Genomic DNA, 57671 nt, shown 5'->3' with positions numbered 1-57671 from the left:
CGAGTCGGTCGGCGACTGGACGCTGCCGCGGGAGCCGCGCAGTGTGGGGCGCGCCCGGGAGTACGCCCGCGGACAGCTGCTGTCCTGGGACATGGAGCCGCTGGTCGACACCACGGAGCTGTTGGTCAGCGAGCTGGTCACGAACGCGCTGCGGTACGGCGAGGGCGAGATTCGGCTGCGGTTGCTGCTGGACCGCACGCTGGTGTGCGAGGTCTGGGACTCGGGGTTGGTCCAGCCGCGTCGGCGTCGAGCCCGGGACACGGACGAGGGCGGCCGGGGGCTGCAACTGGTCGGGCTGCTCAGCGCGGCGTGGGGCTCCCGTCGGACGCCGCGCGGCAAGACGGTGTGGTTCGAACTGCCGCTGCCGGACGGTGAGAACCCGCTGGCGGACCCTGCGGAGGCGTTGCTGAGCCTCTTCTGACGCCCGGCCTCGGCTTCGCCTTCGACCGGATCGTTTCCCACCCGCACGACCCGTGCGGCTCTCGTCGCCGGGTGCGGGTGGCCCAGGTGGGGCCATCTCACCGTCGGCGCCCGCGGGTTCGTGCGGTGAGGCCTCGCCTGCGGGCGTCGCCCGGCAGGAGACCGCCGGGGCCGGCTCCGCGCGGTCACTGGTCCGCGGGGCCGGGTTTCCGTGTCGGGTGCGGTGGCTTTGGTGGGGTTGTGTGGTGGGTGCTTGATCGTGGGTGCTGCCTGGCAGGAGGCCGTCGGGGTCGGTTCCGCGTGGTCACTGGTGTGCGGGGCCGGGTTTCCGTGTCGGGTGCGGTGGCTTTGGTGGGGTTGTGTGGTGGGTGCTTGATCGTGGGTGTCGCCCGGCAGGAGGCCGTCGGGGGGACTTCGGGGCCACGGTCCGTCGGTCTGTTGGACGGCTTCTCCCCGGGGGCCGTGTGGTTGTCGTGCTCAGGTGTCCGGCGTGCCTCCGCGGCGGTGCCGGGTGTGTGGGCCGCCGTAGCTTGCCGGGGAGCCGGTGGTTGGCTGGATGCCGCCCAGGAGGGCGCCGGTGAGGCCGTGGGTGGTTTCGGCGGGGGTGGCCGTGGGGTGGCCGTGCAGGCGGATGTTCTGTTCGGCCAGGTCCTGGGCCTGTCGGGCGAGCGTGTCGGCGGACAGGAGGTCGGCGAGGGGGGCCGGGGGAGCGAGCAGGCGGCGGGCCTCGGCCAGGTGGGTGCGGGGCTCGCTGCCCACCGCGGCCCGGTGGGTCGCGACCACGTCGTCCGTGCCGGCCACCGCGGCACGGGCGCACAGCCGCGCGGCGGCCGGAAGCACCCCGGCCCGCCCCGCGGCGACGGGCGAGACGGTCCGTACGATCCGGCGCAGCAGGTCCAGGGGGTCGTACGGCCGCCCCGAGGTCAGCTCCTCGCGTACGCCGGCCAGGGCGAGGTCCGCGTGGGTGACACGGGCGCGCAGCTCGCCGGGCGGTATGGACGAGTACGACGGGGCTCCGGCGCCGGGCGGTGAACCCCGCGCGCCGGCGATCTCCGCCTCGCCGCCGGTCAGCGCGGCCGGCACCATCGTCGCGGCCCTGGCGAGGACGTCGGCGAGGCGTTCCACGCCGTCGATGAAGACGGCGGCCTGGCTGATCGCCCCCTCGGCGGCACGCAGCCGGCCCGCCGCCCGCTCGTGGTCGCCCGAGTCGGCGGCCTGGCGGGCCTGGTTGAGGCGGGTGGTGGCGAAGACGAGCCGGTCCTTGGCCTGCTCGACATGGCCCGCGACGGCGGTGGTGGCCGACGGGGCGTACCGCTCGCCGAGCTCCCGGAGCGCCGCGCCGGCACGTCCGGTACGGCCGGTCAGTTCCCGGAACCGGACCTCCGCGACGGCCAGGGCCCGCCCCAGCCCTCCGCCCAGGCCCTCCTCCAACCCCCGTACCTGGTCGAACGCGGCGGCCTGCGCGTCCAGCAGCCGCCCCGCCTCCTCGCACCGACCGACGATCCCGGCGAGCGCGTGCTGCCGCGCCGCGTCCTCCTCCGGCACCCCGCCCTCGTACTGCCACCGCATCCGAAAGGCGACCGCCAACTCGGCCCGGGCCTCCCGCAGGGCCCGGGCGAAGGGCTCGACCAGCTCGGCGTCCTCGACCTTCTCCGCGACGAACCCGAGCTCCTCCGTACTGACCCGCACCCAGTCGTCCGCCTCGACCAGCAGCGCCCGGGCCCGCTCGTCGAGTTTCCCGGCGGGTGGCCCGGTGGCCTCAACCGGCGCTGCACCGGGTGTCGTACGCCCCCGCGCCCGCCGCCTGCGCCGCAGGAACCCGTACCCGCCGACCACCGCCGCCGCGACGACCGCCAGCACCGGCAGCACCAGATCGAAGTCCGAGGTCCCCTCGCCCTCCCTCTGGGCCACCGCACCGGCCACAGGCCGGTCCGCCCCGCCCGCGACCGCACCCCCGCCCAGGACCGTCACCGCGGGCAACACCAGCCACGCCACCCCGATCAGCCCGCCCACCAGCGCGTGCACCACCCGCGCCCGTATGTGCGAGCCGCCCCGCCGCGGCCGGCCCCGTATCAAGGATGAGGTCACATTTCGGAGCGTATGAGGAGGAATGCCCGGGCGCGACCGGGATGGGCCCGGGGTGGGCCGGGCCGCCGCGCACTCGCCTGTGCCGGATTCGGCCTCAGCCCGACGACGTCCGCCGCATGATCTTGTTCCCGAGCCACACCAACGGGTCGTACTTCCGGTCGACCGCCCGTTCCTTCAAGGGGATCAACGCGTTGTCCGTGATCTTGATGCCCTCGGGGCAGACCTCCGTGCAGCACTTGGTGATGTTGCAGTAGCCGAGGCCGTGCTCCTCCTGGGCCGTGGCCTTGCGGTCCAGGCCGGTCTCCGCCGCGGCGTCCAGCGGGTGCATGTCCAGTTCCGCGACCCGCATCAGGAAGCGCGGGCCGGCGAACGCCGGTTTGTTCTCCTCGTGGTCACGGACCACATGGCAGGTGTCCTGGCACAGGAAGCACTCGATGCACTTGCGGAACTCCTGCGAGCGGTCCACGTCCTCCTGCATCATCCGGTACTCGCCGGGGCCCAGCTCCGCGGGCGGGACGAAGGCCGGGACCTCCCGTGCCTTGGTGTAGTTGAAGCCGACGTCCGTGACGAGATCCCGGACCACCGGGAACGCCCGCAGTGGCGTCACCGTGATCGTCTCCTCCCGGGTGAACACCGACATCCGCGTCATGCACATCAGCCGCGGCCGCCCGTTGATCTCCGCGGAGCACGAACCGCACTTGCCGGCCTTGCAGTTCCAGCGGACGGCCAGGTCCGGGGCCTGGGTGGCCTGGAGGCGGTGGATGATGTCGAGGACCACCTCGCCGTCGTTCACCTCGACCTCGAAGTCCTCCAGGCCGCCGCCCTGCACATCGCCCCGCCACACCTTGAAACGGGCCTCGTAGCTGCTCACTGGTAGAGCTCCTCCTCGGCGAGGTACTTGACCAGCTCTTCCTTGTCGAAGAGAGCCAGCAGGTCCGGGCGGACGGGGTCGGTGGTCTCGCGCAGCAGGTTGATCTGGCCGCGCTCGGGGTCCGTGGCCGCCAAACCGCCCGTCGGGTCGGCCAGTTGGCACAGCAGGTTGATGTTGCGCCACTTGCGGTCCATCGTCGGATGGTCCTCGCGGGTGTGTCCGCCGCGTGACTCGGTGCGCTCCAGCGCCGCCCGCGCCACGCACTCGCTGACCAGCAGCATGTTGCGCAGGTCGAGCGCGAGGTGCCAGCCGGGGTTGAACTGGCGGTGGCCCTCGACTCCGGCCCTTCGGGCCCGTACGCGCAACTCCGCCAGCTTCTCCAGCGCCTGCTCCATCTCGGCCTCGCGGCGGATGATGCCGACGAGGTCGTTCATCGTCTGCTGGAGCTCCTGGTGGAGGGTGTACGGGTTCTCCGGTGGACGCCCGTCGTCCGTGCCCCCGGCCGGACCCTCCGCCGAGAAGGGCCGCAGCGCCTCCGCCGCCGCCGTGTCGACCTGTAGGTCGCTGACCTCGGGGCGTTCGAAGGCCTGCGCGGCCGCGTACTCGGCGGCGTGCCAGCCGGCCCGGCGCCCGAACACCAGCAGGTCGGACAGGGAGTTCCCGCCGAGCCGGTTCGAGCCGTGCATGCCGCCCGCGACCTCGCCGGCCGCGTACAGGCCGGGCACGCCGCGCGCCGCCGCCGTGTCCGACTCGACCGCGATGCCGCCCATGACGTAGTGACAGGTCGGCCCGACCTCCATCGCCTCCGCCGTGATGTCCACGTCCGCCAGCTCCTTGAACTGGTGGTACATGGAGGGCAGACGACGCCGGATCACCTCGGCGGGCATACGCGTCGACACGTCCAGGAAGACCCCGCCGTGCGGGGAGCCGCGCCCCGCCTTCACCTCGGCGTTGATGGCCCTGGCCACCTCGTCCCTCGGCAACAGCTCCGGAGGACGCCGGTTGTTGTCCGGGTCCTCGTACCAGCGGTCGCCCTCCTCCTCCGACTGGGCGTACTTCTCCTTGAAGACGTCGGGGATGTAGTCGAACATGAACCGCTTGCCCTCGGAGTTGCGCAGCACCCCTCCGTCGCCGCGCACCGACTCCGTGACCAGGATCCCCTTCACCGACGGCGGCCAGACCATGCCCGTCGGATGGAACTGCACGAACTCCATGTTGAGCAGCGGCGCGCCCGCCAGCAGCGCCAGCGCGTGGCCGTCGCCGGTGTACTCCCAGGAGTTCGACGTCACCTTGAAGGACTTGCCGATCCCGCCCGTCGCGACGACGACGGCGGGGGCGTCCAGGACGAAGAAGCGGCCCGTCTCGCGGTCGTAGGCGAAGACCCCGCTGACCCGGCTGCCCGCGGCGGAGCCGCTGTCGGACTCGGTCTTCAGGATCCGGGTGACCGTGCACTCCTGGTAGACCTTGAGCCGGGACTCGTAGTCCCCGGTCTCCTTCTTGTCCTCCTGCTGCAACGACACGATCTTCTGTTGCAGCGTGCGGATCAGCTCCAGTCCCGTGCGGTCGCCGACGTGCGCGAGACGCGGGTACTCGTGGCCGCCGAAGTTGCGCTGGGAGATACGGCCGTCCTTCGTACGGTCGAAGAGCGCGCCCCAGGTCTCCAGCTCCCACACCCGCTCCGGCGCCTCCTGCGCGTGCAGCTCTGCCATCCGCCACTGGTTGAGGAACTTGCCGCCGCGCATGGTGTCGCGGAAGTGGACCTGCCAGTTGTCGTGCTCGTTGGCGTTGGCCATGGCCGCCGCGATGCCGCCCTCGGCCATCACGGTGTGCGCCTTGCCGAACAGTGACTTGCAGATCACGGCCGTACGGGCGCCTCGCTCGCGTGCCTCGATCGCGGCACGCAGGCCCGCGCCTCCCGCGCCGACCACGACGACGTCCCACTCCTGCCGTTCGACCACCGACATCTGTTCAGTCCCCACCAAATCTAGAAGAAGCGCGGATCGTCGAAGACCCCGGATGCGACGAGATAGACGTAGAAGTCGGCGAGCGCCACGCTCACCAGCGACGTCCAGGCGAGCAGCATGTGGCGGGCGTTGAGCTTCCCGATCCACTGCCACATCCGGTAGCGCACCGGGTGCCTGGAGAAGTGCTTGAGCTTGCCGCCGACGATGTGCCGGCAGGAGTGGCAGGAGAGGGTGTACGCCCAGATCAGCACGATGTTGACGAGGAAGACGAGGGTGCCGAGGCCCATGTGACCCCACTCGTAGTGCTCGTCGCGGAAGGCGAGCACCGTGTCGTACGTGAGGATCCCGGCGACCGGGATCGCGGCGTAGAAGAAGTACCGGTGGATGTTCTGCATGATCAGCGGGAAGCGGGTCTCACCGGTGTACTTCTTGTGCGGCTCGGCCACCGCGCAGGCCGGGGGCGAGGCCCAGAAACCCCGGTAGTAGGCCTTGCGGTAGTAGTAGCAGGTCAGACGGAAGCCGAGCGGGAAGATCAGGATGATGATCGCGGGGGAGATGCCCCACCAGCTCCCGAAGAGCTCCCAGTTCGGCCCGGCGCGCATGGGCTCGCAGTTCTCCGCCAGACAGGGCGAGTAGAACGGGGAGACGTACGGCGCCGCGTAGTAGTCCGCGCCTGCGAAGGCCCGCCAGGTCGAGTACACGATGAACGCCAGCAGACCGGCCGCGGTGGCGGCAGGGGCCAGCCACCAGCGGTCGGTCCGCAGGTGCGGGGCGGTGATCGCGGCGCGCGTGCCGGTGCGTACGCCGCCGCTGTTCAGATGAGGTTCCGTACCAGTGGCCAATGCATGACTCCGGTCGGGTCAGGGGACGGCTCAGGGGGCGTGGCGGTCCCGGGCGCCGAGACCCTCGTCATCCGTGTCGATCCACAGAGAGTCGTCGTACGGCGTGTCGGGGATGGTGACGAGCTCCGGTTTGCGCTGGGTGGCGGCGGGGGACGCGGCGGCGTCCCTGAGCAGCGCGACGCTCTCGCGGAGATGGTTGGCGTCGGTGCGGACGCGGCGCATCTCGATTCCGCCGGTGCCCAGCTGCTTCTCCAGCCGGCCCACGGACCGGGCCAGGTCGTCGAGGCAGCGCTGGACAGCTGTCAGGTCGTCTTGCACGGACATGACGTGACCTCACTTCCGTGGGCCCTACGGCCCTGGGTGGCAACGTTCATGCGCCTGCGAGTGTTGCGCGTCACACCTATCGCTGTGAAGGGATGTGCAGCGATTGGCGGATTGCACGCCTCCATTGCACGCCCGCAAGCGCTCTGTGCACGCCGGGGAGCCGAAAGCTTGCGAGGACTGCGCCGTGCGGAGCGCGTTGCTCCGCACGGGTGGCCTTCTCCGCCCCTGCCGCCGTGTCGTCTCCGCCTGGCGAACCCCTTCCTCTTCAGTGGGGTGCCTTACATCTGATCAGCTCCAAAATAACGCCAAATGTGATCAGAACGCACTTATTGTCACCGGCGGGAGCCGCTCCCCGGAGGTACCTGAGATGTCCCACGTCGGCATCGGACCCAGCGTCGGACCCAGGCCTGGCCGCAGCGCGGTCCTGCGCTCGGCCACCTTCCTCGTCGCGGGCGTGCTCGCGATGCCCGCGCTCGCCGGTTGCAGCGACCCGGATCCGGCCGGAAAGCCGCTGGCCGGGCAGGACATCGCCACGGCCGCCCGGGCCCAGCTCCTCGACGGCGGCACGCTGCGGTGGGCCGTGGACGCCGTACCGGAGACGCTGAACACCTTCCAGTCGGACGCCGACGCGGCCACGACCCGGATCGCGCAGGCCACCCTGCCGTCGATGTTCCGACTCGACGAGAACGGGCGCCCGGAGCGCAATCCGGAGTACCTGGAGTCCGCGAAGATCGTCAAGACCGAGCCCAAGCAGGTCGTCCTGTACAAGCTCAACCAGCAGGCCGTCTGGAGCGACGGCCGGGAGATCGGCGCCGCCGACTTCGCCGCCCAGTGGCGGGCCCTGTCCGGCAAGGACAGCGCCTACTGGACCGCCCGCAACGCCGGCTACGACCGCATCGAGAAGATCGAGCGCGGCGAGAACGACCTGGAGGTGCGGGTCACCTTCGGGCGCCCGTACGCGGACTGGCGCTCCCTCTTCTCGCCGCTGTACCCGAAGGAGGTCATGGGCACGCCGGACTCGTTCAACGACGGGGCACGGAGCAAGCTCAAGGTCACCGCCGGGCCGTTCACCGTGCAGAAGATCGACCGCAAGGGCGGCGACGTCACCCTCACCCGCAACCCCCGCTGGTGGGGGGAGCCGGCCAAGCTGAACGAGATCGTGCTGCGCGCCGTACCGCGCGACCAGCGGGCCGCCGCCCTGGCCGCCGGGGATATCGACCTGGCCGAGATCGACTCCGCCGCGGCCCGGCGCATCGCGCTCGCCGCGCCGCCGCGGGCCGCGTCCGCCGGCCCCTCCGGTACGCCGCTGATGGGCCCCGACCGGCGCACCCTCACCGCGAAGCAGCGGCAGGACAGGGCGAGGTTCCGCGGCTTCGAGGTACGGAAGTCCCTGGAGCCGGCGTACACCCAGCTGGCGCTCAACGGCGGCGACAGTCTGCTCGCCGACGAGCGGATCCGACGGGCCGTGGCCCGCGCCATCGACCGGGAGGAACTGGCGAAGCTGGTCCTGTCCCCGCTGGGCCTGCCCGCCAAGCCGGTCGGCAGCCATCTCGCCCTGTCCGGGCAGGCCGCGTACGCCGACAACAGCGGCGCCATCGGTGACCAGGACACGGCGGAGGCGCAGGCGCTGCTCGCGGATGCGGGATGGGTGCCGGGCGGGCCGGTCAAGGAGGAGAAGAAGAAGGGGGAGGAGGCGGCGGGGAGCAAGGGGGAGAAGGCCGAGAAGGCTGAGAAGGCCGAGAAGGCTGCGGGGAGTGAGGGGAAGAAGGCCGAGAAGGTTGACAAGGCTGACAAGGCTGATAAGGACTCCGGCTCCGAGTCCACGGCGAAGTCCAAGTCCAAGGCCGGGGACGAGGCCGGTGACGACGGGACGTACATCGTCGGGGAGGACAACAAGGCGCCCCGGCACGAGGGCGACAAGGGGAAGGAGAAGAGGGAGGGGGAGGACGCCGATCACGACGGTGGGCGGCATCTCGCTCAGGACGGCAAGCAGTACGGCACCAAGCAGGTGCAGCAGGGTGGGGCGCCCGGGGCGTACGCCCCGCAGGGCACTCCCGCTCCGGCGGGTGCGGCGGCTCGGCCCTTGGCCAAGGACGGCAAGGCGTTGACGTTGCGGTTCGTGGTGCCGGAGGGGGAGGGGTCGCAGACGCTGCGGACCGTGGCGGACCGGATCTCGGTGATGCTGGAGCGGGTCGGGATCCGTACCGAGATCATGAAGGTCTCGGACGAGAGCTACTTCAAGGACCACATCGCGTCCGGTCAGTACGACCTCGCGCTCTACTCCTGGCCCGCCTCCGCGTATCCCGCCACCGACGCCCGGCCCATCTACGCCAAGCCCGTCCCGGCCGCCGACGGGTCCCTGAACGTCGAGCAGAACTACACGCGTGTCGGTACCGATCAGGTGGATCAGCTCTTCGACCAGGCGCTCGCCACGTTGGACGAGTCCGAGTCGCGGTCGCTGATCCGGAAGGCCGACTCCCGTATCTGGGCGGCGGCCGGTTCCCTCCCTCTCTTCCAGCGTCCGCAGCTGGTGGCCACGAGGTCGAACGTCGCCAACGCCGGGGCCTTCGGTTTCGGCACGCCGGTGTACGAGGACATGGGCTTCCTGAACAAGAGCGCGAAGCCCGCCGCGAGCGCGTCGACCAACTGACGTTCTCCGCCCCCGCCGCCCCTACCCGTCCCGTCCCTTTGTCGGCCCTTCGGGCCTCGTCCTCGAACGCCGGACGGGCTGAAGAACTCAGCCCCTCCGGCGTTTGAGGAGCGGGGTCTGGGGCGGAGCCCCGGAAGGATGGGACGGGTAGGGGCGGCGGGGGCGATCAAAAGGGGTTTCACCTGCGGTGACGTAGCCTGGCGAGCCCTAGTGGCGACGGCCACGTACCATGGGGTGAGGCCGTGGCGTGTCAAGCCCGGCAGGGCCCGCGTAACACAGACGTACGCGAGAGCCGTCCTCACCACTCCGGGAGTACGCCGCAATATGGCCACGCGCCACGACATCCGCAACGTCGCCATCGTCGCCCACGTCGACCACGGCAAGACCACCATCGTCGACGGCATGCTGAAGCAGGCCGGTGCCTTCGCCGCCCACCAGCTCGACTCCGTCGACGACCGCATGATGGACTCGAACGACCTGGAGCGTGAGAAGGGCATCACGATCCTCGCCAAGAACACGGCGGTGAAGTACCACCCCAAGGACGGGGGGGACGTGATCACCATCAACATCATCGACACCCCCGGCCACGCCGACTTCGGCGGTGAGGTGGAGCGCGGTCTGTCCATGGTCGACGGGGTGGTGCTGCTCGTCGACGCCTCCGAGGGACCGCTCCCGCAGACCCGCTTCGTGCTGCGCAAGGCCCTCCAGGCCCGCCTGCCGATCATCCTGTGCATCAACAAGACCGACCGGCCCGACGCCCGGATCGACGAGGTCGTCAACGAGACGTACGACCTCTTCCTCGACCTGGACGCCGACGAGGAGCAGATCGAGTTCCCGATCGTCTACGCCTGCGGCCGTGACGGGATCGCCTCCCTCACCAAGCCCGAGGACGGGACCGTACCCTCCGACTCCACCAGCCTCGAGCCGTTCTTCTCGACCATCCTCGAGCACATCCCGGCCCCGACCTATGACGAGGCCGCCCCGCTCCAGGCGCACGTGACGAACCTCGACGCCGACAACTTCCTCGGCCGTATCGCCCTGCTCCGCGTCCACCAGGGCGAGCTGAAGAAGGGCCAGACGGTCGCGTGGATGAAGCGCGACGGGTCCGTCAGCAATGTGCGGATCTCCGAGCTGATGATGACCGAGGCGCTGACGCGCAAGCCGGCCGAGAAGGCGGGCCCCGGTGACATCTGTGCCGTCGCCGGTATCCCGGACATCATGATCGGTGAGACGCTCGCCGACACCGAGAACCCCGTGCCGCTGCCGCTGATCACGGTCGACGAGCCCGCGATCTCCATGACCATCGGCACCAACACCTCCCCGCTGGTCGGCCGCGGCGGCACCGGCAAGGGCGCCGACGCGAAGGCGGCCGTCAAGGACCGCAAGGTCACCGCACGACAGGTGAAGGACCGGCTCGACCGCGAGCTGATCGGTAACGTCAGCCTGCGGGTGCTCGAGACCGAGCGCCCCGACGCCTGGGAGGTGCAGGGCCGTGGTGAGCTGGCGCTGGCCATCCTGGTCGAGCAGATGCGCCGTGAGGGATTCGAGCTGACCATCGGCAAGCCGCAGGTCGTCACCAAGGACGTCGACGGCAAGGTCTACGAGCCCGTCGAGCGCATGACCATCGACGTGCCCGAGGAGCACATGGGCGCCGTCACCCAGCTGATGGGTGTCCGCAAGGGCCGTATGGACAACATGTCCAATCACGGCTCCGGTTGGGTGCGCATGGAGTTCGTCGTGCCCTCGCGCGGCCTCATCGGGTTCCGGACCGAGTTCCTGACCCAGACGCGCGGTACCGGCATCGCCCACTCCATCCACGAGGGCCACGAGCCCTGGTTCGGCGCGCTCCAGACCCGCAACAACGGCTCGCTGGTCGCCGACCGCGCCGGTGCCGTCACCGCGTTCGCGATGACGAACCTCCAGGAGCGCGGCGTGCTGTTCACCGAGCCGGGCACCGAGGTGTACGAGGGCATGATCGTCGGCGAGAACTCGCGCTCCGACGACATGGACGTCAACATCACCAAGGAGAAGAAGCTCACCAACATGCGGTCGTCCACGGCCGATGTGGCCGAGTCGATCGTCCCGCCGCGCAAGCTGTCGCTGGAGCAGTCCCTGGAGTTCTGCCGCGACGACGAGTGCGTGGAGGTCACCCCGGAGGCCGTGCGCATCCGGAAGGTGAACCTGGACGCCCGCGAGCGCGCCCGGGCCGCGAGCCGCGCCAAGCACGGCTGAGGACGCGCCGAGCGCGGCTTGAGCGCGGCTGAGCACTGCTGATTCACGCCAAGGACGGCACCGGGGTACCCCGCCAAGCGGGTGCCCGGTGCCGTTTTGCGCGAGAGGGGCCGACGCGGCTGCGGCGACGGCGCACGCGGGAGTGTAGGGAAAACCCTTGAATCTGTTGTGAGAGGCCGTTGAGCGGGTCGAGGCCTATTAACCTGCCCGGAAGCAGCTCGCCTGACGGTTTTCCGCCAGGTGTGTTGAGCACGACACAGCCCGGCAGGGCACCCTGCACCGAGAGTGCGTGACTGGCAACCGTTTTTCCGGCGCAATGCGTCCGGTAAACGGACACCTCCCCCCGATAGATGTGTAACAAGTCCGTTTCGCAGTGATCTCTCACCAAACCCTTTGTCCGGTTTTTGGAAGACCTGGCCCCTATCTGTGATCGAACCGAGACCTCGAGAGTGTGGTTCGCCCCCTGGGCGATGGCAGATAGTTAGGCGCGTAGAGCTCGGAAGGGTCAGGCGCTGACGGGGCGCCGACTCGCGAGCGTGGGGGCACCTGGCGAACCTGGGCACCGGCGACGGGCCCAAACGTGTCGCGTGCTGCCCCTTTTGCAGTGAACCAGCGGATTCATGAGGAGGAACCCATGCGAGGTGCCACAAGCGCCATATGGGTCACGTCGTCCCGGATGGCAGATGTAGGCCCCGCGGGTGCGTGGAGTCCTGCTGCGGCGGTTGTGGCCGCGGCCAGGCGTCGCGAACTTCCCTGACGGCACGTTCCGTCGGCGGTCGGTTCCGATCGCGAGCCAGGGTTCCTCAGGGGGTTCACCCCCAGCCGTTGTTGTTCTCCTCGCGCGCTGCGAAAGATGTACGCCGTGCGAAGGCCGTCGGGCACTGTGCAGTGCAGACGGCCTCCAACATCTGTGAAACGGACGAATCATGACGAGTCCAATCGAGCTCGAGGGTGCTGAAACCCCTTCCCTCGTGGACAAGGAGAGCGCGCCGCAGAGCGACGCCAAGGAGTCGAAGAAGCTTGAGGGACGCAGCCCCGGGCAGTTGATGTGGGGCCGCTTCAAGCGCGACCGAACCGGTGTGATCTCCGCCGTCGTCGTTCTGTTCTTCTTCACGGTCGCGACAGCGGCGCCGCTGATCTCGAAGGTGTACGGCAAGGACCCGTACACCCTCTACGGGCAGGAGCGGCCGGAACTCCTGGACATGTTCACCATGCCGGCGGGGCCCGCCGGTGGCATGAACGGGGAGTTCTGGTTCGGTATCGAGCCGGGCCTCGGCCGTGATGTCTTCACGCAGTTGCTCTACGGCATGCGGACGTCGATGTTCACGGCCCTGGCCGCGACGGTGCTGATGACCGTGGTGGGTGTGCTGATCGGCCTCGCGGGCGGCTACTTCGGCGGCAAGGCCGACTACTGGCTCGGCCGGATCACCGACTTCTTCATGGCGCTGCCCAACCAGCTGTTCTTCGTCGCCGCGATGCCGGTCATCACCACGGTCTTCGTCGCTCCCGACGAGGAGACGCCCACCTATGTGCGCACCTGCGCGATCATCATCGTCCTGTCCTTCCTGGGCTGGATGAGCATGGCGCGGATCGTCCGGGCCGCCAGCATGTCGCTGCGCGACCGGGAGTTCATCGAGGCGGCGCGGATCTCCGGGGCCTCGCCCTGGCGGATCATCCGCAAGGAGCTGCTGCCCAACATCGTCACCCCGACGCTGGTGCAGTTCACGCTCACGCTGCCGAGCACCATCCTGAGCATCGCCTTCCTCTCCTTCGTGGGAGTGGGCTACGTCGAACCCACCCCGGACTGGGGGCGGATGTTCGCCATCGGCGCCAACATCATCGAGCAGGATCCGTACTACATGCTCTTCCCCGGCGTGGCCATGGTGGTCTTCGTCGTGGCCTTCAACCTCCTCGGTGACTCGGTCCGGGACGCCTTCGATCCCAAGACCGGTCGCTGAGACCCCCCACTCACGGGCAGGCCACACGCTCTTGCCCACGTCGGCCTCGGTCCCCACGGCCCGGCTCCGGCCAGCTACCAGCACTGCTCACTACTCACAGGCAGGTGGATTCCACTCCATGAGCATCTTCCGTAATCGCACCACGACAGCCGCGCTTGTCGCGGTGGCAGCCGGCGCCCTGACCCTTACAGCTTGCGGCGGCGGCAGCGACAGCGCGGCCAAGGACAACAGCAAGAAGAAGGAGGATGCCAAGGCGCAGTCCAAGCCGGTGCAGATCGGCGATGCCAAGGCGTCCACCGGCCCGGCCCCCGAGGTCCCCGGTGCCAAGGCGGGCGGCACCGCGAACGTCTACCAGGAGGCGGACTTCTCGCACCTGGACCCGGGCCAGATCTACGTCTCGGACGGCAAGCTGCTCAGCCGCCTCATCTTCCGCGGTCTGACCCAGTACTCCGAGGACGACCAGGGCAACCTGACCGTCGTGGGCGACCTCGCCACCGACGCCGGCAAGGTGTCCGACGGCGGCAAGACCTGGACCTACACCCTGAAGTCCGGCCTGAAGGACGCGAACGGCAACCCGATCAACTCGGCGGACATCCGCCACACGGTCGAGCGCCTGTACGCGTCGTACATCACCGACGGCCCGACCTACCTCCAGCAGTGGCTGTCCGGTGCCGGCACCACCTACCGCAAGGCCTACGCGGGTCCGGACAAGGGCAAGCACCTGCCCGACAACGTCCTGGAGACGCCGGACGACAAGACGATCGTCTTCCACTTCAAGGACGCGCAGCCCGACCTCCCGCAGATGCTGACCATGCCCGGTTACAGCGTCGTCCCGGAGGAGACGGACACCAAGGAGAAGTACGACAACGCCCCGGTCGCGGTCGGCCCGTACAAGATCGCCGACTTCAAGCCGGGCAAGTCGATGAAGCTCGTCAAGAACACCCAGTGGGACCCGAAGTCCGACTCGGTGCGTCACCAGTACGTCGACGGCTTCAACATCGAGATGAACCACGACGACGAGGACCAGACCAAGACCCTCCTCGCCGACCAGGGCGACGCCAAGAACACGATGATGTTCACGGGCCAGGTCGCCACCACGCAGCTCCAGGCCGTCGTGAGCGACAAGGCCGCCATGAAGCGCACCATCCAGGGCTACGCGCCCTACGTGTGGCAGCTCAACTTCAACATGGACCGCGTCAAGGACAAGAAGCTCCGTGACGCCATCACGCTGGCCCTGCCGTCCGCCTCGGTCTTCAAGGCCGACGGTGGTGCCTACGGCGGTGAGGTCGCCAACTCGCTGATGTCGCCCACCACTCCGGGCTACGACGAGAAGTACGACCCGTTCAACCGGTCCAAGAAGCCCAACGGTGACATCGCGGCCGCCAAGAAGCTGATCGAGGAAGGCGGCTTCAAGGGCAAGAAGATCGTCTACGCCTACGGCAACACGCCGGTCCGTCAGCAGCAGGCCGTCCTGATCGCCGACGCGCTGGAGAAGATCGGCCTCGACATCCAGAAGAAGGAGATCGACTCCGCCACCTGGTACGAGCAGGTCGGCAAGGTCAAGAACGGCTACGACCTGTACATGACCGGTTGGGGTCAGGACTGGCCGTCCGCGTCCACCGTCTTCCCGCCGCTGTACGACGGCACCACCATCCAGGACGGCGCGTCGAACTACTCGCACATCAACGACCCGCACGTGAACTCCGAGATCGCGCGCATCGTGAAGATCACCGACATCGCTGAGGCCACCAAGGCCTGGGACGCGCTGAACAAGTACATCACCGAGAAGGTCAACCCGGCCGCCCCGATCTACTACACCAAGGTCTTCCAGATCTTCGGTTCGAACATCGGCGGCATCCGCTACAGCTCCGACTCGAGCTACGTGGACGTCACCCGGGTCTTCCTCAAGAAGTAACCCGGTTCGTCGGGAAACCGGTGGTGGGCGCGTGGCGGAGCGCCCACCACCGGGGCCCGGATCTTCCAGACCTCACCATCGACTGCCGCCGTCCTGAGAGCAGCTGCCTGCCATGCTTCAATTCCTCATTCGCCGGACATTCGGCGCGGCGCTGATCCTGCTGTTGATCAGCGCGTTCACGTTCTTCATGTTCTTCGCCATCCCGCAGGACCCGGCACTGCTGGCCTGTGGCAAGAACTGCACTCCGGACGCGTTGGCGATCATCCACAAGAACCTCGGCCTCGACTCGCCGGTCCCGGTGCAGTACTGGAACTTCCTCGTCGGCATCTTCGCCGGCCGGGACTTCGCCGTCGGCCACTGCGCCGCCCCCTGCTTCGGTGTCTCCTTCGCCAACAACCAGAACGTCTGGGACACGATCCTCGACCGCTTCCCGCTGACCCTCTCGCTGACCGTCGGCAGCCTGCTGGTCTTCCTCACGCTCGGCCTCGGCGCCGGTCTGCTGGCCGCCAAGTACCGCGGCACCTGGCTGGACAAGACGTTCAGCTCGGCCTCGCTGGTCATCAGCTCGATGCAGATCTACTTCCTCGGCCCGCTGGTCCTGCTCGCGCTGGTCTACAGCACCGGCTGGCTCGAGAAGCCGAAGTACGTGCCGTTCTCCGAGGACCTCGGCGGCTGGTTCATGGGCCTGTTGATCCCCTGGGTCGTCATGGCGACCATCTTCACGGCCAACTACACCCGTATGAGCCGCTCCTCGATGATCGAGCAACTACAGGAAGAACACGTGAAGGCGGCCCGCGCCAAGGGCATGTCGGCCAACTACGTGTTCTTCCGCTACGCCTGGCGGGGCTCGCTCATCCCCATCGTCACCATCCTCGGCATCGACCTGTCCTCCCTGCTGGCGGGCGGCATGGTGACGGAGTTCACGTTCGGTCTGGCCGGTCTCGGCCGGCTCGCGCTGGAGTCCGTCGTCAACAAGGACCTGCCGATGCTGATGGGCGTCATGCTGGTCAGCGCCGCGCTCATCATCGTCTTCAACCTGATCGTGGACGCCCTGTACGCCGTCATCGACCCGCGCGTGCGCCTGTCCTAGGAGAACCACCGTGACCACTCAGACCAAGCCCGAAGAGGCCGCGGCCACCGCCGCGGAGCGGGCCTTCCTCTCGGTACGTGACCTCAAGGTCCACTTCTCCACCGAGGACGGCGTCGTCAAGGCGGTGGACGGGCTCTCCTTCGACCTGGAGCGCGGCAAGACCCTCGGCATCGTGGGCGAGTCCGGGTCCGGCAAGTCGGTGACCAACCTCGCCGTCCTCGGCCTGCACAACCGCAAGAACACCGCCATCGACGGGTCGATCACGCTGGACGGCCAGGAGCTGACCGACGCCGGCGAGAAGCAGCTGGAGTCGCTGCGCGGCAAGAAGATGGCGATGATCTTCCAGGACGCGCTGACCGCGCTGTCGCCGTACTACACGGTCGGCCGGCAGATCGGCGAGCCGTTCATGAAGCACACCGGGGCCTCCAAGCGGGACGCCCGGGTGCGCGCCATCGACCTGTTGGAGAAGGTCGGCATCCCGCACCCGCAGCAGCGGGTCGACGACTACCCGCACCAGTTCTCCGGCGGTATGCGCCAGCGCGCCATGATCGCGATGGCGCTCTCCTGCGACCCGGACCTGCTCATCGCCGACGAGCCCACCACGGCACTCGACGTGACGGTGCAGGCGCAGATCCTGGACCTGCTCAAGGACCTCCAGCAGGAGTTCGGCTCCGCCATCGTCATGATCACCCACGACCTCGGAGTGGTCGCCAACATGGCCGACGACATCCTCGTGATGTACGCGGGCCGGGCGGTCGAGCGGGGCACGGTGCGCGAGGTGCTCAAGACGCCTCAGCACCCGTACACCTGGGGCCTGCTGGGGTCGATGCCGAGGCTCACCTCCGATGTCGACGAGCCGCTGGTGCCGATCCCCGGATCGCCGCCCTCGCTGCTCAACCCGCCCTCGGGCTGCGCCTTCCATCCGCGGTGCGCGTTCACCGAGGACGTGGCCGGGGGCCGTTGCTCCAGCGAGCGGCCGCTGCTCGCCCCGGGGCGCGCAGCCGCGTGCCATCTGTCGGGGGATCAGCGGCAGCAGCTGTTCATCGAGACGATTCAGCCCCGGCTGGGCTGAGCCAAACCGGGACTGGGGCATCACCATGAGCGACAACAGCAACACCACCACGGCGGTCGCCGACGCGATCCCGCAGAAGCGGGACGAGGACGGCGCGCCGCTCCTTCGGGTCACCGGCCTGAAGAAGCACTTCCCGATCAAGGGCGGCTTCCCGATCCGGCGCACCGTCGGCCACGTCAAGGCCGTCGACGGGGTCGACCTGGAGGTCTTCCCGGGCGAGAGCCTCGGCCTGGTCGGCGAGTCCGGCTGCGGCAAGTCGACCACCGGGCGACTGCTGACCCGGCTGTACGAGCCGACCGAGGGCACCATCGAGTACAAGGGGCGGGACATCAGTCGCGCCAGCCGGTCGCAGATGGCGCCGATCAGGTCCGAGATCCAGATGATCTTCCAGGACCCGTACGCCTCGCTGAACCCGCGGCAGACGGTCGGCAAGATCATCTCGGGCCCGATGGAGATCAACGGGATCAACCCGCCCGGCGGCCGTGAGAAGCGGGTCCGGGAGCTCCTGGAGATCGTCGGCCTCAACCCCGAGCACTACAACCGCTTCCCGCACGAGTTCTCCGGCGGCCAGCGCCAGCGCATCGGTGTCGCGCGCGCCGTCGCGCTGGAGCCGAAGCTGATCATCGCGGACGAGCCGGTCTCGGCCCTCGACGTGTCGATCCAGGCCCAGGTGGTGAACCTGCTGCAGGAGGTGCAGCGGGAGATGGGGATCGCGTTCGTCTTCATCGCCCACGACCTGGCGATCGTGCGGCACTTCTCGCAGCGCATCGCGGTGATGTACCTCGGCAAGGTCGTGGAGATCGCGGACCGCGACTCGCTCTACAACCGGCCCCGTCACCCCTACACGCACGCGCTGCTGTCGGCGGTGCCGGACGCTGACATCGACGCGGCCAAGCGGGAGCGGATCCGGCTCGCGGGCGACGTGCCCTCGCCGATCAGCCCGCCGTCCGGCTGCCGGTTCCGTACGCGCTGCTGGAAGGCGCAGGACAAGTGCGCGACGCAGGAGCCGCCGCTGCTCCGTATCGAGGGCAGCAAGCCGGGGCACCTGACGGCATGCCACTTCCCGGAGGAACCGACCATCGCGGACCGGGGCGAGGACGTGGTGCTGGACCAGGGTCTGAAGGCCCTGGAGGACAGCGCCGACGGTGACACGGCGGTCTCGAAGGGCTGACCGGCCGGATCCTACTGATCGTCAGGAGGCCGGGGGCGGGAGCGAACACTCCCGCCCCCGGCCTTTCACCTTCCCTGCGCGGGCCTCACGCGGTGATCCGCGCCCGCGCCCAGTGACACGCCACCTGCGCCCCCGCGTCCCCGCCGAGCACCTCCGGATCCTCGGTCCGGCAGGCGTCGGCCACCCCCGCCCGCTCCGCCTCCCCGCCCGCCAGCACCTGACACCGGGCGTGGAAACGACACCCGCCGGGGATACGGGTCGGGTCCGGAGGCTCGCCGGTCAGTACCACCGGGTCGCCCGGTGCCTCCGGCAGGACCGACAGCAGAGCCTGGGTGTACGGATGCCGGGGCGCCGTGAGCACCTGCTCCACGTCCCCGGTCTCCACGATCCGGCCCAGGTACATCACCGCCACCCGGTCCGCGATGTTCCACGCAAGACCCAGGTCGTGCGTCACGACCAGCGCCGACAGACCGAGATCGGCGCGCAGCCGCAGCAGCAGGGCGAGGATCTCGCCGCGTACGGAGGCGTCCAGGGAGGCCACCGGCTCGTCGGCGACGAGGAGTTCGGGTTCGAGTACCAACGCGCCCGCGATGACGACGCGTTGCCGCTGCCCGCCGGACAGCTCGTGCGGATACCGCAGGAAGAAGCGCTCCGGAGGCCGCAGACCGGCCCGCGACAGCGCCTCGGCCACCGTCGTACGCTCGTCGCCGCCGTGACCGTGGATCCGCAGGCCCTCCGCCACCGCCTCGTACACCGTGTGCCGTGGGTTCAGCGACCCCGTCGGATCCTGGAGCACCAGCTGGACTCGCCGCCGGTACGCCTTCAGCGCCCGCGACGAGTACCGCAGCGGCTCCCCGTCGAAGACGACCCGCCCCTGAGTCGGTGGCTCAAGCCCGAGCAGAGCACGCGCCAGCGTCGTCTTGCCGCACCCCGACTCGCCGACCAGCGCCACGATCTCCCCGGCGCCGATGTCGAGTTCGACGCCGTCCACCGCGCGGGCGGGCCGGGTGCCGTGGCGGGCGGGGTAGGTGACGTGCAGGGTCTGTGCGCTCAGGAGGGGCATGGGCGGGTCCTCGCGGCTTGCGTCGGCGGCAGGTGCGGCGGGTGCGGCGGGTGCGGCGGCCGCGGCGGGGGTGTTGGTCCGCCGGCCTGTGCCTGGTAGACCGGCGTGTGCGGAGTGCAGGTGGGCGTCGTCCTGCCGCGGGCGGATTCGTCGGCAGTGGCCCGGCCCTCTCGGGCGTCGTGCGGGGACCGTGCGGTCAAGAGGGTCATGGGCCGCTCCCTGTCGCGCTTACGTGTACACAGGCCGCCCGGCGGTCCTCGTCGGCCGTGCGCAGTGCCTGGTCGTCCGTCGCGCAGGAGTCCAGGGCGACCGGGCAGCGGGGATGGAAGGCGCATCCGGTGGGCACGGCGGACGGGTCGGGTGGATCACCGGGAAGGCCGCGCGGGGCGAAGCGCGACGCCGGGTCGCCGATTCTCGGGAACGCCTCGGACAGGGCCTTGCCGTAGGGGTGCCGGGCGTCCTCGTAGACCTGGCGGGCCGGGCCCTCCTCGACCACCCGGCCGGCGTACATCACCGCCAGCCGGTCACAGGTGTCGGCGAGCACGGCCAGGTCGTGGCTGATCGCGATCAGGCCCAGTTCCTGCTCCGCGACGAGCTGTTCGATCAGGCGGAGGATCTGCGCCTGGATCATCACGTCCAGCGCGGTGGTCGGCTCGTCGGCGACGATCAGCCGGGGGTCGCAGGCGAGCGCCATGGCGATCATGACGCGCTGACGCTGGCCGCCGGAGAGTTCGTGCGGATACGCCGACGCCCGCGCCGCGGGAAGCCCCACCTGCTCCAGGAGCTCGCCGGCCCTCTTGCGGGCGCCCGCCGGGGTCGCCTTCCGGTGCAGCAGGATCGGCTCGGCGATCTGGTCGCCGACGCGGTGGACGGCGTTGAGCGAGTGCATCGCGCCCTGGAAGACGATGGACGCCCCGGCCCAGCGCACCGCCCGCACCCGGCCCCACTTCATGGTGAGGACGTCCTCGCCGTCCAGCAGGACCTGCCCGCCGATCCGCGTCCCGGGCGGCAGCAGCCGCAGCAGGGCGAGGGCGAGCGTGGACTTGCCGCAGCCCGACTCGCCCGCGATCCCGAGCTTCTGCCCGGCCGCCAGCGTCAGATCGACGCCCCGCACGGCGGCCGCCCCGCCGGGGTAGGTCACCGTGAGTTCTCTGACGTCGAGCAGGCTCAAGGGGTCACCTCCGGTGTGGTGTGGAGGGCGGTCTTCATGGCAGGCCCGCGTGCCGGGCGGCGGCTGGGCGCCGCGAAGGCGCCGGTCGGCCTCCGTGCGGCCGGTGAAGGGCTGACGCCCGGCGAGGCTGGAGGGCTGACATCCGCGGCGGTTGGAGGGCCGGCGCTCGCCTTGGCCGGAGGGGCGGCGCTCGCGGCGGTTGGAGGGCCGGCGCTTGCCACGGCCGGAGGGTGACGCTCGCCACGGCTGACGGGCCGATCCGGCACCGTTGGAGGGTGACGCTCGCCACGGCTGACGGGCCGATCCGGCACCGTTGGAGGGTGACGCTCGCCACGGCTGACGGGCCGATCCGGCACCGTTGGAGGGTGACGCTCGCCACGGCTGAAGGGCCGATCCGGCACCGTTGGAGGGTGACGCTCGCCACGGCTGACGGGCCGATCCGGCACCGTTGGAGGGTGACGCTCGCCACGGCTGACGGGCCGATCCGGCACCGTTGGAGGGTGACACTCGCCACGGCTGACGGGCCGACCCGTCACCGCTGGAGGGCGACACTCGCCACGGCTGACGGGCCGACCCGTCACCGCTGGAGGGCGACACCCGCCACGGCTGACGGGCCTGCCCGGCACGGCTGAACGGCCGAGGGTCCGCACGGCCGACGCCCCGCCCGGGTACGTCACCTCCGGCTGCCGGATCTCCGGTTCCCGGGCCTCCGGCGGCGTCAACGCCCCACCCCCAGCCTGGGGTTCAGCACCGACTCCACGGCGCGCCCGCACAGCGTGAACGCCAGGGCCACCACCGCGATCGCGATGCCCGGCGGCACCAGATACCACCAGTTCCCGGAGCTGACCGCCCCCGCCTCCCGCGCGTCCTGGAGTAACCCGCCCCAGGACAGGACGGTCGGATCGCTGACCCCCAGGAAGGCGAGGGTCGCCTCGGCGAGGACGGAGGACGAGATCATCAGGGTCGTCTGGGCGAGCACCAGCGGCATCACATTGGGCAGCACATGCCGGGACATGACGTGCCAGTGCCCGCCGCCCAGCGCCTTCGCGCGTTCGATGTACGGCCGTGACTCCACCGCCAGCGTCTGCGCCCGCACCAGCCGGGCCGTGGTCGGCCAGGAGGTCACGCCGATGGCCAGGACGACCGTGCCCAGCGACCGGGGCAGCACGGTGGCCAGCGCGATGGCGAGGACCAGGGTGGGCATCACCAGGAACCAGTCGGTGATCCGCATCAGCACGGTGGCGTACGCCCCCTTGAAGTGCCCCGCGGTGACCCCGACCGTCGTGCCGATCGCCACCGACAGCGCGGCCGCGAGCAGCCCGACCAGCAGCGACACCCGCGAGCCCCACACCAGCAGGCCCAGCAGATCCCGCCCGAACCGGTCGGTCCCCAGGGGGAACTGGCCGCTCGGGCTCTCCATGGGCCGGCCGGGCGCCCCGGTCACACTGGACACGTCCGAGCCGACCGTCAGCGGGGCGGTCAGCGCCAGCAGGGCGAACAGGGCGAGCGCGATCAGCCCCACCAGCCCCGCGCGGTGGGTGCGGTACTGCTTCCAGAAACGTACGACGGACTGGCGCCGCCGCTGCCTGGCGAGCGCCCGCGGACCGGCCGTTCCCGCCTTCGTCCCGGTCGTCATCGCCCCACCCTCGGGTCGAGCAGCGGATAGACCAGGTCGGCCAGGGTGTTCATGACGATCACCGCCGCGGCGAAGAAGAGGAACAGGCCCTGCACCAGCGGCAGATCGGGCACGCTCAGCGCCTGGTAGAACAGCCCGCCCAGCCCCGGCCAGGAGAACACCGTCTCGACGAGGATCACGCCCGCGACCGTCCGGCCCAGATTGACGAAGACCAGCGTCACCGTCGGCAGCAGCGCGTTCGGCACGGCATGCCGGCGCCGGACCACGTCGTCCCTGAGGCCCTTGGCGCGGGCGGTCGTCAGATAGTCGCTGCCCATCTCGTCCAGCAGCGCCGAACGGGCCACCAGCAGCGTCTGGCCGTACTCGACCGCGACCAGTGTGACAACGGGCAGGATCAGATGGTGGGCGACGTCGAGGACGTACGCGAAGCCCTCCTCACCGCCCGACTCCATTCCCCCGGTCGGGAACAGCCCGGGAATCGGGCCGATGCCCACCGAGAACACGATGATCAGCAGCAGCCCCAGCCAGAAGGACGGGATCGAGTACAGGGTCAGGGCCAGGCCCGTGTTCAGACGGTCGCCGAGCCCGCCGTGCCGCCAGGCCGAGCGGGTGCCCAACACGATGCCGAGCAGCGTGTACAGGACGAACGCGGTACCGGTGAGCAGCAGGGTGTTGGGCAGCGCCTCGGAGATCTTGTCGACGACGGGCGCCCGGAACTGGTACGACGTCCCCAGGTCCCCGGTGAGCGCCTTGCCGCAGTAGTCGGTGAACTGCTGCCACAGCGGCAGATCGAGCCCGAACTCCTCGCGGTAGGCGGCGAGTTGCTCCGCCGAGATGGGCCGGCCGCCCGTCATGGTCTTGACCGGGTCGCCGGGGATCAGCCGGAACAGGAAGAACCCGGTGACGAGGACGGCGAGCAGGGAGACGGCGGCGCCGCCCACCTTGCCGGCGCCGTAGCGCAGATAGCGCGTGGCAGTACGCGCCCGCTGTCCCCGGGCAACGGGCGCGGCGGCCTTGACGGTCGAGGCGGAGGGAGCGTCGGCGGTCATGGGCGGCTACTCGCGGTCCTCGGCGGTCGCCCGGCGCCGCAGAGCGAAGAACACACCCGCGGCGACGAGGACGGCACCGCCGGCGACGAGCCCGATGACGACGCCTGCCGAGCCGGAGCCGCCGGAGGAGCCGTCGGAGTCGGCCGGCGTCGCCGACCACCAACTCCAGTAGCCGTCCTGCCCGTAGATGTTGCCCGCCTTCTCGGGCATCGTCGTGATCGACTTGATGTGGTCCGTGCGATAGGCCTCGACCGCGTTCGGATACGCCATGACGTTCATGTACCCGGTGTCGTACAGCCGGGACTGCATCTGCTTGACGAGGTCCGCCCGTTCGGCCGGGTCGTACTCGGCGAGCTGTCGCGCGTACAGCTCGTCGTAGCGCTTGTCGCAGATGAAGTTGTCGGTCGCGCCCGTGTCCTTCGGGGTCGCGGGCAGTGCGGCGCAGGTGTGGATGGACAGCACGAAGTCCGGGTCGGGGTTGACGGACCAGCCGTCGAAGGCGAGGTCGTAGGTGCCCGCGAGCCAGGGGTCGGTGACGTTGTCCAGGCAGTCGAGTCTCACGCCGATGCCGAGTTCGCCCCACCACTCCTCGAGGTACTGGCCGATCGCCTTGTCGTTGGGGTCGGTGGCGTGGCACAGGACGCGGTAGGTGATCGGCTTGCCGTCCTTGCCGAGGCGTTTGCCGTCGCCGTTCTTCTTGTAGCCGGCCTGGTCGAGGAGCCGGGCGGCCTGGGCGGGGTCGTAGGAGAGTTCCTGTCCGTCCGCCGGTTTCCAGAAGTACGTGGAGAAACGCGGCGGGATATAGCCCTCGCCCCGCACCGCGTGTCCCTGGAACACCCGCTCGATGACGGTCTCGCGGTCGACCGCCCGGAACAGGGCGTGCCGCACCCGCTCGTCCAGCAGGGAGGGGTGGCCGTCACCGAACTTCTGCCCGTTCCTGGCCTGTGCCCCCGGGTTGGCGGCGAGGGCGTAGAAGCGGCGGCCGGGCGCGTCGTTGACGTGGATGTTCTTCTCGCCCTTGAGCGAGGCCGCCTGAGCGGGTGTCAGGGACGGCGAGCCGGCGACGAAGGAGACCTCGCCCTTGCGCAGGGCGGCGACCGCGGCGTCCTGGTCCTTGTAGTAACGGAAGACCAGCTCGTCGAACTTGGGTGCCCCGCGCCAGAAGTCCTTGTTGGCCTTGAGCCGGACGTAGCTGTCGGGCTTGTAGTCGGTGAGGACGAACGGCCCGTTCCCGACGACGGGGAAGTCCTTGTCGTTGTTGAACTTCGAGAAGTCGCCGACCTTCTCCCAGATGTGCTTCGGCGCGATCGGCACGTCCAGGGACGTCATCGTGGCCTGCGGCTTCTTCAGCCGGATGACCAGCTCGGTGGGGCTCGGGGCGGTCACCTCGCGGAAGTTGCCGACGAAGCTGCCGTTGGCGGTGGCCGCGCCCTCGTCGGTCATCATCTTCTGAAACGTCCACGCCGCGTCCTGCGCGGTGACCCGCTGCCCGTCCGACCACTTGGAGTCGGAACGGATCGTGTACGTCCAGGTCAGCTTGTCCGGCGACGACTTCCACTCCGTCGCCAGCGCCGGGACGGCGTGGGCGTCCTTGGGGTCGTAGTTCGTGAGGTACTCGTACATCAGCCGGTGGATGCTCGTGCTCACGAGCCGCTGTGCCAGGAACGGGCTCAGTGAGTCGACACTCTGGGCGACCGCGACGGTGAGGACCTTGTCGCCGTCCGCCGCCACCGCCTGGTGCGGCGCGAGTCCGGCCGGCACCGTCAGGGCGGCGGCTGCGGCGGCGAGGAGCCGCCGCGCTCTGCTGTGCTGCTCTCGTGTGCTCATGATCGTGACCTCACGTCATCGCCTGCACAGGTACGGCCAGTTGCGCCGTCAGCGCTTTACTGCGCGCGCCGACAGCGCATGAAACCCCATGTGGCCTGCGAGAACAACGAAGTGATGAGATTGAGACAGCCAGTGGTCCACACCGGTGAAGAGCCCCAGGTCACATGCCGGTGGTGCCGCCCGCCGGTTACCGGAGGATGTCAGGCGACCCTTGTGCCGGGCGGTCTCCTCGATCAGATGGGTCAGGGCCCGGCCGCGCGGTGCTCCGGCCGTCGTCCCCCGTCTCGACGGCGTGTTCTGGCCGGCGGTGGCGGAGTCGGCCCGGGGACGTGAGGAGCCGGCGCGTGGGCACCACGAAAGCGGACTCTGGCTCGCCGAGTCCCGCTCACTGCGTGCCCTGGTGCCTGGATCCGCCGCGGCCGTGGGCGCCCTGGATCTGAGCCGGGGGGACGCCGCGACCGGCACCGACAGCCACCGACTGCGGCAGGAGGCCGGCGCGCTGTGCGCCGCGCTCGCCCACCTCCAGGACCCGGGACCGGGCGGGCAGGCGGACGGCGTACCGGACGCCGGGCCGCCGCTGACGCCGAACGTCGGTGCCGCGCCCCCGCCCGCTGGGCTCGTTGAGCACCGGGAGACGGAGATCGCCGTACTGGCCGGCGGCGGACGGACGAACCGGCAGATCGCCCGGGCGCCGGCCGTCAGCCACACGACGGTCGAGACCCATCCGCGCCGGATCTCCAAGAAACTCCGGTTCTCCTCCCGTGCGAGGTGGTGGTGGTCGTCGGCCGCGCCCACCGCCCGGGCCGTGAGGCCGGCGCCGCCTGACCCGGGGGCGGCCGGCCTCCTCGCCACCCCGAAAGGGGGGCGTACTCATGCGTTGCGCACCTTATGGGTTGATATTGACCGATAAGGGATCGGTGTCTCAGGCGCCGGCCAGTGCAGCGCACGAAGAGGAGGCACTCCATGCGGGGAGCCACGCACGCCGGACGGGCCGTATGCGCGGTGGTGGTCGCACTCGCGGCCACGGCCTGCGGAGGCGGGGGCGACAGCGCCGGCGCCGGCGGCGCCGTGTTCAGCTCCTCGTGGACCGATCCGCAGAACCCGCTGGAACCCGCCAACACCAACGAGGTGCAGGGCGGCAAGGTCCTCTCCATGATCTTCCGGGGGCTCAAGCAGTACGACCCGAAGACCGGCGCCGCCGAGGACATGCTCGCCGAGAAGATCGAGACCTCCGACTCGCGGAACTACACGATCACCGTCAAGGACGGCTGGACCTTCAGCAACGGCGAGAAGGTCACCGCCAAGTCCTTCGTGGACGCCTGGAACTACGGGGCGAGCCTGAAGAACAACCAGAAGAACGCCTACTTCTTCAGCTACATCGAGGGATACGACGAGGTCCACCCCGAGCAGGGCGAGCAGCGCGCCGGCACCCTGTCCGGACTGAAGGTCGTCGACGACCGGACGTTCACCGTCCGGCTCAGCCAGACGTTCTCCAGCTTCCCCGACACCCTCGGCTACAACGCCTTCGTCCCGTTGCCGAGGGCGTTCTACGACGACCACGCCGGCTGGCTGGCCAAGCCCGTTGGCAACGGCCCCTACACGGTGGAGTCGTACACCAAGGGCTCCGAGATGCGCCTGACGAAGTGGGACACCTACCCGGGCCCGGACGCGGCACAGAACGACGGCGTCACCCTCAAGGTCTACACGGACAACAACACGGCCTACACCGACCTGATGGCCGGCAACCTCGACCTCGTCGACGACGTCCCGGCCCAGCAGCTGAAGAACGTCCGCGGCGACCTCGGCGACCGCTACCTGAGCACCCCCGCCGGCATCATCCAGACCCTGGCCTTCCCCCACTACGACAGGAAATGGAACACCGCCGGCTCGGTCAAGGTCCGCAAGGGACTGTCCCGGGCGATCGACCGCGAGCAGATCACCGACACCATCTTCCAGAAGACCCGCACCCCCGCCACCGACTGGACCTCACCCGTCCTCGGCAAGGACGGCGGTTACCAGGCGGGGCTGTGCGGTGAGTGGTGCCGGTACGACGCCGCCGCGGCGAAGAAGCTGATCAAGGAGGGCGGCGGGCTGCCCGGCGGGCAGGTGAAGATCACGTACAACGCGGACACCGGCTCCCACAAGCTGTGGGTCGACGCCGTCTGCAACTCCATCAACAACGCCCTGGGCAACGACCGGGCCTGTGTCGGCAACCCGATCGGCACCTTCGCCGACTTCCGAGCCAAGTCCACGACCCAGAAGCTGTCCGGGCCGTTCCGGGCGGGCTGGCAGATGGACTACCCGCTGACCCAGAACTTCCTCCAGCCCCTCTACTACACCAACGCCTCCTCCAACGACGGCAAGTGGTCGAGCGAGGAGTTCGACCGCCTCGTCGACGAGGCGAACGCCGAGACGGACCCCGCGAAGGCCGTGAAGATGTTCCAGAAGGCCGAGACGGTCGTCCGGGACAACATGGCCTCCATCCCGCTCTGGTACCAGAACGGCAGCGCCGGCTGGTCGCAGCGGCTGTCCAACGTGGCCCTCAACCCCTTCAGCGTCCCCGTCTACCACGAGATCAAGGTCGGCTGAGCCCGCCATGGGCCAGTACGTCGTACGCCGTCTGCTCCAGATGGTCCCGGTGTTCGTCGGAGCCACCCTGCTGATCTTCCTCATGGTCAACGTGATGGGCGACCCCATCGCGGGCCTGTGCGGCGACCGGCAGTGCGACCCGGCGACGGCGGCCCAGCTGCGCAAGGAGTTCGGCCTCGACAAGCCCGTGTGGCAGCAGTACCTGACCTACATGGGGAACGTCTTCACCGGAGACTTCGGTACGGCGTTCAACGGCCAGGAAGTCACCGAGCTGATGTCGACGGCGTTCCCCGTGACCCTCCGCCTCACGATCGTGGCCGTCCTCTTCGAGATCGTCATCGGCATCACCCTGGGCGTCCTCACCGGTCTGCGCCGCGGCCGCCCCGTCGACACCGGCGTCCTGCTGCTCACCCTCGTCGTCATCAGCGTCCCCACCTTCGTCACCGGCCTGCTGCTCCAACTGCTGCTCGGCGTGGAGTGGGGCTGGATCCGCCCGTCGGTCTCCCCGGCCGCCCCCTTCGGTGAACTGCTCCTCCCGGGCCTCGTCCTGGCCACGGTCTCCCTCGCCTACGTCACCCGTCTGACCCGTACGTCCATCGCGGAGAACCGGCGCTCCGACTACGTCCGCACCGCCATCGCCAAGGGCCTGCCCCGACACCGGGTGGTCACCCGGCACCTCCTGCGCAACTCCCTCATCCCTGTCGTCACCTTCCTCGGTGCCGACATCGGCTTCCTCATGGGCGGCGCCATCGTCACCGAGCGGATCTTCAACATCCACGGCGTCGGCTTCCAGCTCTACCAGGGCATCCTGCGCCAGAACACCCAGACGGTCGTCGGCTTCGTGACGGTCCTCGTCCTTGTCTTCCTCCTCTGCAACCTGCTCGTCGACCTCCTGTACGCCGTACTCGACCCGAGGATCCGCTATGCCTGAACAGCCGTTCCAGTCCGAGGGCGCGGGAGCCGTCGCCGGCAGCGGGGGCACGGGCGGCGCGGTGCAGTGGGCCGCGAGCGAGGCGGAAACCCTGGAAAGCCCTCCGACCCCTCACAAGGCCACCCTGAAGCCCTCAGCACCCTCAGCCCCCGAAGACCCGGCTGCACCCTCCGCCTCTCCCGAACAACCCCGCAGCCTGTGGTCCGACGCCTGGCGGGACCTGCGCCGCAACCCGGTCTTCATCCTCTCGACCCTGATCATCGCGTTCCTGGTCCTCATCTCCCTGTGGCCTTCGGCCATCGCCTCCGGCAGCCCCCTCAAGTGCGACCTCGCCAAGGCCCAGCAGGGCTCCGCGCCCGGTCATCCCTTCGGCTACGACGGCCAGGGCTGCGACGTCTACACCCGCACGGTCTACGGCGCCCGTACGTCCGTCGCCGTCGGCGTCTGCGCCACGCTCGGCGTCGCGGTCCTCGGCTCGGTGCTGGGCGCGCTCGCCGGCTTCTTCGGCGGCCTGTGGGATTCGCTCCTCTCCCGCGTCACCGACGTCTTCTTCGCGATCCCGGTGATCCTCGGGGGCCTGGTCCTGCTCTCCGTGGTCACCAGCAACAGCATCTGGCCGGTCATCGGCTTCATCGTGCTGCTCGGCTGGCCCCAGATCTCCCGCATCGCCCGCGGCGCGGTCATCACCGCCAGGCAGAACGACTACGTCCAGGCCGCCCGCGCCCTCGGCGCCTCCAACTCCCGCATCCTGCTCCGTCACATCGCGCCCAACGCCGTGGCCCCGGTGATCGTGGTCGCCACCATCGCACTGGGCACGTACATCGCCCTGGAGGCAACGCTGTCCTATCTGGGCGTGGGCCTCAAACCCCCCAGCGTCTCCTGGGGCATCGACATCTCGGCGGCCTCCCCCTACATCCGCAACGCCCCCCACGCCCTCCTGTGGCCCTCAGGCGCCCTGGCCATCACGGTCCTCGCCTTCATCATGCTGGGCGACGCGGTACGCGACGCCCTGGATCCGAAGCTGAGGTGACGGGGTGCGAGGCAACGCGGGGGCATCTTCAGCCGACGGGCGCGGCAGCGCCCCAGGGGCGCGGGGCTGTGTTGATGTTCGGCTCCGCCGCGCGGGCGCGACCAGCCACAACGAACCTGCACGCAACCGACGACCCATCGCGGCACAACCAGCGGAGCGCCATGCTGCTCGAAGTACGTGACCTGAAGGTGGAGTTCCGAACCCGGGACGGGCTGGTCGCCAAGGCCGTGAACGGCGTCAGCTACGCCGTCGACGAGGGGGAGACCCTGGCCGTCCTCGGAGAGTCCGGCTCCGGGAAGTCGGTCACCGCGCAGGCGGTGATGGGGATCCTCGACATGCCGCCCGGGCGGATCACCGGGGGCGAGATCCTCTTCCAGGGACGGGACCTGCTGAAGCTGAGGGAAGACGAGCGCCGCAGGCTCCGCGGCGCCGAGATGGCGATGATCTTCCAGGACGCCCTGTCGTCCCTGAACCCCGTGCTGACCGTCGGCGACCAGCTCGGCGAGATGTTCGTGGTGCACCGGGGGATGTCGCGGAAGGACGCGCGCGCGAAGGCCGTGGAGCTGATGGACCGCGTGCGCATCCCGGCCGCGAAGGAGCGCGTCAGGCAGTACCCGCACCAGTTCTCCGGCGGTATGCGCCAGCGCATCATGATCGCGATGGCCCTCGCCCTCGAACCGGCCCTCATCATCGCCGACGAGCCCACCACGGCCCTCGACGTCACCGTCCAGGCCCAGGTCATGGACCTGCTCGCGGAGTTGCAGCGCGAGTACCGCATGGGGCTGATCCTCATCACCCACGACCTCGGCGTCGTTGCCGACGTGGCCGACCGGATCGCCGTCATGTACGCGGGCCGCATCGTCGAGTCCGCGCCGGTCCACGACATCTACAAGGCGCCCGCCCACCCGTACACCAAGGGCCTGCTGGAGTCGATCCCGCGCCTGGACCAGAAGGGGCGGGAGCTCTACGCCATCAAGGGCCTGCCCCCCAATCTCATGAACATCCCGCAGGGCTGCGCCTTCCACCCCCGCTGCCCCCTGGCCCAGGACCTGTGCCGTACCGACGTACCCCCGCTGTACGAGGTCACCGGCACGGACACCACCCGGCACAGCGCCTGCCACTTCTGGAGGGAGTGCCTGCATGGCCGAGGCGATTCTTGAGGTGAGCGGGCTCGTCAAGCACTACCCGCTCACCCGGGGCATCCTCTTCAGGAAGCAGATCGGCGCCGTCAAGGCCGTCGACGGCGTCGACTTCACCCTGCACCGCGGTGAGACCCTGGGCATCGTCGGCGAGTCCGGCTGCGGCAAGTCGACGGTCGCGAAGATGCTGGTCAACCTGGAACGCCCGACGGCCGGTTCGATCAAGTACAAGGGCGAGGACATCACCAGGCTCTCCGGCCGCGCCCTGAAGGCCGTACGCCGCAACATCCAGATGGTCTTCCAGGACCCGTACACCTCGCTCAACCCCCGTATGACGGTGGGTGACATCATCGGCGAGCCGTACGACATCCACCCCGAGGTCGCCCCCAGGGGCGACCGTCGCCGCAGGGTCCAGGACCTGCTCGACGTGGTCGGCCTCAACCCCGAGCACATCAACCGCTACCCGCACCAGTTCTCCGGCGGCCAGCGCCAACGCATCGGCATCGCACGGGGGTTGGCACTGCGCCCGGAGGTCATCGTCGCCGACGAACCCGTATCCGCCCTGGACGTCTCCGTGCAGGCCCAGGTCATCAACCTGATGGACCGCCTCCAGAACGAGTTCGACCTCTCCTACGTCTTCATCGCCCACGACCTGTCCATCGTCCGGCACATCTCCGACCGAGTCGGCGTGATGTACCTCGGCCGGATCGTGGAGATCGGCAGGGACGCCGAGATCTACGACCACCCCACGCACCCCTACACCCAGGCCCTGCTCTCCGCGGTCCCCGTCCCCGACCCGGAGGCCCGCGACCGCCGTGAGCGCATCATCCTCGCCGGTGACGTCCCGTCCCCGACCAACGTCCCCTCCGGCTGCCGCTTCCGCACCCGCTGCTGGAAGGCCGAGGACCGCTGCGCCCAGGAGGTACCGCTGCTCGCGGTGCCCGCGCGGTTCCGGGCGCTGAGCGGGCCCGAGGCGCACGACTCGGCGTGCCATTTCGCGGAGGCGGCAGCGGCGGTGGCGGGGCAAGGCAACGGGCCGGGGTGACATGGCGCACCCCGGCCCGTTTACGGCACCCGCACGGCCGTACGCTGTTCAGCCTCCACCGTCCGTATATCGGTACCGCTTCGGTGAAGTTGCCTCGGTGTTAACGCGGTTCGGGTGCCTTTGAGCCGCTATGTCAGGGACCGCTGTAGGAAGTCCAGCTGAAGCAGCAGCAGGTTCTCCGCGACCGCTTCCTGCGGGGTCATGTGCGTGACGCCGGACAGCGGCAGCACCTCGTGCGGACGGCCGGCGGCAAGCAGGGCCGAGGACAGGCGCAGGGAGTGGGCGACGACCACGTTGTCGTCGGCGAGGCCGTGGACGATCATCATCGGGCGGTGCGGTTCGGCCGGGTCCACCAGCCCCGTGTCGTCGATCAGTGAGTTGCGGCGGTAGACCTCCGGCTGCTCGTCGGGGTGTCCGACGTACCGCTCCTGGTAGTGGGTGTCGTACAGGCGCAGGTCGGTGACCGGCGCGCCGACCACCGCCGCGTGGAAGACATCCGGGCGGCGCAGCGCGGCGAGCCCTGCCAGATAGCCGCCGAAGGACCAGCCCCGGATGGCCACGCGGGTCAGATCGAGCGGGAACCGCTCGGCGAGCGCGTGCAGAGCGTCGACCTGGTCCTGCACCACGATCGCCGCGATGTCGTCCTTGACGGCCTTCTCCCAGGCGGGCGAGCGCCCCGGTGTCCCGCGCCCGTCCGCGACGATCACCGCGAACCCCTGGTCGGCGAACCACTGCGAGGTCAGGTACGCGTTGTGCGCGGCGACCACCCGGGAGGCGTGCGGTCCCCCGTAGGGATCCAGCAAAACCGGGAGCGGCGTGTCACCGGCGTAGTCCCGAGGCATAAGCACGGCGCACGGGATTCGCCGTGCGCCCCCTTCGGTGAGGGTCACGCGCGGGGTCAAACCGGGATCTTCGGCATACGACCGGACCGCCGCCGTCTGCTTCCCGTCGCGCAGTACCCGGACCTGGGCCCCGGGCCGATCCGGCGTATGGGACACCAGCACTGTCACGCCCCCGGCGCGCACCGCCGAATGCACGCCGGGCTCCTGTGACACGCGCTCCATGCCGAGCTCGTTCACCCGGTACACATGCACTTCACCGATCTCGGGCTCCGCCGCACCCTCGCCCGCCGACGCCGAGATCAGCACGTCGTCGTCGGAGACGTCGAGGACCGCCCGGACATGCAACTGCGGCCCGGTCAACGGACGTTCGCCCACCGTGAGCACCCGCGCCCCGCCCTCGTCGGCGATGCGCACGAGGTGTCCGGAAGGGCTCCAGCAGGGCACGCCAGGGAAAAGTTCCAGCCATTGTGGATCTTCGTCCGCGTGCACCATCCGGGTCGCCCCGGTCGCCGGGTCCACGGCCAGGAACAGCTGACTGCGCTGATCGCGCGCTTGTACGAGCAGCAGCGGCGCACCCGCCGCTGACCAGTGCACTCGCGCCAGATACGGGTACCGCGCCCGGTCCCACGCGACCTCCGTGCGCACCCCGTCGAGACCGATCACGAACAGCCGTACCTCCGCGTTCGCCGTCCCCGCCGCCGGGTACGCCACCTGCTGCGGCTCGCGCTCGGGACGCGCCGGATCGGCGATCCACCACCGGCGCACCGGTGTGTCGTCCGCGCGCGCCACCAGCAGCGAGTCCGACTCCGGACCCCACCAGAAGCCCCGGTGGCGCCCCATCTCCTCGGCGGCGATGAACTCGGCCAGTCCGTACGTCACCCCGTCCGACTCCGGCTCGGCGAGCGCACGGTCGCCCTCTCCCTCGGCCCCGACCACCCTGAGTGCGCCCTGCGCGACGTACGCGATGTGCCGTCCGTCGGGGGAGGGGCGCGGGTCGATCACCGGCCCGGGGACCGGGAGTTCACGCGCCGTACCGGCCCGCAGCTCGGCCGTGAAAAGCCGCCCTGACAAGGCGAAGGACGCCAATTCGACAGCCGCGTCGGTGGCCTGGGCGACGATGCCGGCGCCGCCCTCACGGCTGCGCTCGCGCCGCGCCCGCTCCTCGGCCGAGAGGTCCTCGGAGGCGCCGCCCAGCAGGGCGCGCGGGTCGGCCGCCACGCGCTCCTGGCCGTCCGCCGTGTCGAGCACCCACAGCGAACTCGCCGGATCCGTACCGGAGCTGGAGCGCAGGAACACGACACGGGAACCGTCGGGCGCCACCGCGAACGCGCGCGGCGCGCCGAGCGTGAACCTCTGGGTGCGGGCGTGCCGGCGGGGGAAGGAGACAGGCTCGTTCGTCATGCCCTGACCATATTGGCCAGTGCGCCCCCTTGTGCGGCTGTGCGCCGATCGATGCGCACGGACGGATAGTTATGATCACAAGCGCCAAGTGGGTATGAACCTGCTGGCTGCTGCATGGATTTATCTGCCCCCATAGTCCGACCCCCCGCCCCTGGGATTCTTGGAGGTGAACCGCCGTGGCACTCTCGATTTCGGCGGTGGTGCTGCTGGCGATCATCGTCTTCCTGCTGATCAAGAAATCAGGACTGAAGGCGGGTCACGCGGTGGTCTGCATGCTGCTCGGCTTCTACCTGGCGTCGTCGACGGTCGCTCCCACCATCAGCGAGCTGACGACGAACATCGCGGGCATGATCGGCAGCATCAAGTTCTGAGCGACGCCGCGCGGCGCTGTCGGTGGCGCCTCGTAGGGTGGTGCCCATGACGGAACTGCCCGACCGGCGTCTGCTCCTGGTGCACGCGCATCCGGACGACGAGTCGATCAACAACGGCGCCACCATGGCCAAGTACGCGGCCGAGGGTGCCCGGGTGACCCTGGTCACCTGCACCCTCGGTGAGCACGGCGAGGTCATTCCCCCCGAGCTCCGGCACCTGACCGGCACCGCGCTCGGCGAACACCGCCTGGGTGAGCTCACGGCCGCCATGCGCGAGCTCGGCGTCGAGGACTTCCGTCTCCTCGGCGGCAAGGGCCGCTACGAGGACTCCGGGATGATGGGCATCGCCGACAACGACGACCCGGCCAGTCTGTGGCAGGCCGACGTCGACGAGGCGGCCCGCGAGCTCGTCGAGGTGATCCTGGAGGTACGCCCCCAGGTCCTGGTCACCTACGACCCCGACGGCGGCTACGGCCACCCCGACCACATCCAGGCCCACCGCATCGCCATGCGCGCGGCCGAGCTGGCCGACGACGCCGGCTGGCGGATCCCCAAGGTCTACTGGAACCGCGTCCCGCGCACGGTCGCCGACGAGGCCTTCGCCCGACTTCAGGTGGATCTGCCCGGGCTGCCGTTCGGCAAGGCGGCCTCCGTCGCCGACGTCCCGGGCGTAGTCGACGACCAGCGGATCACCACCGTGATCGACGGCACCGCGCACGCCACCGCCAAGGCCGCCGCGATGCGGGCGCACGCCACCCAGATCGAGGTGGCCGAGCCGACCACGCCGTACTTCGCGCTCTCCAACGAACTCGCGCAACCCCTCTTCACCACCGAGTACTACGAGTTGGTACGCGGAGAGAGAACGACGGAGCCGGGGGCCGAGACGGAGACCGACCTGTTCGCCGGAGTGACCCTCGGGGAGGCGTCATGAGCTCGATGCTCGCCCAGCCGCTGAAGCGGCCTTCCGCCCTGCGTGTCCTCGCCCACCTCGGACTCTTCGTGCTCGGGGCGGTCGTCGCACTGGCCGGGGCCCTGGTACAGCCCGCCTGGTTCCCGGGCGGCCTGTTGCTCGCGCTCGCCGGTGAGGCGGGCCTCTGCCTGGGCGCCGCCCGCGCGACGGGCAGCCGGGCCGGGGCCGTCGTATCCGCCGGCGGCTGGATGATCACTGTCATCCTGCTCACCGCCAGCCGCCCGGAAGGCGACTTCGTCTTCGGCACAGGAGCCGCGTCCTATCTCTTCCTGCTCGGCGGCATGGCCGTGGCTGTGATCTGTGCCACCCTCGCCCCGGTGCGGCAACCTGGCGGCGACGGGGTCCGACTTGGCAAGTGACGTACCACTTCTCCACTACGCACTCGTGCGAGTCCCGTGTGGGTTTCCCAGGCGGTCGTGGGATACGGGCCAGAAGTGGCCAGTATGGTGGTGCGCGCCGCCGAGCCGCCCGGAGCAATGGGGTCGAAACGGCGGCGGAGCCAACCGGGAGAACCTGCCTTGAGTCGTGAAACTGACACTCCGTCCTCCGGGCCCAACGGGCACGGCGGAGCCGCATACCCCTCGGGCACGCCGCCGTACGGGACCCCCATGGCTTCCGACAGCGGTGCGGACGCGGGCCGTTCGGCCACGCAGCCGGAGGAACGTAAAACCGAGACCACGCTGACGACGCGGATCCGGATCAACATCCCCGGATCGCGGCCCATTCCGCCCGTGGTCGTACGCCAGCCCGTCGCCGACGCCGACGGGCAGGCCTCCGGCTCCGGCTCCGGCGCGCCCGCCGAGACGCCGACGCCGACGCCGTCCGCCGCCACCTCCATGTCCATGGGCACCGTGGAACCCCCGGCCGAGCCCACGGGGCAGGCGGGGGAGAAGACGAGCGACTGGTTCGCGCCGCGCAAGTCCGGCGCACCCAAGGGCGGTCAGGGCGGCACGCCCTCCAACGGTGCCGGTCTGCCCGGCGGTTCGGGCCCCGGCGCGGGCGGTTCCGCCGGGACGAGCGCCGGTGGTGCGCGTCCGGGTTCCGGTGCCGGTCGGCCCGGTGGTGTCGTCGGCTCGATGAACGTCCCGGGCGGCTCCCGCCCCGGCGCCACGAACGGCGCGGGCCTCCCCGGCGCGACCGGCGGCCCCGTGGCTCCCGGACACGGCGGAGGCACCGGTTCCTTCGACGTGACCGAGGCACTGGCGGCCGGCCCGCGCGGCAACGGCAACGGCGCCCGCCCCGGCGACGAGGCCCGCCGCGACGACCTGCCGTACTTCTCGGACAACGGCGGCGGCAGCCGGCACGGCCAGAACGGCCAAGGCGGCCAGAACGGTTACGGCACGCAGGGCGGCCCCGGCGGCTTCGACCCGTCCGCCGACTTCAACGCTCCGAACGACTTCGACGCCCCGAACGACTTCGGCACCCCCCACGGCCTCGACGACTTCGGCGGCCCGAGCGACTTCAACGGCCCGAACGGCCGCGGCGGCCAGGGCGGCCCACAGGGTCCCACGGGCCCGACGACCGGCCCGGTCACCGGCGACGGCCCGGCGGTGCCGCCGGTCGCGGGCGGCGGCCAGGGCGGACTCGGCGGCCCCGGCGGCCCGGGTGGCCCCGGAAGCCAGCGTGGTTCCGGTGCGCACGGCCGCCCGGGCGGTCCGCGAGGCCCGGTCGGCCCCGGCATTTCTGCCGGTCCGGGCGGTCCGGGTGGTCCGGGTGCTCCCGGTATCTCCGCAGGTCCGAGCCGTCCCGGTGGTCCTGGCGGCCCCGGCAGCGGCCCCGGCGGTCCCTCCGGCCCCGGCGGTTCTCCCGGTCCCTCCGGTCCGGGTGCCCCGGGCGGTCCCGGTATCTCCGCAGGCCCCGGCGGCCCCGCGGGCCCCGGTGGCTCTCCGCACGCCCCCGGCCACGGCCCCGGTGGTGGGCTCAGCGACGACACCGCGATCCTCACCCCGCAGAAACCGGCCCCCGAGCCCGGCAACCCGCACTACGGCGGCGTCGCCGACAACGTCTCCGGCCACACCGTCACCAGCGGCATCCCCGTCGTGCCCTCCGGCGCCCAGAGCGGACCCTTCGGGCCGGGCGGCACCGAGCCCTCCGGGCCGCACACGCCCCCGAAGCTGCCCGAAACCGGCTCGTCGGACACCCAGTCCTCCCGCGCGCCCAAGAAGAAGGGCCGCAACAAGCTGGCGCTGGTCGGCGGCGGAGTGATCGTCCTCGCGGGCGGCGTCTACGGCGCGGGCCTGCTGATGGCCCACGCCGACGTGCCCAAGGGCACCACCGTGCTCGGCGTCGACATCGGCGGCGGCACCCGCGACGACGCGGTCAAGAAGCTCAACGACGCCTTCGACGAGCGGGTGGGCAAGCCGCTGAAGCTGTCCGTGGGCGGCAGGACGGTGACGCTGGAACCGGACAAGGCCGGGCTTCAGTTCGACATGCAGCAGACCGTCAGCGCGGCCGCGACCAGCGACTACAACCCGGTCTCGGTCATCGGCTCCCTCTTCGGCAACCACCGCGTCGTCGACCCGGTCATGCCCACCGACGAGGAGAAACTGCACGCCGCCCTCGAGGACGCCTCCGGCGGCTCCGGCTCGGTGACCGACGGCACGATCAAGTTCGAGTCCGGCAAGGCCGTCGCCGTCTACGGCAAGGCGGGCAAGGGCATCGACGTCGCCAAGTCCACCGAGGCGGTCGAGCAGGCCTACCGCACCCAGGTCGAGACCGGTGCGAGCGACCCGGTGACCGTCCCGACGACGACCCGGCAGCCGACGGTCCCGAACGCCGAGGTCGACCGGATGATGAAGGAGTTCGCGGAGCCGGCGATGTCGGCCAAGGTGACGGTCCAGGCGGCCGGGGCGAGCCCCGTCCTCATGAGCCCGGAGAAGTCCCTGTGGAAGTTCCTCAAGGTCAAGGCGGTCAACGGCAAGCTCGTCGACGCTCCCGACCTGGCCGCGCTGAAGGAGCTCTACGGCGGCGCCTTCGACGGCGTGCTCATCACCCGGGCCAACGGCAAGAAGACGGCCGTCACACCGCAGGACGTCTACGTCGCCCTGCGTGAGGCGCTGAAGAGCAGGACCAACCGCGTGGCGGTCATCGAAACGAACCCCAGCTAGCGGTTCGTCGCGTACGGCGAGAGGGGGCACCCGGCGAGACCGGGTGCCCCCTCTCGCCGTAGAAGATCGGTATGACATCTGTCATCCGGCAGTCAGGACCGCCGACACTGCCGGCCCGGGGGCCCGCGCGGCCACCCTGGAGCACATGACAACGACAGTGGTCGGATTCGACCAGGTGACCAAGAGCTACGGGGATGTGCGCGCCGTCGACGGGCTGACGCTCGCGCTGCACCCGGGGGAGACCGTGGCCCTGCTGGGCCCGAACGGGGCGGGCAAGTCGACCACGCTCGACCTGCTGCTCGGCCTCAAACGGCCCGACAGCGGCACGATCGGCCTCTTCGGCACCGAGCCGCGCGAGGCGATCGCCGCCGGGCGGGTGGGGGCCATGCTCCAGAGCGGCGGACTGATGGACGAGGTCACGGTGGCCGAGCTGGTGCGGCTGGCCTGCGATCTGCATCCGCGGCCGTACCCCGTCTCCGAGGTCCTCGCCCGGGCCGGCGTCACCCAGATCGCCGACCGCAGGGTCGACAAGCTCTCCGGCGGTCAGGCCCAGCGCGTCCGCTTCGCCCTCGCCACCGCCGGCGACAGCGACCTGATCGTCCTGGACGAGCCGACGACCGGCATGGACGTCACCACCCGCCAGGCCTTCTGGGCCACCATGCGCGAACAGGCCGACCAGGGCCGTACGGTCCTGTTCGCCACGCACTACCTGGAGGAGGCCGACGCCATCGCCGACCGAGTGCTCGTCCTGCACCGCGGCCGGCTCCTGGCCGACGCCACGGCGGCCGAGATCAAGGCGAAGGCGGGCGCCCGCAGGATCTCCTTCGACCTGCCCGACGGCCCGGTCGACGAGGCCGCACTGCGCAACCTGCCCTTCCTGACCACCTACGACGTGTCCGGCCGTACGGTCCGGCTCCAGTCCGCCGACGCCGACGCGACCGTCCACGCCCTCTACGGCCTCGGCCTCTACCCCCGCAACCTCGAAGTCGCCGGGCTCGGCCTTGAGCAGGCCTTCGTCGCCATCACCACCGCCGAGGAGGCGCGCACGTCATGAAGGGCCTGATCCGGCTGGAACTCACCCGCGCCCTGCGCAACCGCAAGTTCCTGTTCTTCTCGGTGGTCTACCCGTCGATCCTGTTCCTGCTGATCGCGGGCAGCGCCGACAGCACGACGAAGGTCGACGGCACCGGCCTGACACTGCCGACCTACATGATGGTCTCGATGGCCTCCTTCGGCGCCCTGACGGCCGTCCTGATGGGCAACAGCGAGCGCATAGCCAAGGAGCGCGAGAGCGGCTGGGTACGGCAGCTGCGGCTGACGACCCTGCCCGGCCGCGGGTACGTGTTCGCCAAGACCGCGAGCGCCGCCGTGGTCAGCCTGCCGTCCATCGTCGTCATCTTCGTCGTCGCCGCCGTGGTGAAGGACGTACGGCTCGACGCCTGGCAGTGGCTCGCGCTCACCGGCGCGATCTGGGCCGGGAGCCTGGTCTTCGCCGCGCTCGGGGTGGCGATCGGATACTCAGCGAGCGGGGACGCGGTGCGCCCGATCACGATGATCGTCTACTTCGGGATGTCCCTGCTCGGCGGCCTGTGGTCGCCCACGACGGACTTCCCGCAGTGGCTCCAGGACATCGCCGCCTGGGTCCCCACGCACGCGTACGCTGCCCTCGGGCAGGCCATCGAACAGAGCCAGGCCCCGCACGCGAAGGACCTCGTCGTCCTCGCCGTCTCCTTCGCCCTGTTCACGGGCGGCGCGGCCTGGCTGTACCGGAAGGACACGTTGAAGGCGTGAGCGGCACAGGGGTCGGGATCGGGCAGCGCCCGCAGAACCGCAGGCAGAAGGCCGTCAAGTTCCTGTGGATCGGGATCTGGCTCGCCTACCTGAGCGCGCCGGTGGGCGACCTGCTGCACGGCGGGCACAGCGACGGTGTCGTCGTCCTCGGCTGGATCGGCCTGGTCGCCTTCGTCGCCTGGTACTTCGCCCTGATCTTCCGCACCGGACGCGGCGAGACCAACGCCGTCGTGCTCGGCTCGGTGGCGGTCCTGGCCACCCAGTCGACCGTCCTCGCCCTCACCCTCGGCCGCGAGTGGCTCGTCCTGTTCGTGTACGTGGCGATCTCCTCAGGCGCCGCCCTGCCGTTTCACCTCGCCCGCTGGACCGTCCCGGCCGCGTCCGCCTTGCTGACCGGGGTCGCCCTCGCAGTCCCCGGCGGCGCGGCGTTCCTGTCCGGACTGCTCTTCCCGGCCCTGCTCGGCGGCTTCTCCATGACCGGCGTCCGTGAACTGGTCCGTACCACCGTCGAGTTGCGTGAGGCCCGCGCCACCGTCGCCCAACTCGCGGCCAACGAGGAACGATTGCGCCTCGCCCGCGATCTGCACGACCTGCTGGGACACTCGCTGTCGCTGATCACGCTGAAGAGCGAACTCGCCGGCCGTATGCTCCCCGCCCACCCCGAAAAGGCGGCCCAGCAGGTCGCCGACATCGAGCAGGTCAGCCGCCAGGCCCTGGTCGACGTGCGCGAGGCGGTGTCGGGCTACCGCCGCCCGCGCCTCGCGGCAGAACTGGCAGGCGTCAGGGTCGCCCTGACGGCGGCCGGGGTGACCGCCGTACTCCCCGCCGAGCCCGACCTCTCCGGCGTCCCCGAGGACAGCGAGACGGCCCTCGCCTGGGCGCTGCGCGAGGCGGTCACCAACGTCGTACGGCACAGCGGCGCCCGGCGCTGCACGGTGGAACTCCTGCGCCGCCAGACCCTCGACGGCCCCGCCGTCGAACTCTCCGTCGAGGACGACGGCTCCGGCGACCAGGGCAACGGCCCCGGTCACGGCCTGACGGGCCTGACGGAACGCCTGACGAAGGCCGGCGGCACCCTGGAGGCGGGCGGAACCCGGCATGGTTTCCGCCTGATCGCCCGGGCCCCGGCCGCCGCGACCACGGCGGACGTAGGATCCGGCGCATGAGCCGCATGATCAAGGTCCTGCTCGCCGAGGACCAGTCGATGGTCCGCGAGGCCCTGGCCGCCCTGCTCGGCCTGGAGGACGACATCGAGGTCGTCGCCCAGGTGGCCCGCGGCGACGAGGTCCTCCCGGCCGCCCGCGAGCACGACATCGACGTGGCACTCCTGGACATCGAGATGCCGGGCGCGACGGGCATAGAGGCCGCGGCCCTGCTGCACAAGGAACTCCCCGCCGTGAAACTGGTCGTCCTCACCACCTTCGGCCGCCCCGGCTACCTCCGCAGCGCCATGGAGTCCGGCGCCGACGCCTTCCTGGTCAAGGACGCCCCCGCGGCCCGACTGGCAGAGGCGGTACGCAAGGTCCTGGCAGGCGAACGGGTCATCGACCCCACCTTGGCGGCAGCGGCCCTGGCGGAGGGCGCCAACCCGCTGACGGACCGCGAGCGAGAGATCCTGAGAGCAGCGGAGGACGGCTCCACGAACGCGGACCTGGCAGCGGCCCTGCACCTGTCCCAGGGCACGGTCCGCAACTACCTCTCGACAGCGATCCAGAAGCTGGCGGCACGAAACAGGTCGGAGGCGGTGAGGATAGCGAGAGAAAAGGGGTGGCTATAAGCGCCGCCCAGGGCAACCCCCAGGGGCGCGGGGCTGTATCAATATGCGGCTCCGCCGCGTGGGCGCGACAAGCCATAACGCACCCGCACTCGCCGAATCGCCGCACCCCGTACGGCGCCTGGGCGAACCTTCAGTTCAACATCGCCCGAGCAGCCCGAGCCTCCCCCCGCACCCGCTCAGCCGCCCCTTCGTCCACCCCACTGATCAACTCCGCGTACTGCTCCAACTCCACGGCCCCATCGACGAAGTCACCCCGCTGAACAAGCAACCGCGCCCGCTCGAACCGCAACCGAGCCGGATGCGAAGGCAACGACAGCGACAACTCCACGGCCCACAGAGCCACATCCGTCCGCTCAGGCCGAGCCGCGGCCCATGCCCGAACGTTGTTCAGAATCCGCGACACCACGTCCAACGGATCCGCCGGCGCCAGCATCGACGGCTGCAACCCCGCCCCCGTAGCCCCCGCCACCAGCAACTCCGCATCGCTCCCGGTCAACACCCGCCCCCCGTCGAACGGATCGGCGAGCACCTGATCCTCGGCGGGCCCGAACCCCACGACAAAGTGCCCCGGCAGTGCGACCCCGTACACCGGCGCCCCCGCCCGCCGCGCGACCTCCATCCACACCACCGACAGCAGAATCGGCAACCCACGCCGCCGCCGAAGCACCTCGTGCAGCAACGACGACTCCAGCCGCTGATAGTCCGCGGCGGACCCGCGGAACCCGTACCGCTCCCCGAGCAGCTCCCGCAGGGCGACCGCCCACTCCCGCGGCCCCCCGGGCCGGAAGGGCAGCTGGCCCGCCAGCGAGTCCAGCTCCATCTGCACGGCGTCCATCCCCGCGTCGTCCAGCTCCCCGTCCGCCTCGGCCCCCACCAGCAGACAGAGCAGGGACAGATCGGGCCGCTCGGACCGTGCCTCTTCGGCGAAACGCCGCCGCAGTTCGGCGGAGCGTTCGGGCGGCGGGGGGTAGGGGGGACGCATAGCTGGCTCGTGCCCTTTCACGACGATCGGTACCGCGGCTCACACTGATCGACAGTGCTGCTCACGCTGATCGGTAGTGGTGATACGAGTGATGCGCACCGAACCCCATCCCGGCGTACATCTCCCGCGCACCCGCGTTCTCCGCCTCGACGTGCAGCCACGCCGCCGACGCCCCCTCGTCCAGGGCCCGCCGCGCCAGCGCGGTCATCACCCGGGTCGCCAGCCCCTGCCGACGCAGCGCCGGATCGACCTCCACGGCGCCGAACCCCGCCCACCGCCCGTCCACGACACACCGCCCGATGGCGGCGGGCGCACCGCCGCCCGCACCGGGAACCGTCGCGAACCACACCGACGGCCCGCTGCCCAGCACCTTCAGGGCCACCTCGCTCACCCCCTTGCGCTGATACCGCGCAAGCCAAGCCTCGTCGGCCTCCCGGGACAGCACCACTCCGGCACCCTCACCCCGGTCGGCGACCGGCGCCAGCGCCCCGACCCACATCTCGGCGGAGACCTCCCGCACCCACCCCAGCCGCTCCAGCTCCGCGCACAGGAGCTCCTGAGTCCCCTCGGCCCCCGTCGCGGTCTGGACGTACGCGGGGAGCCCACGGTCGCCGTACCAGCGCCGTACGACATCCAGCGCGGCCGGCAGCGGCATTCCGGGGTCGCCGAGAGGCAGCACCGAGTTGGCCCGACGGGTGAACCCGGACGCGGCCCGCAGCTCCCAGGCGCCGAGCATCTCGCTCTCCACGGGCCGCCACGCGCGCGTGGAGACGTGCGCGAGTTCCGCGTACGAGGCGGAGGGCCCCCGGCGACGGGCCGGCGCACTCGGCACGACCTTGCCCGCCACCAGCGACGATTCCGCGATGCGGACGGTGTCGCCACTCTTCCGTGTGATCAGCAGCACACCTTCGTCCCATGATGCGAGAACACCCACCGTGTCGGTGAATTTCTCACCCCCGGCCGCAGGATCGTTCAGGCGGCGTACGGAGACCCGTTTACCCACGTCAGCAGTGGTGATACGGACCTCAAGGCGCCCTGCCGCAGAGATTTCCACAGGTCGGTTCACCCCTCCTGTTCGGATCATGCCCAAGAACGGAGATACTAGGGGCGGGCATCGACGACGCCGCGCTCCCGCGCGCCAGGCGGCGGAGCCTGTGGAGGCCCGCCAGCGCCCTATCGAGGAGGAACGACAGCGTGACCTACGTCATCGCGCAGCCTTGTGTCGACGTCAAGGACAAGGCGTGCATCGAGGAGTGCCCGGTCGACTGCATCTACGAGGGCCAGCGGTCCTTGTACATCCACCCGGACGAATGCGTCGACTGCGGAGCCTGTGAGCCGGTCTGCCCGGTCGAGGCGATCTTCTACGAGGACGACACTCCGGAGGAGTGGAAGGACTACTACAAGGCGAACGTCGAGTTCTTCGACGAGCTCGGCTCCCCCGGCGGCGCCAGCAAGCTGGGCCTGATCGAGCGGGACCACCCCTTCATCGCCGCACTGCCGCCGCAGGCCGAGTAGTCCGCACCGGCGACCCGCACAGCGTGCCGCCTCGGTCTCGTACGGCCTGATCGCCCTTGATCACCGTACGGGACCGAGGCGTTGCCGTATCCGGCAGTACTGGCAGTACGGCCAGTACCGGCAGTACCAGAAAGTGAGCCAGAGCCCGTGTCCGCAGTCTCCGACCGCCTTCCGACCTTCCCCTGGGACAAGCTGGAGCCGTACAAGAAGACGGCCGCCGCGCACCCGGACGGCATCGTCGACCTCTCCGTCGGCACGCCGGTCGACCCGGTCCCCGAGCTGATCCAGAAGGCCCTGATCGACGCGGCGGACTCCCCGGGCTATCCCACGGTCTGGGGCACCCCCGCGCTGCGGGACGCGATCACGGGCTGGGTGGAGCGCCGCCTGGGCGCCCGCGAGGTCACCCACCGGCACGTCCTGCCCGTCGTCGGCTCCAAGGAACTCGTCGCCTGGCTCCCCACCCAGCTGGGCCTGGGCCCCGGCGACAGGGTCGCCCACCCGCGCCTTGCCTACCCCACGTACGAGGTCGGCGCCCGTCTCGCCCGCGCCGACCACGAGGTCTACGACGACCCGACCGACCTGGACCCGGCCGGCCTGAAGCTCCTCTGGCTGAACTCCCCGTCCAACCCCACCGGCAAGGTCCTGTCGAAGGCGGACCTCACCCGCATCGTGGCGTGGGCCCGCTCGCACGGCATCCTGATCTTCTCCGACGAGTGCTACCTGGAGCTGGGCTGGGAGGCCGACCCGGTCTCGGTCCTGCACCCGGACGTGAACGGCGGCTCGTACGAGGGCATCGTCGCCGTCCACAGCCTCTCCAAGCGCTCCAACCTGGCCGGCTACCGGGCCGCGTTCCTGGCCGGCGACCCGGACGTCCTCGGCCCCCTCCTCCAGATCCGCAAGCACGGCGGCATGATGACGTCGGCACCCACCCAGGCAGCGGTCGTCGCGGCCCTGGGCGACGACGAACACGTCCGCGTCCAGCGCGACCGCTACGCCGCCCGCCGCACGGCCCTGCGCCAGGCCCTGGAGTCCCACGGCTTCCGCATCGAACACAGCGAGGCCAGCCTCTACCTCTGGGCCACGAAGGGCGAGTCCTGCTGGACCACGGTCGCCGGCCTGGCCGATCTCGGCATCCTGGTGGCCCCGGGCGACTTCTACGGCGAGGCGGGCGCCCAGCACGTACGCGTGGCCTTCACGGCAACAGACGAGCGGGTCCGGGCAGCGGTACAGCGCCTGGCATAGCAACACGGGCTCCCGCAGCCTGCGGCGGCTCCCGCAGTCTGGGGCGGCTCCCGCAGTCTGGGGTGGCTCCCGCAATCTGGGGTGGCTCCCGCAGTCTGGGGTGGCTCCCGCAGTCTGGGGCGGCTCCCGCGTCTGCTGCCGGGCCCACGGCCACCGCCGCTCCCGCTGTGGGCAGTCGTTCCGCAGGGCGGAACGGGTGGGCACAGCTTGCAGTGCCGGATGCCGTCCGAACACGCCCCGGCCCCTGCCGACGTAGGCGAACGCGGGCACGCACAAAGGCCGACGGGGCCCAGGGAACTCCCTGGACCCCGTCGGCTCAAGCCCGGCGTCAGCCGACCGTCGTCAGCTGAGGGGCAGCGCCTGCACCGGCAGCGAACCGGTCGTCGGCACGCCACCCTGCGTGGCGGTACCGGCCGCCTCACCGAGGACGGTCCCGACCGACCCGGCCACGCCACCAGCGGTCTGCTGCGCCGCGGGCGTCGCCTTCTTCGCAACCTTGCTGCCGGCCTTCGTCGCGGTCGGCACGGCCTTCTTCGCGGCCTTGCCGCCGGTCTTGGTCACCTTGCCGCCGGCCTTGGTCACCTTGTCGCCGGCCTTCGTGGCGGTCGGCAGCGCGCCGTCGACCGCGGTGTCGACGGCGCCACCCGCGATCCCGGTGGCGTTGGTGGCCGCGCCGTCGACGACGCTCGCGCCGTCCAGGGCGGTCAGCCCGCCGACCTTGGTGGCGTCGGGCAGTTCGGGGGCCGCGCTGGCGGAGCCGGCCGCACCGACCCCGGCAGCCGCTCCCGCAGCGACGATCAGCGCGGCACGGGCGATCCGGCGGGTCAGGGGGAGGGACATGATGCTCCTTCGACGGGTATGTCGGATGAGAACGATGAAGTGTCCGACCGCACCCGGCAGTTGACCGACTGGCTGTTGATCTCCGGGCTCGGACGCAGTGACTACCGCTCGAAGCCCGTGAAGGTTGCGGCGCCGCAACGTAAAGAGTTGGCAATGCGTCGCATTATCGCCTGCGGATAAATACGGGCAAAAAGATCCTCGCCGGAAAGTCTGCCGAATCCTTACAGCCCTTGATTCTCAAGGGTTTTGGCCGATAGCGGGGTGACCGCGCCAAAACCTGCCCACACCATCGCCGACCGACACCTCGGGTAATCCTCACGAGTGAGCCGCCGAACTCCTGCGCGTACGGCCCGCGCGTACGGCAGGCATGTACGGCAGGCACGTACGACCGGTGGGTCCTAGGGGGTCGTCACGATCCGGACCGAGCCCAGACTGCTCTCCGCTCCCGAAGTGCCCGCCGCCGCGATGGTCCGCCACTGGCTGTCGGTGTTCCCGGCGGTCCACTCCCGGCCGGCGTACGCGACCCGCTTGATGTGCAGATCGGAGGCGTTGGCCACGGCCCAGTGGGCCAACTGCCAGCCCCGCTCGCGGACACCGCGCCCGGCACCGGCACCGGAGTCGCCGGTCACCGGAAGCAGGACGGTCCGCCCGTCGCGCCGGATCACGGTGGGAGTGGGCGAGGGCGCGGCCTTCCGGGCGCCCACCTCGGCCCCGGCCGACTGGAGCGCGTCCTGCCCGAAGTCCCGTACGAGCGCGGCCCGTACGGCGTCCGGACCCGAGGCGCGCGTGGCACCCAGGCGCCCCTCGCAGGTCAGCGTGGCCGCCGAACGTCCGGTGAGGGCCGCGGCGAGCAGCGTCGCGTCCGGCTCGTGCTTGGCGTACGCCTCCGGGAAGCCGCTGCGCTGGACGCGCTGCGCGGCGACGGTGAGCGGCAGCTCCGTATAGCCGCGGACCTTGACCAGGTGCTCGTAGAAGATGCCCGCCGAGTAGATCGGGTCCTGGATCTCCTTCTCGGTGCCCCAGCCCTGCGAGGGCCGCTGCTGGAACAGGCCCAGCGAGTCACGGTCGCCATGGCCGATGTTGCGCAGCCCCGACTCCTGGAGCGCGGTGGCGAGCGCGATGGTCACGGCCCGCTGGGGCAGCCCGCGCCCGGTGCCGACGGCGGCGATGGTCGCCGCGTTCACCGCCTGCTCCGGCGTGAACTCGTAGCGCGCCCCGTCGCCCTTGCCCGAGACGACCTCGCAGCCCGGTGTGCCCGTGCCGCCGGTGACGTACTGCACCGCGAGATACCCCGCGACGGCGAGCAGGACCACGAAGGCCGCCCCACGACGGAGGAGGCGGCCACGACGCTTGGAGGAGGGTGACGGCTCTGGCACGCCCTACAAGGTAGCTGAGGTTACTGAGGGGTATGAGCGCTGTGGAAAATCGGTGCGAAAAGTGGGCCGATGGCCAGGCGCGTTAGGGTCGGCTCCATGGCCGACACCTCCCTTGACCTCACGCTGGACGCCGCGAAGCTCACCGCGCAGCTCGTCGACTTCCCCTCCGTCAGCGGCACCGAGCAGCCCCTCGCGGACGCCGTCGAGACCGCTCTGCGCGCCCTGCCGCACCTGACGGTCGACCGGTACGGCAACAACGTCGTGGCGCGCACGAACCTCGGCCGGCCGGAGCGCGTGATCCTCGCCGGGCACATCGACACGGTGCCGATCGCGGACAACGTCCCGTCGAGGCTGGACGAGGACGGTGTGCTCTGGGGCTGCGGCACCTGCGACATGAAGTCGGGCGTCGCGGTCCAGCTCCGTATCGCCGCGACGGTCCCGGCCCCCAACCGCGACCTGACCTTCGTCTTCTACGACAACGAAGAGGTGACCGCGGACCTCAACGGCCTCAAGCACATCTCCGAGGCCCGCCCGGAGTGGCTGGAGGGCGACTTCGCGGTGCTCCTGGAGCCGTCGGACGGCGAGGTCGAGGGCGGCTGCCAGGGCACGCTCAGGGTGCTCCTGAAGACCAAGGGCGAGCGCGCCCACTCCGCGCGCGGCTGGATGGGCTCGAACGCGATCCACGCGGCGTCCCCGATCCTGGCCCGCCTGGCCTCGTACGAACCGCGCTACCCGGTGATCGACGGCCTGGAGTACCGCGAGGGCCTGAACGCGGTCGGCATCAAGGGCGGTGTGGCCGGCAACGTCATCCCCGACGAGTGCGTGGTGACCGTCAACTTCCGCTACGCGCCGGACCGCACCGAGGAGGAGGCCGTCGCGCACGTCCGAGAGGTCTTCGCCGACTGCGGGGTGGAGGAGTTCGTGGTGGACGACCACAGCGGCGGCGCGCTGCCGGGCCTGTCCCACCCGGCGGCCGCGGCGTTCATGGCGGCGGTCGGGGGCACGGCTCGCCCCAAGTACGGCTGGACGGACGTCTCGCGCTTCTCGTCCCTGGGCATCCCGGCGGTCAACTACGGCCCCGGCAACCCGCACTTGGCGCACAAGCGGGACGAGCGCGTCGACACGGCGAAGATCCTCGCGGGGGAGGAGCGGCTGAGGGCGTGGCTCACGGCGTAGTGACGAGGGGCGGCGACGCGGGGCCGAGGGCCGGCGGGACGGCGCTTCACGGCGGTCATGCTCACGTCCCCCGTCCGTAACCCACGTGGATCTACGCTGAGGTGGAACGACCTGCAACACTCGCAGGCCCCGCAGCGGAGGGAGCGCACATGGCTACCGGCAACCCCGAGGGGAAGAAGCAGCCACCGTCGGAGCAGCGCCTGGGCCCGGTCATCCGACGGCGGAGCCAGGTGAAGGCGAGTACGACCGACCAGCGACTGCTGGACGCGGGCGGGCCCTCCGACTGGGTCCACACGGACCCCTGGCGGGTCCTGCGCATCCAGTCGGAGTTCATCGAGGGCTTCGGCACCCTCGCCGAACTCCCGTCGGCGATCAGCGTCTTCGGCTCGGCCCGCACACTGGTCGACTCTCCCGAGTACGACGCCGGAGTCCGCCTCGGCCGCGGTCTGGTCGAGGCCGGCTTCGCGGTGATCACCGGCGGTGGTCCCGGCGCCATGGAGGCCGCGAACAAGGGCGCCTGCGAGGCGGGCGGCATCTCGGTCGGCCTCGGCATCGAGCTGCCCTTCGAGCAGGGCCTCAACCCCTACGTCGACATCGGCCTGAACTTCCGGTACTTCTTCGTCCGCAAGATGATGTTCGTCAAGTACGCCCAGGGCTTCGTGGTCCTCCCCGGCGGCCTCGGCACCCTCGACGAACTCTTCGAGGCCCTCACCCTCGTCCAGACCCAGAAGGTCACCCGCTTCCCGATCGTCCTCTTCGGCAGCGAGTACTGGGGCGGCCTGGTCGACTGGCTGAAGAACACCCTGATCGCCCAGGGCAAGGCGTCGGAGAAGGACCTGCTCCTGTTCCACGTGACGGACGACGTGGAGGAGGCGGTGGCGCTGGTGTCGAAGGAGGCGGGGCGCTAGGTCTTTTCAGCCCGTCCGGCGTTTGAGGACGAGGCCCTTAAGGGCCGACGGGGGTCCAGGGGGGCGGACCCCCCTGGCGGGGTCGAAGGGGCGGAGCCCCTTCAGGATGGGACGGGCAGGGGCGGCGGGGGCGAGGAAAAGCCCTACGCCAGCCCCCGCCGCGCCACCGCCGGAGCCCGACGCCCCGCGATCGACGCCACCATGTCCAGCACCTGCCGCGTCTCCGCCACCTCATGCACCCGATACACCTGCGCCCCCAGCCACGCCGACACCGCGGTCGTCGCCAACGTCCCCACCACCCGCTCCTTCACCGGCTTGTCCAACGTCTCCCCGACGAAGTCCTTGTTGGACAGCGACACCAGCACCGGCCACCCCGTCTCCACCATCTCCCCGAGCCGCCGCGTCGCCTCAAGGCTGTGCCGGGTGTTCTTCCCGAAGTCATGCCCGGGGTCGATCAGAATCGACTCCCGAGGCACCCCCAAGGCCAACGCCCGCTCCGCCAGCCCCACGGTCACCCGCAGAATGTCGGCCATGACGTCGTCGTACGCCACCCGATGCGGCCGAGTCCGAGGCTCCGCGCCCCCGGCATGCGTACACACCAGCCCCACCCCGTACCGTGCGGCAACCTCCGCGAGCCCAGGATCCACGCCACCCCACGCGTCGTTCAGCAGATCCGCCCCCGCCTCGCACACGGCCGCCCCCACCTCGGCCCGCCAGGTGTCCACGCTGATCACGACAGCCGGGAAGCGCCGCCGCACCTCCGCCACGAACCCGACCGTCCGCCGCGCCTCCTCCTCGGCGGTCACCTCTTCCCCCGGCCCGGCCTTGACCCCGCCGATGTCGATGATCGCGGCGCCCTCCGCCACGGCCTGCTCCACGCGCGCGAGGGCCGGCTCGTCCCGGAACGTCGCCCCTTGGTCGTAGAAGGAGTCCGGGGTCCGGTTCACGATCGCCATGATCACCGGCTCGTGCGTGTCGAACTCACGCCTGCCCAGCCTGAGCATCCCCTGTGACCTCTCCCTGTGCGCCCTGGCACGTCCTTGCATGTCCTGGCCTTTCGGCCGCCTGCGACCCTAACTGTCAGAGTCGCATGGCACGATCGGACACTGACAGATCCGACCGTTCGTATTCACCGACCGTGGGGGCCGCCGCGATGGTTATGTTCTTGTTCCTGGTCATCGCGCTGGCCGTGGTGGTCGCCGCGGTGACCCTCGCCGTGGTGGGCGGCGGCGAGGGCGACGGTCCGCTGCCGGAGGCCGTACCGGAGCGCCTCCAGGATCTGCTGCCGCTGGACCGCCCGCTCGACCGCGCGGACATCGACAGCCTCCGCTTCCCGCTCGCCGCCCGCGGCTACCGCATGTCCGACGTCGACGACGCCCTCAGCCGTCTCGCCGCCGAGCTCGCCGAGCGCGACGCCCGGATCGCCGACCTGGAGTCCGCGCTGTCCGGGGCGCAGACGTCGGCAGGCCATGTGTCGATGGAGAAGCCCGATCAGGAGGACCAGCAGTGAGCGACGGCGCGGCCCTCGCCGGCCCGGACGGTGCCCTGCGCTGCCCGTGGGCCCTGTCCACCCCGGACTACGTCACGTACCACGACGAGGAGTGGGGCCGCCCGGTCCACGGCGACGACGCCCTGTTCGAACGCCTCAGCCTGGAGGCCTTCCAGTCGGGCCTGTCCTGGATCACGATCCTGCGCCGCCGCGAGGGCTTCCGCGCCGCCTTCGCGGGCTTCGAGATCGCCAAGGTCGCGACGTTCACGGACGCCGACAGAGACCGGCTCCTCGCGGACGCGGGCATCATCCGCAACCGAGCCAAGATCGACGCGACCCTCGCCAACGCCCGCGCACTGGCCGACTGGACCCCCGGCGACCTGGACGAACTGATCTGGTCCCACGCCCCGGACCCGGTGACTCGCCCGGCCCCGAAGACCTTGGCGGACGTCCCTGCGGTCACCCCGGAATCAACGGCCCTGTCCAAGGCCCTGAAGAAGCGCGGCCTGCGCTTCGTGGGCCCGACCACGGCATACGCCCTGATGCAGGCGTGCGGCCTGGTCGACGACCACTTGGAGACATGCGTGGCGAGGAGCGCCCTTTAGGGGCGCGGGGCCGTGTCGATCTGCGGCTCCGCCGCGTGGGCGCGATCAACCACGACGAACCCCTGGCCCCCGACGGCGCCCCCGCCCCGAGTTCACCGGCCCAAGTACTTCGGCTTCTCCTTGTTGACGAAGGCCTGCACCGCGATCGCATGGTCCTCGGAAGACCCCGCCCGAGTCTGCAACTCGTCCTCCTTCTCCAAGGTCTCTTCCAAGGAGTGCGACATCCCGAACGCCACCGCCTCCTTGATCGCCCCGTACGCCACCGTCGGCCCCTCGGCCAACGCCCGCGCCACCTTCTCGGCCTCCTCGCGCAGATCAGCCGAGGGCACAACCCGGTTGGCGATACCCAGTTCGTACGCCTCCTGCGCCTTGATGTTCCGCGGGAAGAGCAGCAGGTCGGCTGCCCGGCCCGGCCCCACCACCCGCGGCAGCGTCCACGAGATACCGGAGTCGGCAGTCAGCGCGACCCCCGCGAACGACGTGTTGAAGGCCGCCGTGTCCGCCACGACCCGATAGTCCGCGGCCAGCGCGAAACCGAAACCCGCTCCGGCAGCGACCCCGTTCACCCCGGCCACCACGGGCTTCCGCATCCCGGCCAGCGCTCGCGTGATCGGGTTGTAGTGCTCCCGCACCGTGCTCATCGTCTGCCTGGACCCGGTCTCCCGGTCCGTGAGCAGCAGCCCGATGTGCTCCTTGAGGTCCTGCCCCACGCAGAAGGCCCGGTCCCCCGCGGCGGTCAGCAGCACCGCCCGCACGGCACTGTCGTCCGCAGCGGAGCGCACCGCCTCCCGCAGGGCGACCTTGGTCCCGACATTCAGCGCGTTCATCGCCTCGGGGCGGTTCAGCGTGATCGTCGCGAGTCCGTCGCTCACCTCGTAGAGCACGGTGTCGGCCATGGGGTGTCCCCTCCGCTGTCGTGGCTCGGGCGTACTGGTCGGTACGCGCCTGTCTGAAGGACAGCATGGCGGAGATCATCGACAAGGGCCCTGACCGGACGTGTGACCTGCGTCAAAGAATTCGTGACCGGTTCCGTTCGGCGGAAGCCGGTGCGGCGGCGCAGTATCGCAGTCACATCGCCGAATTGAGTGGTTTTGCTCGCGTGCGTTGCCCAAGCGATGCCGACTGATGTTGGTCATCGGGTCCTGAGATGCGGGATAATGGCTTGGAAGCAATGTGTTCGATGCCGGTGTCGCGTGTCTCATGCCAGACGCGCGTGCCCTCCATGGGGCCGTCGGCTTTGACTATGAGCTGGTTTCAGGAAGGGGAACGAGCATGGCGGCCATGAAGCCGCGGACGGGCGATGGCCCGCTCGAGGTGACCAAGGAGGGGCGGGGCATCGTCATGCGCGTTCCGCTCGAAGGCGGCGGTCGGCTCGTCGTCGAGCTGACCCCTGATGAGGCCGACGCGCTCGGCGACGCCCTCAAGAAGGTCGTCGGCTGACGCGGCACGCGACCCCTACCCTTTCGGCGGCCCCGGCATCGCACATGGTGCCGGGGCCGTTGCTTTGCCCGCGGTCAGCGTTTGACCGCGCACAGCAGGCCGTCCCCGACCGGCAGCAGCGACGGCACCAGCTCCTGGCTCTCGCGCACCGCGCGCAGCAGCTCCCGGATGCGTATGACCTCGGTGGGCTGGGGGCCCGAGTCGACCGTGCGGCCGTTGGCGAAGACGCCCTCGAAGACGACGAGGCCACCCGGACGCAGCAGGCGCAACGATTCAGCGAGATAGTCGAGGAACTCCAGCCGGTCGCCGTCACAGAAGACGAGGTCGTAGCCGGCGTCCGCGAGGCGGGGCAGGACGTCCAGGGCGCGGCCCGGGATGAAGCGGGCGCGGTTGCTGGCGAAGCCGGAGGCGCGGAAGGCCTGGCGGGCGAACTGCTGGTGCTCGGGCTCGGGGTCGACGGTCGTCAGGACGCCGTCGGGGCGCATGCCGTGCAGGAGGTGGATACCGGAGACGCCGGTGCCGGTACCGATCTCCGCCACCGCCTTCGCGTCCACGGAGGCGGCCAGCAGTCGCAGCGCGGCGCCCGTGCCGGGCGACACCGAGCGCAGTCCCGCCTCACGGGCCCGGTCCCGGGCCCAGCGCAGGACGTCGTCCTCGGCGACGTAGGCGTCGGCGAACGCCCAGCTCGTCTGCCGGTTGCCGGTAATGACCCTCTCCTGTCCCCGTGGTTGCCTGGGCGTGACTGTATCCGTTGCGGGCGGGAACCCGCAGATGGGACCGGGCGTTTAGAGGGGTGGGAAGACGAGCGGGGGGACACAGTTGGATCACGATGCAGAGCGGGGCCGCGAGCAAGTGCTGACGCACGCGCATCAGCCGTCCCAGCTCAGATCAATTTCTCGTAAAACCGCTTATCCGGAGCTAACGGGCGAGGTGGCTATGGTAGGGGCTCCACTGGACACCACCAGAGCCGATAGGGGAGGTGCGGCTGCGCCTGTGGATCGGGGAGGAGTGCTGCGGCGCTTTCTCGGATCGGCGGGCAGGCCGAAATCCGTGAACGACACCGCTGACCACAGCCACGCCGGCGACTACGCCCAGACCGCGACCTTCTCCACCGACGCGGACGGGCAGGCGTGGACTCCGCCCACCTGGGAGGAGATCGTCAGCACGCACAGCGGCCGCGTCTACCGACTGGCGTACCGCCTCACCGGCAACCAGCACGACGCCGAGGATCTCACCCAGGAGGTCTTCGTCCGCGTCTTCCGCTCCCTGTCGACGTACACGCCGGGCACCTTCGAGGGCTGGCTGCACCGCATCACCACGAACCTGTTCCTGGACATGGTCCGCCGCAAGCAGCGCATCCGCTTCGACGCGCTGGGCGAGGACGCGGCCGAGCGGCTGCCCAGCAAGGAGCCCACGCCCCAGCAGGTCTTCAACGACGCGCACTTCGACGCCGACGTCCAGCAGGCCCTCGACACGCTCGCGCCCGAGTTCCGTGCCGCGGTCGTCCTGTGCGACATCGAAGGACTGTCGTACGAGGAGATCGCCGCGACCCTCGGCGTCAAGCTCGGCACCGTGCGGTCCCGTATCCACCGCGGCCGCTCGCAGCTGCGCAAGGCCCTCGCCCACCGTTCGCCGGAGGCGCGCGCCGAGCGTCGCTCCTTCGTGCCACGTGTGGCCGCTCTGGGGGGAGGGGGCGCGACCGCGTGAGTGGCTCCCGACCCAACCCGGCTGAACGGCTCCTCGCCGAGCAGCACCTTGGCGACCGACTCTCCGCCCTCGTCGACGGAGAGCTCGGTCATGAGACGCGTGAGCGCGTCCTGGCCCATCTGGCGACCTGCGCCCGGTGCAAGTCCGAGGTCGACGCCCAGCGCCGGCTGAAGAACGTCTTCGCGGAGGCGGCCCCGCCGCCTCCCTCCGAGAGTTTCCTGGCCCGTCTTCAGGAACTCCCCGGGGGAGGATTCGGCGGACTGTCCGGACGACCCGGCGCCTCCGGGGCCTTCGGCATGAAGCGCGGCGACCGCTTCGAGTTCGGCTACGTCCCTTCCCGTTCGCACGGCTCGGCGCTCCCCGCCACCGACAGCGGCTTCCGCACCCACCCCGTGGGCCGTCAGGACGCCGACCGCTCCGCGTCCTCCCGGATGCGGTTCGCGTTCGTCGCGGCGGGCGCGGTGTCGCTGGCCGCCATCGCGCTGGGCGGTGTCACATCGAGTGCGCCGACCGACGCGGAGGCCCGCGGCGGCTCGGGCGGCAGCAATGTGACGCCGGCCCGGACCCAGGGCACCGGCGCCGCGGCGACAGCCGAGAACCAGCGCCGCCGTGCGGTCGGCCCGCTCCTCGCGCAGGGCCAGGGAACCTCCGACACCCCGCTGGCACCGACCGAGGTGTCGGCGCCGCTCCTGCCCGGCATGCCGGCCCAGCCCGTCGACGCGGACCTGCACACCCTGACGGCGCCCGTCGTGGCCGGCGCGGCCGCCATGTCCCCGCTGATACGCTCGCTCAGCGCGAACCCGCCGCTCGCCCTGACCGCGTGGTCGACGACCCCCGGAATCACGACGACTCCCGATCTGTTCGCCGCGCCCGTCCCCGACGCGATCTCCTCCCCCTCCACCTCTCCGGCCACCGGCCGCTGACCCGGCCTCTGCGCAGCGGCCCACGAACCTGGTTGAATCCAGGGTGGGCCGCGCGCCGTGCAGGTGGGCCGGGCGCGGAGTCGAGGAACTGCGGCCGCCGTTGACGCCGCGTGCCAGATGGGGGAGGTAGGACGGGGTCGCCCGGTTCCCTGAGGGAACTTGAGTGCGACAGCGCAGAGTCGAGTAGGCGTTCGGGCGCCAGGGCGTTCCTGGTTGCGGCCTGCCGTGAAGCCGGGGTCACCTGCGTCCGCCTCCGCCGACGCGGCGCCGTTCGGTTCTCCGTGCGGATGCGGCCCGGAGCGAAGCGTCCTACTCGAGCCATGGTCAGCAGCGAGCAGGAAGCAGAGCATGAACGAGGGGAAGCCCGCGAAGGCGAAGTGGTGGAACCGACCCAGACCGCAGGGACCTTCGGGTCCGGCGGACGGGATGGCACCGACGCCGGACGAGGCGAGCGGGGCCGAGCCGGCCGTATCGGCGCCTGAAGGCGCCGGCGAGCGGGGCCGGGCCGACGACACGGACGGTGACTTCGAGCTGGCGCGGCCCGCGGCGAGCGCGGTCGCCGGCATGGCTTCGCCCAAGGGCGACTTCGAGCTGGCGCGCCCCATGGCGAGCGCGGCCGACGGCACGGCTTCGGCCGAGGGCGACTTCGAGCTGGCGCGGCCGACCGGGGCCCCCGAGGCCTCCGTCCCCTCGGCGGGTGACACCACCCCTGTTCCCTCCACCCCTGTTCCCTCCACCCCTCTTCCTGCCGCGCCTATCCCTGCGGCCCCTGTTCCCGCTGCTCCCGCCTCCACTGCCTCCGCTCCCGCAGAACCCGTCGACGCACGCCCCAAGCCCCTGCACGACCCCGACCCCTACAGCACCCCGCCCTACGGCGAACCCGGCCCCTGGGCCCCCGCTCCGCCGGTCCAGCACCCGGCGACCACACCGGCGCACGGGACGGCCGTACCGTTGCCACCCTCACCGACGCATGGCACGCCCGCGCCGTCGGCGCCCCCGGCCCAGGCCCCGGTAGCCGCCGAACCCGCTCCCGTCCCGAGCGGCGATCCCGGCGACACTGTCCGGCGCCCGCCCGGGGGGCTCGGCTCCGGCCTGGGGCAGCTCGACGTCCCCCACCCCGCCGTTGCGCTCC

General features: G+C 70.6%; 50 protein-coding genes and 1 pseudogene (1 of these 51 running past the window's edge). 33 read left to right on the top strand and 18 right to left on the bottom strand.

Translation table 11 applies throughout. The features are described 5' to 3' along the window. On the top strand, positions 1–421 hold the 3' portion of the coding sequence (locus KUM44_RS40725) for a SpoIIE family protein phosphatase (protein ID WP_308402831.1). The gene continues 2333 nt to the left of window position 1, outside the view; the window shows 421 of its 2754 coding nt (coding positions 2334–2754); its start codon lies beyond the left edge, outside the window; its stop codon occupies positions 419–421. A gap of 476 nt (positions 422–897) precedes the next feature. On the opposite strand, the gene KUM44_RS40720 is transcribed toward KUM44_RS40725, so the two are convergent. From KUM44_RS40720 to KUM44_RS40700, 5 genes are all read right to left on the bottom strand, one after another. Beyond that, positions 898–2508 (bottom strand): hypothetical protein, encoded by a 1611-nt coding sequence (locus KUM44_RS40720; protein WP_308402830.1) that lies wholly within the window; start codon positions 2506–2508, stop codon positions 898–900. A 94-nt stretch (positions 2509–2602) separates the two neighbouring features. Further along, a complete protein-coding gene (locus KUM44_RS40715; RefSeq protein ID WP_217214805.1) occupies positions 2603–3379 on the bottom strand; it encodes a succinate dehydrogenase/fumarate reductase iron-sulfur subunit in 777 nt (258 codons plus the stop codon). After that, complete coding sequence (locus tag KUM44_RS40710) at positions 3376–5343, bottom strand: fumarate reductase/succinate dehydrogenase flavoprotein subunit (protein ID WP_217214857.1); 1968 nt, start codon at positions 5341–5343, stop codon at positions 3376–3378. Before KUM44_RS40710 ends, KUM44_RS40715 begins: the two co-directional genes overlap by 4 nt. Positions 5344–5363: 20 nt before the next feature. Then, positions 5364–6185: a hypothetical protein gene (locus tag KUM44_RS40705; RefSeq protein WP_217214804.1), complete on the bottom strand. Its 822-nt coding sequence runs from the start codon at positions 6183–6185 to the stop codon at positions 5364–5366. Positions 6186–6215: 30 nt separating this feature from the next. Beyond that, on the bottom strand, positions 6216–6509 hold the full coding sequence (locus KUM44_RS40700) for a hypothetical protein (protein WP_217214803.1): 294 nt from the start codon (positions 6507–6509) through the stop codon (positions 6216–6218). A 367-nt stretch (positions 6510–6876) separates the two neighbouring features. Here KUM44_RS40700 and KUM44_RS40695 point away from each other — a divergent pair, with 367 nt between their 5' ends. From KUM44_RS40695 to KUM44_RS40665, 7 genes are all read left to right on the top strand, one after another. Next, complete coding sequence (locus KUM44_RS40695; protein WP_217214802.1) at positions 6877–9159, top strand: ABC transporter family substrate-binding protein; 2283 nt, start codon at positions 6877–6879, stop codon at positions 9157–9159. A 324-nt stretch (positions 9160–9483) separates the two neighbouring features. Further along, on the top strand, positions 9484–11391 hold the full coding sequence (gene typA / locus KUM44_RS40690) for a translational GTPase TypA (RefSeq protein WP_217214801.1): 1908 nt from the start codon (positions 9484–9486) through the stop codon (positions 11389–11391). A 926-nt stretch (positions 11392–12317) separates the two neighbouring features. Next, entirely contained in the window at positions 12318–13349 is a 1032-nt protein-coding gene (locus KUM44_RS40685) for an ABC transporter permease (RefSeq protein WP_217214800.1), read from the top strand. A gap of 118 nt (positions 13350–13467) precedes the next feature. Continuing rightward, positions 13468–15264: an ABC transporter substrate-binding protein gene (locus tag KUM44_RS40680; RefSeq protein WP_217214799.1), complete on the top strand. Its 1797-nt coding sequence runs from the start codon at positions 13468–13470 to the stop codon at positions 15262–15264. 112 nt (positions 15265–15376) lie between these two features. Beyond that, positions 15377–16354 carry an ABC transporter permease gene (locus KUM44_RS40675; protein ID WP_217214798.1) on the top strand — a complete coding sequence of 326 codons (978 nt, stop codon included), beginning with the start codon at positions 15377–15379 and terminating at the stop codon, positions 16352–16354. 10 nt (positions 16355–16364) lie between these two features. Beyond that, on the top strand, positions 16365–17426 hold the full coding sequence (locus tag KUM44_RS40670; protein ID WP_217214797.1) for an ABC transporter ATP-binding protein: 1062 nt from the start codon (positions 16365–16367) through the stop codon (positions 17424–17426). 25 nt (positions 17427–17451) lie between these two features. Further along, entirely contained in the window at positions 17452–18597 is a 1146-nt protein-coding gene (locus tag KUM44_RS40665) for an ABC transporter ATP-binding protein (RefSeq protein WP_217214796.1), read from the top strand. An 85-nt stretch (positions 18598–18682) separates the two neighbouring features. Here the strand turns inward: KUM44_RS40665 and KUM44_RS40660 are convergent, their stop codons facing one another. From KUM44_RS40660 to KUM44_RS40640, 5 genes are all read right to left on the bottom strand, one after another. Continuing rightward, a complete protein-coding gene (locus KUM44_RS40660) occupies positions 18683–19660 on the bottom strand; it encodes an ABC transporter ATP-binding protein (protein ID WP_217214795.1) in 978 nt (325 codons plus the stop codon). Between the two features lie 205 nt (positions 19661–19865). After that, positions 19866–20831 (bottom strand): ABC transporter ATP-binding protein, encoded by a 966-nt coding sequence (locus tag KUM44_RS40655; RefSeq protein WP_217214794.1) that lies wholly within the window; start codon positions 20829–20831, stop codon positions 19866–19868. A gap of 718 nt (positions 20832–21549) precedes the next feature. Beyond that, positions 21550–22467, bottom strand: coding sequence for an ABC transporter permease (locus KUM44_RS40650; protein WP_217214793.1), 918 nt, complete (start codon positions 22465–22467; stop codon positions 21550–21552). Further along, entirely contained in the window at positions 22464–23516 is a 1053-nt protein-coding gene (locus tag KUM44_RS40645) for an ABC transporter permease (protein ID WP_217214792.1), read from the bottom strand. Before KUM44_RS40645 ends, KUM44_RS40650 begins: the two co-directional genes overlap by 4 nt. Positions 23517–23522: 6 nt before the next feature. Further along, a complete protein-coding gene (locus tag KUM44_RS40640) occupies positions 23523–25343 on the bottom strand; it encodes an ABC transporter substrate-binding protein (protein WP_217214791.1) in 1821 nt (606 codons plus the stop codon). Positions 25344–25743: 400 nt separating this feature from the next. Here KUM44_RS40640 and KUM44_RS40635 point away from each other — a divergent pair, with 400 nt between their 5' ends. The 6 genes from KUM44_RS40635 to KUM44_RS40610 all read left to right on the top strand — a co-directional run bounded on the left by KUM44_RS40635 (position 25744) and on the right by KUM44_RS40610 (position 32077). Next, on the top strand, positions 25744–26253 hold the full coding sequence (locus tag KUM44_RS40635) for a helix-turn-helix transcriptional regulator (protein ID WP_217214790.1): 510 nt from the start codon (positions 25744–25746) through the stop codon (positions 26251–26253). A 53-nt stretch (positions 26254–26306) separates the two neighbouring features. Then, positions 26307–27932, top strand: coding sequence for an ABC transporter substrate-binding protein (locus tag KUM44_RS40630; protein ID WP_217214789.1), 1626 nt, complete (start codon positions 26307–26309; stop codon positions 27930–27932). A gap of 7 nt (positions 27933–27939) precedes the next feature. Then, positions 27940–28863 carry an ABC transporter permease gene (locus KUM44_RS40625; protein WP_217214788.1) on the top strand — a complete coding sequence of 308 codons (924 nt, stop codon included), beginning with the start codon at positions 27940–27942 and terminating at the stop codon, positions 28861–28863. Continuing rightward, positions 28856–29893: an ABC transporter permease gene (locus KUM44_RS40620; RefSeq protein WP_217214787.1), complete on the top strand. Its 1038-nt coding sequence runs from the start codon at positions 28856–28858 to the stop codon at positions 29891–29893. Before KUM44_RS40625 ends, KUM44_RS40620 begins: the two co-directional genes overlap by 8 nt. A 161-nt stretch (positions 29894–30054) precedes the next feature. After that, the gene (locus KUM44_RS40615; protein WP_217214786.1) at positions 30055–31053 is read left to right on the top strand and encodes an ABC transporter ATP-binding protein; all 999 of its coding nucleotides are present in this window, start codon (positions 30055–30057) and stop codon (positions 31051–31053) included. Continuing rightward, positions 31034–32077, top strand: a complete 1044-nt coding sequence (locus KUM44_RS40610; protein ID WP_217214785.1) for an ABC transporter ATP-binding protein — start codon at positions 31034–31036, stop codon at positions 32075–32077. Before KUM44_RS40615 ends, KUM44_RS40610 begins: the two co-directional genes overlap by 20 nt. Before the next feature lie 128 nt (positions 32078–32205). On the opposite strand, the gene KUM44_RS40605 is transcribed toward KUM44_RS40610, so the two are convergent. After that, on the bottom strand, positions 32206–34320 hold the full coding sequence (locus tag KUM44_RS40605) for a prolyl oligopeptidase family serine peptidase (protein WP_217214784.1): 2115 nt from the start codon (positions 34318–34320) through the stop codon (positions 32206–32208). A 176-nt stretch (positions 34321–34496) separates the two neighbouring features. Here KUM44_RS40605 and KUM44_RS40600 point away from each other — a divergent pair, with 176 nt between their 5' ends. From KUM44_RS40600 to KUM44_RS40565, 8 genes are all read left to right on the top strand, one after another. Continuing rightward, a complete protein-coding gene (locus tag KUM44_RS40600) occupies positions 34497–34691 on the top strand; it encodes a hypothetical protein (protein WP_019755516.1) in 195 nt (64 codons plus the stop codon). A gap of 46 nt (positions 34692–34737) precedes the next feature. Next, a complete protein-coding gene (gene mshB, locus KUM44_RS40595; RefSeq protein WP_217214783.1) occupies positions 34738–35622 on the top strand; it encodes an N-acetyl-1-D-myo-inositol-2-amino-2-deoxy-alpha-D-glucopyranoside deacetylase in 885 nt (294 codons plus the stop codon). Continuing rightward, entirely contained in the window at positions 35619–36020 is a 402-nt protein-coding gene (locus tag KUM44_RS40590) for a DUF6113 family protein (protein ID WP_217214782.1), read from the top strand. Before mshB ends, KUM44_RS40590 begins: the two co-directional genes overlap by 4 nt. A gap of 159 nt (positions 36021–36179) precedes the next feature. Then, entirely contained in the window at positions 36180–38768 is a 2589-nt protein-coding gene (locus KUM44_RS40585) for a hypothetical protein (RefSeq protein ID WP_217214781.1), read from the top strand. Between the two features lie 145 nt (positions 38769–38913). After that, positions 38914–39822: an ABC transporter ATP-binding protein gene (locus KUM44_RS40580; RefSeq protein WP_217214780.1), complete on the top strand. Its 909-nt coding sequence runs from the start codon at positions 38914–38916 to the stop codon at positions 39820–39822. Then, positions 39819–40559 (top strand): ABC transporter permease, encoded by a 741-nt coding sequence (locus tag KUM44_RS40575; protein ID WP_217214779.1) that lies wholly within the window; start codon positions 39819–39821, stop codon positions 40557–40559. The genes KUM44_RS40580 and KUM44_RS40575 overlap by 4 nt, the downstream gene beginning before the upstream one ends. Then, positions 40556–41725, top strand: coding sequence for a sensor histidine kinase (locus KUM44_RS40570; RefSeq protein ID WP_217214778.1), 1170 nt, complete (start codon positions 40556–40558; stop codon positions 41723–41725). The genes KUM44_RS40575 and KUM44_RS40570 overlap by 4 nt, the downstream gene beginning before the upstream one ends. After that, complete coding sequence (locus KUM44_RS40565; RefSeq protein ID WP_217214777.1) at positions 41722–42336, top strand: response regulator transcription factor; 615 nt, start codon at positions 41722–41724, stop codon at positions 42334–42336. Before KUM44_RS40570 ends, KUM44_RS40565 begins: the two co-directional genes overlap by 4 nt. A gap of 130 nt (positions 42337–42466) precedes the next feature. Here KUM44_RS40565 and KUM44_RS40560 read toward each other — a convergent pair whose 3' ends face one another. After that, a complete protein-coding gene (locus tag KUM44_RS40560) occupies positions 42467–43318 on the bottom strand; it encodes a transglutaminase-like domain-containing protein (RefSeq protein WP_217214776.1) in 852 nt (283 codons plus the stop codon). A gap of 61 nt (positions 43319–43379) precedes the next feature. Next, positions 43380–44402, bottom strand: coding sequence for a GNAT family N-acetyltransferase (locus KUM44_RS40555; protein ID WP_254390822.1), 1023 nt, complete (start codon positions 44400–44402; stop codon positions 43380–43382). A 110-nt stretch (positions 44403–44512) separates the two neighbouring features. Here KUM44_RS40555 and fdxA point away from each other — a divergent pair, with 110 nt between their 5' ends. Beyond that, complete coding sequence (gene fdxA, locus KUM44_RS40550; protein WP_030929316.1) at positions 44513–44833, top strand: ferredoxin; 321 nt, start codon at positions 44513–44515, stop codon at positions 44831–44833. A 147-nt stretch (positions 44834–44980) separates the two neighbouring features. After that, positions 44981–46075 carry a bifunctional succinyldiaminopimelate transaminase/glutamate-prephenate aminotransferase gene (locus tag KUM44_RS40545; RefSeq protein WP_217214774.1) on the top strand — a complete coding sequence of 365 codons (1095 nt, stop codon included), beginning with the start codon at positions 44981–44983 and terminating at the stop codon, positions 46073–46075. A 342-nt stretch (positions 46076–46417) separates the two neighbouring features. Here the strand turns inward: KUM44_RS40545 and KUM44_RS40540 are convergent, their stop codons facing one another. Next, the gene (locus KUM44_RS40540) at positions 46418–46915 is read right to left on the bottom strand and encodes an ATP-binding protein (protein ID WP_217214773.1); all 498 of its coding nucleotides are present in this window, start codon (positions 46913–46915) and stop codon (positions 46418–46420) included. Between the two features lie 398 nt (positions 46916–47313). After that, positions 47314–48291 (bottom strand): heavy metal transporter, encoded by a 978-nt coding sequence (locus KUM44_RS40535; protein ID WP_217214772.1) that lies wholly within the window; start codon positions 48289–48291, stop codon positions 47314–47316. Positions 48292–48387: 96 nt separating this feature from the next. On the opposite strand from KUM44_RS40535, the gene dapE reads away from it, so the two are divergent. Further along, positions 48388–49467 (top strand): succinyl-diaminopimelate desuccinylase, encoded by a 1080-nt coding sequence (dapE, locus tag KUM44_RS40530; RefSeq protein WP_217214771.1) that lies wholly within the window; start codon positions 48388–48390, stop codon positions 49465–49467. 149 nt (positions 49468–49616) lie between these two features. Next, positions 49617–50375: a TIGR00730 family Rossman fold protein gene (locus KUM44_RS40525; protein ID WP_217214770.1), complete on the top strand. Its 759-nt coding sequence runs from the start codon at positions 49617–49619 to the stop codon at positions 50373–50375. A gap of 143 nt (positions 50376–50518) precedes the next feature. On the opposite strand, the gene folP is transcribed toward KUM44_RS40525, so the two are convergent. Beyond that, the gene (folP, locus tag KUM44_RS40520) at positions 50519–51379 is read right to left on the bottom strand and encodes a dihydropteroate synthase (RefSeq protein ID WP_217214769.1); all 861 of its coding nucleotides are present in this window, start codon (positions 51377–51379) and stop codon (positions 50519–50521) included. A gap of 155 nt (positions 51380–51534) precedes the next feature. Here folP and KUM44_RS40515 point away from each other — a divergent pair, with 155 nt between their 5' ends. Further along, a complete protein-coding gene (locus KUM44_RS40515; RefSeq protein WP_217214856.1) occupies positions 51535–51885 on the top strand; it encodes a DivIVA domain-containing protein in 351 nt (116 codons plus the stop codon). Continuing rightward, on the top strand, positions 51882–52469 hold the full coding sequence (locus KUM44_RS40510) for a DNA-3-methyladenine glycosylase I (RefSeq protein ID WP_217214768.1): 588 nt from the start codon (positions 51882–51884) through the stop codon (positions 52467–52469). Before KUM44_RS40515 ends, KUM44_RS40510 begins: the two co-directional genes overlap by 4 nt. A 92-nt stretch (positions 52470–52561) precedes the next feature. Here KUM44_RS40510 and KUM44_RS40505 read toward each other — a convergent pair whose 3' ends face one another. Continuing rightward, on the bottom strand, positions 52562–53365 hold the full coding sequence (locus KUM44_RS40505; protein WP_217214767.1) for an enoyl-CoA hydratase/isomerase family protein: 804 nt from the start codon (positions 53363–53365) through the stop codon (positions 52562–52564). 65 nt (positions 53366–53430) lie between these two features. Between KUM44_RS40505 and KUM44_RS40500 the strand changes: the two genes are divergently transcribed. Both KUM44_RS40500 and KUM44_RS40495 read left to right on the top strand, forming a co-directional pair. Further along, entirely contained in the window at positions 53431–53595 is a 165-nt protein-coding gene (locus tag KUM44_RS40500; protein WP_217214766.1) for a baseplate J/gp47 family protein, read from the top strand. A 146-nt stretch (positions 53596–53741) separates the two neighbouring features. After that, positions 53742–53909 carry a DUF3117 domain-containing protein gene (locus tag KUM44_RS40495; protein ID WP_003966491.1) on the top strand — a complete coding sequence of 56 codons (168 nt, stop codon included), beginning with the start codon at positions 53742–53744 and terminating at the stop codon, positions 53907–53909. Between the two features lie 74 nt (positions 53910–53983). On the opposite strand, the gene KUM44_RS40490 is transcribed toward KUM44_RS40495, so the two are convergent. Further along, positions 53984–54682, bottom strand: coding sequence for an O-methyltransferase (locus KUM44_RS40490; RefSeq protein ID WP_308402834.1), 699 nt, complete (start codon positions 54680–54682; stop codon positions 53984–53986). A gap of 235 nt (positions 54683–54917) precedes the next feature. Between KUM44_RS40490 and sigE the strand changes: the two genes are divergently transcribed. From sigE to KUM44_RS40475, 3 genes and pseudogenes are all read left to right on the top strand, one after another. Next, complete coding sequence (gene sigE / locus KUM44_RS40485; protein ID WP_037642843.1) at positions 54918–55616, top strand: RNA polymerase sigma factor SigE; 699 nt, start codon at positions 54918–54920, stop codon at positions 55614–55616. Then, positions 55613–56539 (top strand): anti-sigma factor, encoded by a 927-nt coding sequence (locus KUM44_RS40480; protein WP_217214765.1) that lies wholly within the window; start codon positions 55613–55615, stop codon positions 56537–56539. Before sigE ends, KUM44_RS40480 begins: the two co-directional genes overlap by 4 nt. 348 nt (positions 56540–56887) lie before the next feature. Further along, positions 56888–57671 (top strand): annotated as a pseudogene (locus tag KUM44_RS40475) (hypothetical protein); the annotation flags it as partial.

The organism is Streptomyces sp. AC550_RSS872 (genome assembly GCF_019049285.1).
In the GTDB taxonomy this organism is placed as follows: Bacteria; Actinomycetota; Actinomycetes; order Streptomycetales; family Streptomycetaceae; genus Streptomyces.
Note: the sequence above shows the minus strand (reverse complement) of the source record. Positions and strands in the feature narration are given on the sequence as shown.

What these genes read in the sequence shown, in the direction of transcription:
- KUM44_RS40710 (WP_217214857.1), bottom strand. Translation starts at nt 5,343, where the DNA reads ATGTCGGTGGTCGAACGGCAGGAGTGGGACGTCGTCGTGGTCGGCGCG.
- KUM44_RS40700 (WP_217214803.1), bottom strand. Translation starts at nt 6,509, where the DNA reads ATGTCCGTGCAAGACGACCTGACAGCTGTCCAGCGCTGCCTCGACGAC.
- KUM44_RS40695 (WP_217214802.1), top strand. Translation starts at nt 6,877, where the DNA reads ATGTCCCACGTCGGCATCGGACCCAGCGTCGGACCCAGGCCTGGCCGC.
- typA (WP_217214801.1), top strand. Translation starts at nt 9,484, where the DNA reads ATGGCCACGCGCCACGACATCCGCAACGTCGCCATCGTCGCCCACGTC.
- KUM44_RS40685 (WP_217214800.1), top strand. Translation starts at nt 12,318, where the DNA reads ATGACGAGTCCAATCGAGCTCGAGGGTGCTGAAACCCCTTCCCTCGTG.
- KUM44_RS40680 (WP_217214799.1), top strand. Translation starts at nt 13,468, where the DNA reads ATGAGCATCTTCCGTAATCGCACCACGACAGCCGCGCTTGTCGCGGTG.
- KUM44_RS40675 (WP_217214798.1), top strand. Translation starts at nt 15,377, where the DNA reads ATGCTTCAATTCCTCATTCGCCGGACATTCGGCGCGGCGCTGATCCTG.
- KUM44_RS40665 (WP_217214796.1), top strand. Translation starts at nt 17,452, where the DNA reads ATGAGCGACAACAGCAACACCACCACGGCGGTCGCCGACGCGATCCCG.
- KUM44_RS40660 (WP_217214795.1), bottom strand. Translation starts at nt 19,660, where the DNA reads ATGCCCCTCCTGAGCGCACAGACCCTGCACGTCACCTACCCCGCCCGC.
- KUM44_RS40650 (WP_217214793.1), bottom strand. Translation starts at nt 22,467, where the DNA reads ATGACGACCGGGACGAAGGCGGGAACGGCCGGTCCGCGGGCGCTCGCC.
- KUM44_RS40645 (WP_217214792.1), bottom strand. Translation starts at nt 23,516, where the DNA reads ATGACCGCCGACGCTCCCTCCGCCTCGACCGTCAAGGCCGCCGCGCCC.
- KUM44_RS40640 (WP_217214791.1), bottom strand. Translation starts at nt 25,343, where the DNA reads ATGAGCACACGAGAGCAGCACAGCAGAGCGCGGCGGCTCCTCGCCGCC.
- KUM44_RS40630 (WP_217214789.1), top strand. Translation starts at nt 26,307, where the DNA reads ATGCGGGGAGCCACGCACGCCGGACGGGCCGTATGCGCGGTGGTGGTC.
- KUM44_RS40625 (WP_217214788.1), top strand. Translation starts at nt 27,940, where the DNA reads ATGGGCCAGTACGTCGTACGCCGTCTGCTCCAGATGGTCCCGGTGTTC.
- KUM44_RS40620 (WP_217214787.1), top strand. Translation starts at nt 28,856, where the DNA reads ATGCCTGAACAGCCGTTCCAGTCCGAGGGCGCGGGAGCCGTCGCCGGC.
- KUM44_RS40615 (WP_217214786.1), top strand. Translation starts at nt 30,055, where the DNA reads ATGCTGCTCGAAGTACGTGACCTGAAGGTGGAGTTCCGAACCCGGGAC.
- KUM44_RS40610 (WP_217214785.1), top strand. Translation starts at nt 31,034, where the DNA reads ATGGCCGAGGCGATTCTTGAGGTGAGCGGGCTCGTCAAGCACTACCCG.
- KUM44_RS40605 (WP_217214784.1), bottom strand. Translation starts at nt 34,320, where the DNA reads ATGACGAACGAGCCTGTCTCCTTCCCCCGCCGGCACGCCCGCACCCAG.
- mshB (WP_217214783.1), top strand. Translation starts at nt 34,738, where the DNA reads ATGACGGAACTGCCCGACCGGCGTCTGCTCCTGGTGCACGCGCATCCG.
- KUM44_RS40590 (WP_217214782.1), top strand. Translation starts at nt 35,619, where the DNA reads ATGAGCTCGATGCTCGCCCAGCCGCTGAAGCGGCCTTCCGCCCTGCGT.
- KUM44_RS40580 (WP_217214780.1), top strand. Translation starts at nt 38,914, where the DNA reads ATGACAACGACAGTGGTCGGATTCGACCAGGTGACCAAGAGCTACGGG.
- KUM44_RS40575 (WP_217214779.1), top strand. Translation starts at nt 39,819, where the DNA reads ATGAAGGGCCTGATCCGGCTGGAACTCACCCGCGCCCTGCGCAACCGC.
- KUM44_RS40565 (WP_217214777.1), top strand. Translation starts at nt 41,722, where the DNA reads ATGAGCCGCATGATCAAGGTCCTGCTCGCCGAGGACCAGTCGATGGTC.
- KUM44_RS40560 (WP_217214776.1), bottom strand. Translation starts at nt 43,318, where the DNA reads ATGCGTCCCCCCTACCCCCCGCCGCCCGAACGCTCCGCCGAACTGCGG.
- KUM44_RS40555 (WP_254390822.1), bottom strand. Translation starts at nt 44,402, where the DNA reads ATGATCCGAACAGGAGGGGTGAACCGACCTGTGGAAATCTCTGCGGCA.
- KUM44_RS40540 (WP_217214773.1), bottom strand. Translation starts at nt 46,915, where the DNA reads ATGTCCCTCCCCCTGACCCGCCGGATCGCCCGTGCCGCGCTGATCGTC.
- dapE (WP_217214771.1), top strand. Translation starts at nt 48,388, where the DNA reads ATGGCCGACACCTCCCTTGACCTCACGCTGGACGCCGCGAAGCTCACC.
- KUM44_RS40525 (WP_217214770.1), top strand. Translation starts at nt 49,617, where the DNA reads ATGGCTACCGGCAACCCCGAGGGGAAGAAGCAGCCACCGTCGGAGCAG.
- folP (WP_217214769.1), bottom strand. Translation starts at nt 51,379, where the DNA reads ATGCTCAGGCTGGGCAGGCGTGAGTTCGACACGCACGAGCCGGTGATC.
- KUM44_RS40515 (WP_217214856.1), top strand. Translation starts at nt 51,535, where the DNA reads ATGTTCTTGTTCCTGGTCATCGCGCTGGCCGTGGTGGTCGCCGCGGTG.
- KUM44_RS40505 (WP_217214767.1), bottom strand. Translation starts at nt 53,365, where the DNA reads ATGGCCGACACCGTGCTCTACGAGGTGAGCGACGGACTCGCGACGATC.
- KUM44_RS40500 (WP_217214766.1), top strand. Translation starts at nt 53,431, where the DNA reads ATGGCGGAGATCATCGACAAGGGCCCTGACCGGACGTGTGACCTGCGT.
- KUM44_RS40495 (WP_003966491.1), top strand. Translation starts at nt 53,742, where the DNA reads ATGGCGGCCATGAAGCCGCGGACGGGCGATGGCCCGCTCGAGGTGACC.